Raw genomic sequence first — 55389 nt, 5'->3', positions numbered from 1 at the left:
GGCGACGCTGTACAGGCGCACGGCGCGGTCCTTGCCGGCGGCGGCGAGGGTGTCACCGTCCGGGCTGAACGCGATCGTGTGCAGCGGGCCGCGGGCGCCGGACAGGGTGACGGTGGCGGCGGGCCGGGTCGGGTCGGCGAGATCCCACAGGATGACGGTGCGGTCCTCGCTGGCGGTGGCCAGCAGCGTGCCGTCGGGGCTGAACGTGACCGCCCGCACGGCGCCGCGATGCCCGGCGAGGATCGCCAGGCGCCGCGGGGCCGCCGGGTCGGCGACGTCCCACAGCAGCGCGGCCCGGTCGTCGCCGGCGGTCGCCAGCAGCGTGCCGCCGGGGCTGAAGCCGACGCCGTGCAGGTAGCCGCGATGCCCGGTCAGGGTGACCAGCGGCTGCGGGCGGGCCGGGTCGGTCAGCTGCCACAGCAGGGTGGTGCCGGCGTCCCCGGCGGCGGCGAGCAGCCGGCCGTCCGGGCTGAACGTCACCGCCCGCGCCCATTCCTGGTTGATCCGCCGGCCGTAGCCGACGGTGGCGGCCAGCCGCGGCGGATCGGGCATCGGCAGCGCCCACAGCCGCACGGTGGTGTCGGTGCTGGCCAGCGCCACCAGCGGCGCCGTCGGGCTGAACGCCACGCCCATCGCATGGCCGCGTTCCTCGGCGAGCGCGGCGACCTGCTGTTCGCGTCCGAGCGCGGGCCGCTCGGACGGTGGCGTGGGTGGTGCGGGTGTGGCCTTCGTCGTGACGGGCGCGGCCGCGGCGGGGGCGACGGCGGCGGGCGGGTTGGCGAGACCAGGGAAGGGCGGGGGCAGCAGGGACGACGAGGGGCGGGGGGCGACGGCGCTGATATGGCGCAGCGCCCGGTCGCGGGCCAGCCCCGCGTCGACATCGACGAGGTCGACGACGGGCAGCGCGGACAGGGCGGCGGGGCGCGCGCAGTCCTGCACCCGGAGCAGGACTACCGGCACGGGTGCGCCATCCACCCGCGCCGGGTCGTCAAGGCTGGTGGGGAACGCGATCCGCGGGTCCGGTTCCCGGGCGAGCTCTCGCGCAGCGGCTGACGACCAGACGACGAGCACCTGCGCGCCGAGGGCCCGCTGCCGGTGCGGACCGGCCTCGTCGCGTCCCGCCGAACCGCCGAGGGTGCCGCGCGGGTCCTGCCCGGACGTGGCGAGCGGATGGACGAGCGCCCGGTAGCCGGCATCAGCCAGCTGCCAGGACAGCCACCGTGCCCATCCCGCGTCGGCCGCGACATGACACACCACGACATCCCAGGACAGTGCCGTCGCGGGGCCGTGCGGCAGAGCATGGCGCCCTCCCCGCTCCTGCCCGTGATCCGCTGTGGCTCCGCCCGTGTTCACACCTCGCAGCCTGCCACGGCCAGCCCGATCAGGAGACTTGACGTCCCTCCCCCCGCGCATGCGGGGAGGTCCTCACGCCCCGCCACCGCCGTGTCAGGCGAGGACGCCGACGGCGCCGTCGGTGAGTTCACGGATGACGTCGGCGTGGCCGGCGTGCCGCGCCGTCTCCTCGATCACGTGCACGTAGATCCACCGCAGGCTGACCTGGCCGATCTCGGGGTGAGACAGGACGTCGTCCAGGGCGAACGCCGCCGACGCCTCGCGCGAGTGGGCGCAGGCGTCGTCGTAGTCGGCGAGCAGCGAGTCCAGGGTGGTGGCCTCGGCAATGTCCCAGCTCGTGTCCTCCTCGGCTGCCGCCGCGTTCCCGGCGGGAGCCGTCTGAGGCGCGGGGGCGGCGGCGAGCGGGTGGAACCAGGTCTGCTCCACGACGGTCAGATGGCGTAGCAGACCGGCAAGGGTGGTCCGCGACGGCAGCAGCCGCCGCCGCGCGTCCGCGTCACCCACCCCGCGCGCCTTGTGGACGACGACGTCGCGGTGGAAGTCGAGGAACGCCTCGAGGATCTCCCGCTCACCGGCCGTCGCGGCGGCCATGACCCGCAGGGCCGGTGGGCGCGGCGGCGCATGGGGCTCAGGCGGCTGCATGGCCGTGATCGTAACCACTCGGACGGATCCACCCGCGATCATGTGGCGATGACGCGTTCACACCCCCCACGCGATGCCCCCGTACTCCTCGTGACCGGCGCCTCCGGCGGGATCGGCGCCGCCACCGCCCGCCTGGCCGCGGCTCGCGGATGGTCTCTCGTGCTCGCCGCCCGATCCCCGGACGCGCTGCGTGCCCTCGCCGCCGAGCTCGGCGGCCCGGCCAGGGCCGTCGCGGTGCCCTGCGACGTCCGAGAGTGGGAGCAGGTGGCCGCGCTGGCGCAGCGCGGCGAGGAGGCGTTCGGCCGGCTCGACGCCGCGTTCGCCAACGCGGGCGTGTTCACGCCCACGTCGTTCCTGGCGGCCACGGGCTCACCCGAGCAGTGGCGCGAGATGGTGCTGACCAACGTGTACGGCACCGCGCTCGTCGCCCGCGCCGTCCTGCCCGCGCTCCTGCGCTCCCGCGGGCACCTGCTTCTGACCGGCTCGGTGGCCGGCCGCGTCACCATCCCCGGCCAGCTCTACTCGGCGACGAAATGGGCTGTCACGGCCCTTGCCCAGTCCCTGCGCGCCGAGCTCATCCACACCGGGGTACGGGTGACGCTCCTGCAGCCCGGTCTGGTCGCCGCCGGGGAGATCGCCCCCGACCGGCAGGTGGACCCGGTTCTCGCCGCCGAGGACGTCGCCCGCGCGGTCCTGTTCGCCCTCGACCAGCCCGACACCGTCGACATCAGCGAGATCGTCATTCGCCCGACCGGCCAGCATCCCCACCGCTGAGGAGATCGCCGGGCGCACGGGACAGGGCCGGATCGTCCTGCAGGCAGGCTCTCGCGTCATCCGGGCACGGCGGGGTCGGTCGCCGGCGCAGGCCTGCGCTTCGCCCGAGGGCCTGCCGGGGGACGCGCCCGACGCGGGGCCGCCGGACGCGGGGCACGCCGAGACCGCCCGCGTCGTCCGGCGGCACCTACCGTCCGATCCCGCCGCATCCCGCACGTCACCGCCGGACGCGGCCGGGCCACGGGCCCGTGGCAGACGCCGGCGGGCGCGGTACACCCGCGATCGCCGCAGCGTGATCCACGCCGCTGGCACCCCCCGATCCTGCTCGCGGCGGTGTGCGTGGTCGCGGTCGGACTCGTCGGCGGCGGGCTGACGGACCCTGGTGGGATCGTCGTCCAGCTGTGGGGGGCTCTGATCGCGGTGACCCTGGACCGTTGGTGGCGGCGTTGAACGCCCCCGCCGCGTGGCGCGGGCCTCGAGCGGGTCCCTCCGGCCCCGTCGGGGTCAGAGCCCGACGCGGCCCGACGGGTTGTCGCGGTCGAACAGTCGGCCGGCGCGGACGTAGCCGTCGAGGCTGGCCGCGGAGCGCCAGCGGCCCTGGCGCATGATCGAACGGTCGGGGACGCCGGCGCGGGCGGCGGCGGTGGCGAAGCCGGAGCGCAGCGAGTGGCCGGCGAAGTCGGCGGGGTCGAGGCCCGCGGCGGCCACCCGGCGCTGCACGATGCGGGCGACGGAGCCCGGGTGCAGCCTCGTCGCGCCGACCTGGCCGTGCCGGTTGACCCCGCGAAACGCCGGGCCGCCGGTGCTGCGCAGGTCGGCGGCACTCGACCAGGCCTGCCAGGCGCGCACCGGGCAGGTGGGGCGGTGGGAGCCGTAGGTGATGCCGACGAGCGCGCCGGCGCCGGCCTGGTCGGTCTTGGAGCTGCGGATGGTGACGGCGAGGCCGTCGGGGGTCTCGTCGAGGTCGGCGACGTCGAGGCCGACGAGTTCGGCGCGGCGCAGGCAGCCGGCGAAGCCGATGAGAAGCAGCGCCCGGTCGCGCACGTCGGCGAGCGTGTCCTCGCGCAGGTCGGCGACGACGCGGGTGAGCAGCTCGGTGTCGAGGGCGGCCTTGCGGGTCGGGCGGATCCCGCGGGTACGGCGCACCCCGTCCCACACCGCGCCGACCTCGGGGGCGGCGGCCGGATTCGGGTGGCCGGCGAGCTGGTGGGCCACGGAGATCGCGGCGAGGCGGCGGCGGATCGTGGAGGGTTTGTAGCCGGCGTCGGCCAGGGTGGCGACGTAGCCGGCGACGGTGGCGGGGCTCGCGGGAAGCGGGCACAGCGGGGTGGGCTGGCGGGCGCACCAGCCGTGGAACTGGCGCAGGTCGCTGTCGTAGGCGCGCCACGTCGACGCCGCCCGCGCCGCCCGCGCGTACTCCCCGATCCGCCCGGCCAGCGCCGGACTCAACCCCACCGGACCGGCTGAGCCCGACGCGCCGGACGGCCCCTGCCCCGCGGACGGCCCCGCACCGGAGGGTCCCACCTCGGTGACGACGACCACCGGCCCCGCCGGAACGACGGGCATGACCGGCATCGCGGAGCTCGGCGTGGGCAGCGCCGGCGGCACGCCATCCCCGGCGGGGACGATCTCGCCCGTCATCGCAAACCCCCGCCCGCCGTCGATCGATCATCCAGGCCCACGCTACCGCCGGCGTCGCCCCACGCGGCGCGCGGCGTACAGGGCGAGACCGGCGGCGAGGATCGCCGTGCCGGTCACGACGGCGCCCACGGGCAGGGTGAACGCCAGCAGCAGACAGCCGGCGAACCCGACGGCGGGCACCACCCGCGGCGGGCGGCCCTCGTCGTCGCGCAGCGTCCACGCCGAGGCGTTGGCGATCGCGTAGTAGACGAGCACCCCGAACGAGGAGAAGCCGATCGCGGCGCGCAGGTCGGCGAGGCCGGCGAGCACGGCCACGGCGACACCGACGGCGAGCTGCGCGTGGTGGGGCACCCCCCGGCGTGGATGGACGGCGGCCAGGGTGGCGGGCAGATGCCCGTCGCGGGCCATCGCCAGCGTGGTCCGCGACACCCCGAGCAGCAGCGCGAGCAGCGACCCGCACGCCGCCAGCACCGCCCCGAGGCGCACCGGCACGGCGAGCCCGCCGGCGCCGGCGGCGCGTACCGCGTCGACCAGCGGCGCGTCCGCCCCGGCGAGCCGCCCGGCGCCGAGCACCACCAGCACCGCCACCGCGACCAGCAGATACACGATGAGGGTGACGGTGAGTGCGATCCGGATGGCGCGGGGGATTGTGCGCGCCGGGTCGCGGACCTCCTCGCCGAGGGTCGCCACCCGCGCGTAGCCGGCGAAGGCGAAGAACAGCAGCCCGGCGGCCCGCAACACCCCGCGGGCTCCACCGGGCGCCGGCGCGCTCAGCGTGAGCTGATCGGCGTCGGCCGCGGAGGAGGTCAGGCAGGCGACGACGACCACGGCGAGGACGATCAGCACGACCGTGACGAGCAGCCGGGTCAGCAACGCCCCGCGATGCGCCCCGGCGAGGTCGGCGCCGGTCAGCGCGAGGACGGCGGCGACGGCGACGAGATGGGCGTGCGCGGGCCAGGCGTAGCCGCCGACGCCCAGTGCCATCGCCGCGCACGACGCGGTCTTGCCGACGACGAACGCGACGCCGGCCAGGTATCCCCACAGCTCGCCGAGGCGTTCCCGGCCGTAGACGTAGGTGCCGCCCGACGTCGGGTAGCGGACGGCCAGGCACGCCGAGCTGGTGGCGTTGCAGTAGGCGACGAGCGCGGCGGCGGCGAGCCCGACGAGCAGCCATGACCCCGCCGCCCGCGCCGCCGGGGCGAACGCGGTGAACACCCCCGCGCCGATCATCGCGCCGAGGCCGACGACGACCGCGTCGCCCGTCCCCAGTCGCCGTGCCAGTGGACCCGCGCTCACCTGCCCCATCCCCCCGTAGCCGTTGACGCGACTCCTCGCCCCCGCCCGCGCTCGGCGTGGGTGTCCTGGCGCGCGCGGGACTGCGCCTGGCGGCCCGGTGGTGGCGCCGCGCGGTGCGGCGTCCGGATGGCGCCGAGCGGGCGGCGCTCAGCCGGTGACGATCGTCATGCCGCGGGCGGTGGCGAGACGGGCCAGGTCGGGGACGCCGAACTCGGCGACGAGCGCGTCGAAGCCCCGCACCTTCGCCGCGCCGAAACGGCGCACATGGGCCCGGTAGGCGTCGACGGTGAGGAAGCTGCCCGGATGGCTTTTGGAGTGGAACTTGTCGGCGTACATGACGAGCCGTTCCTCGACCGTCTCGGCGAGGTAGTCCGCGGGCGGGATCGGCAGGCCGCCAACCTCGATGTCCTCACGGGTCAGACCGACGCCGGTGTGACACGAGCAGAAGCGGCACAGGCTCTCGGGCAGGCCCTCGGCGGCGAGCAGCGCGTGGCCGAGCACGCCGTGGCGCAGGTACTGGGCGTGGTCGAGGCGGCCGGTGGCGTCGTAGAGGCGGTAGACGCCGATGTCGTGCAGCAGCGCCCCGGCGCGCAGCAGCTCCCGGTCGGCGCGCGGCGCGGCACCGGCGGCCAGCAGCGCGGCGGCGACGTCCCCCACGATCCGGCAGTGGGTGAACACCAGGTCGAACGCGGCCGCGCTCGGCGCGTGCCGCCGGTGCAGCCCCTCACTGTCGACGCCCTCCGCGGCGCTGTCGACGCCGTCCGCGGCGGGGTGAGCCGCCGCGGCGTCGCGTGTCGTGGTGCCGGGTGTGACGGGGGTCGTGAGGGGGCTCCTGGTCGCCCGCGCCGTGGTGACCTGCGCCTGGGGGGTCTGCGCCGGGGCGGTGTGCGCCGCCGTGGTGTCCTTCACGGCGCCGACCGTACCCGAGCGGCCGGCGTCACAGCGGTGGTTTCGCGGCGCGCAGGGTGTAGGTCAGCGGCACCCGGGGCGCCCCGGCGGGTGGGCGGAACAGCCTGTCGGGGCCGCGGCGCAGGGCGGCCGTGCGGGCGAACAGGGTGACGGGATGCTCGTGGAGGAACTCGACGCGCAGGCCCGCGCCCGCCACCGCGCTGACGATCTCGCCGAGGGTGTGGTCGCGCTGGACGGTGATGTTCGCCGTGGTCACCGCCCGCGCGTCCGCGTAGGAACCGGTGCTCTCCCAGCGGCGGGGGCCGCCGGCGAAGTAGTCCTCGGTGACGCACCGGCCGTCGGTCTCGTCGAGGATGCCGGCGAAGGGATGGAACTCGGCCAGGTACAGGAAGCCGCCCGGGGTGAGCAGGGCGGCCATCGCCGCGGCCCAGCGGGTCAGATCGTCCAGCCACACCAGCGCGCCGAACCCGGTGTAGACGATGTCGTACGCCCCCGCGCCGAGGACTGCCGGGGCGTCGTACACGTCGGCGACGACGAAACGGGCGGGCAGGTCACACTCGGCGGCGAGCGCGCGGGCCGCGGCGATCGCCGCCGGGGAGAAGTCCAGACCGCTGACCTGGGCGCCGCGTGCCGCCCACGACAGCGTGTCCAGCCCGAAGTGGCACTGTGGGTGGGCCAGGCGGCGGCCGGTGACGTCGCCGACCTCGGTGACCTCGAACGGGCGCAGCGTGTCGCGCCGCGCCCGGAACCTGTCGACGTCGTAGAGGTCACTGGCCAGGTGCAGGGCGACACGCTCGTCCCAGTACGCCTGGTTGTGCGCGCGGTGCTCGCTGGCCGTTCCCGTGAACGGCGCCCCACCGGGATCGGCGGGTGCGGTCATGGTGTCCTCCCCCGCCTTCGGGCTGGTGGCGCTGGGATGGGCGGCACGCGGGTGGGGAGGTGGCTCAGGCGACGCGCTGGCGGGGGCGGCGCGCCCAGGCCTGGTCGAGGGCGCGGGTGAACAGCTCGGTGGGACGCGCCCCGGACACGCCGACGGTGCCGTCGATGACGACGAACGGCACGCCGGTGATGCGCAGGTCGTGGGCGGCGCGTTCGTCGGCGAAGACCCGGTCGGCGTAGGCGTCACCGGCGAGCACCCGGCGGATCTCGACCGGGTCCAGGCCGGCGCCGGTGAACACCTCGACGGCCACCTCGGGATCGAACACGTCGCGGGCGGCGCCGAAGTGGGCCTGGTTCAGCGCGGCGACCGCCTCGCTCCGCCGGCCCGCGTCGGCGGCCAGGTGCAGCAGCCGGTGCAGGTCGAAGGTGCTGCCGTTGCGCCGGTCGCTGCGGTAGTCGAGCCCCTCGGCGCGGGCGGCGTCGGCGACGCGGTGCTCCCTGCGCGCGATCTCGGCGGCGGGCACGTCGGCGACCTTGCGGGCGAGTGCGTCGAGCAGCGGCTCGGAGCCGCCGCGGGGCAGGCCCGGGGCCAGCTCGTAGGAGTGGAAATGCACCACCACCTCGCCGCGGTGCTCGAACGCGTCCAGCGCCCGGTCGAACCGGGCCTTGCCCACGTAGCACCAGGGGCAGACGACGTCACTCCAGATGTCCACACGCACGGCGGACCACCATCCCTCTTCCCTCACCGCAGGCAGGTCGCGGCTCCCCGGCTCCGGCGAGCGGCATCCCGCTGTCGCGGGCGGCCCGCGGCGTCGCCACCGCCCTCGAGTGAACACCACCCGCGACGCCCCGCGGCGCCCGCGACCCTGACGACCCGCGCACACCACACCGCCCACCCCCGCAGGGCCCCACCCGGCCGGCGAGCCCGATCTGCGGGCATACCGAAGATGGCGGACGCCGCGCGCGGCACGCGGCCGGGCGCCGGCGGGAACCGGCGGGAGGGCCACCGCGGCGGCCCGCCCGCCGTCAGCGGGACTGGACCGAGGGTTCCTGCGGGGCGGGCGCCGCCACGACCGGGGGTGCCGGTGCCGCGGGGGCCGTCGCAGCGGGCGCGACGGCGGGCGGGCCGCTCGCCGCCGCGGGCGCGGTGGTGGGCTGGTCGTCCTCGCGCAGGCCCTTCACCTCGGACTTGAAGATCCTCATCGAACGACCGAGGGAACGGGCCGCGTCGGGCAGCCGCTTCGCGCCGAACAGCACGACGACGACCAGGAGAATGATCAGAAGCTCGGGCGCACCGATGTCAGGCACAACTACCATCCTTCGCGCACGGGTCGGACCTGTCGCCGGCCTCGATCGCATCGTACGACCGGCCGGCCCGGGCCAGAAGGTGGTGCGTCGCCCGGTGGACAACGACCACCGCCTGTGGACGAACGGGCGCGGCCCGCCCGGTGTCGGGCGCACTGCGCATCCGGGATGGTTTGTCAAGGCGACAGCGGGGGGACATCGAGATCCAACCTGTCGTCGATCACCGGCCGACCCGCCGGTGATCCGCACTCGCCGGAGGCCCTCGTCATGCGCTGGACCCTCATCGCCTGGGTGATCCTCGGTCTCATCGCGGGCGCCGTCGCCCGTCTGCTCGTGCCCGGCCGTGACCCGATGAGCATTCCCGCGACGATCCTGCTCGGCGTGATCGGCTCGTTCGTCGGCGGTTTCCTCGGCTACGTCCTGTTCGGCAAGGACCTCGGCGAGGGCGCGCTGCAGCCCTCCGGTGTCATCGGCTCGATCCTCGGGGCCATCGTCGTGCTGCTCGTCTGGCGTGCCGTCGGCGGCCGCAGCCGCGCGCTGCACCGCTGATCCTCTCGCTGACCCCACCGTCCGCTGACGCCTCCCGCCGGCACGCCGGCAGGAGGCGTCCGGCGTGTGTGTACGGACGCAGGCATCGCCAGCCCGACCGCGCCCAGCGGCCACGTCTCGGCCATGGCGGTCCGGTCCCCGTGGCGGCCCGCCCCGAGCGACCCTCGGTCTACAGCAGCTCAGCGGCCATGGCCCGCCAGCTCTCGACGGGCAGTGCACCGCGCCGGGCGCCGAGGTCGAGGTCGGCGCCGAGGACCTGCACGGCGACATGGTCGGCGCCGGCGTCGAGATGCGCGCGGATCCGCTCGGCGGCACGCGCGGGCGGGCCGAAGGCGTAGAGAGCGTCGAGGAGCCGGTCGCTGCCCTGACCGGCGACGTCGTCGTCGCCGAAACCGAGCGTGCGCAGGCTGCGGACGTAGTTCGGCAGCGCCAGGTAGTAGGCGAGATTCGCCCGCGCGACGCGGCGTGCCTGCGCCCGGTCGGCGACGAGCACGACCTTCTGGTCCGGGGCGAGCAGCGGCCCGTCCCCCAGCGTCGCGCGCGCCGACGCCGTGTAGTCCGGTGTGACGAGATACGGATGGGCGCCGAGTGTGCGCCCGGCGGCCAGCGCCAGCGCCCTGGGCCCCAGCGCCGCGGCGACCCGGCGCCGCGCCGGCACCGGCGGCGCCGCCGCGTCCAGTCCGTCGAGGACGCCTGCCATGCGGGCCAGCGGCCGGGTGTAGGCGTGGCCGAGCCGCTCGACGAAGGGAGCGTGGCTGACGCCGAGGCCGAGCAGGAACCGGTCGGGATGGGCTGCGTCGAGCGAGGCGAACGCGGCCGCCAGCGGCGCGGGTTCGGCCTCCCAGACGTTGACGATCCCGGTCGCCACGGTGATCCGACTGGTCGCGGCGAGCAGCCGTGCCGGCAGGTGCAGGTCCGGCGCCGACGACCCGAGCCACAGCGCCCCGTACCCGAGCCGGTCCAGCTCCGCCGCCTGCTCCACCCCCGGCCCGTCCCACAGGAACGATGGCGTCCACACCCCGACCCGTCCCAGCGACAACCCCATGACGCTCTCCTCCCACGCTGGCCACCACCCACCGGCGTCGCGCCGTCGGGCCCACCTCGCCCGGCCGGGCCCAACCATGATGTTCGATGGCCCTCGAATACCAACGGGAGTGAGCATACGACGTGGATCAAACACTCGGGGATCCAGAGTGCGTCGTCTCGCGCCTGCGCGCGCCTCCCGCTGGCCTCCGGGACCGCCACGCCGAGATCATGATGAGGGATTGCGTTCCGCGGAACGCGCCCGGACGCGGGTCGCAAGGCAGCGGTGATGGTCGACACCGCCGGGGCTCACATGCGAGGCCCGCGGGAGGCACACCCCCCGTGGCGTCCCCGCGGCACCACCGGTGGCCCGCTCAGCCCCAGAGGGCCTGGGTGAGGGAGACGCCCGCGGCGGCGGCGAGGCAGGTGGCGAGAACGCCGACAGTGATGGAGGTGGCGGCGAGCAGCCAGGCGCCGTCCTCGACGAGCCGCAGGGTCTCGTAGGAGAACGTCGAGTAGGTGCTCAGCGCCCCGCACAGGCCGGTGCCGACCAGCAGGGACACCGTGTCGGAGGCGGCGCCGGCCAGCACGGCGCCGGTGACGAGACCGAGGATGAGGCTCGCGGCGACGTTGACGGTGAACGTGCCCCAGGGGAAGGCGCTGTCGTGGCGGGCCTGCACCGCCCGGTCGGTGAGGTAGCGCAGGGGGGCGCCGAGCGCGGCGCCGGCGATCACCAGCAGCCAGCTCACCCGTCCTCCCGGGTGCCGTAGCGCACGACCTCGACCTCGTCGAGGACGGCCAGGCCCTCGCCCTCGCCGACCAACCCGTCGAGCTCGGGCAGGAACGCGCGCACGCGCGCCTCGTCGTCGACGATGACGACGGCCACCGGCAGGTCGCCGCTCGCGGACAGCAGCCGTTCGGTGTGCACCCGCGACGACGCGCCGAACCCCTCGACGCCCCGGAACACACTCGCCCCGGCGAGCCCCGCCCGGTGCGCGCGGGCCACGATCTCGCTGGCCAGCGGCCGGTGCCGAGACAGATCGGTGTCGCCGACGAACACCGTCAGCCGCAGCGCACGCTCCCCGCGTACTCCCCCCGCGGCGGCCCCGCGCACGGCGGGGCTCCCGTCCGTCCCGCCGCGGGAGCCGCCAAGCGTGCCCGTCCCCTCCGTGCCGTCCGCCGTGCTCATCGCCGTCTGCCCCCCGTCATCGTGACCGCGTCATCGTGACCCCGTCGTCGTGGCCGCCGCCGTGCTGCCCGCGGCCCGGTCAACGTCGCCGTCCGCGCAGGATCCGGCGGGTGGCGGCGGTGGACAGCGCGACCGCGCCGAGCGCGCCGAGCATCGTTCCCGCCAGGTAGGCGAAGGCGAGGGCGGGACGGCCCTCGGCGAGCAGGGTGCGGATGTCCAGGGCGTACGTCGAGAACGTGGTGAACCCGCCGAGCACGCCGACGCCGACCAGCGGCCGGAGAAGCGGATGGCGTACCAGGCCGGTGGTGACGGCGACCATGAGCACGCCGATCGCCGCGCAGCCGACCACGTTGATCCCGAGCGTCGTCCACGGGAACGTCCCCGGCGCCGTCGGCCACAGCAGCGCCGCCCCGTGGCGCAGGCACGCCCCGCCCGCCCCGCCGACGGCGATCACTGCGAGCACGGCCCCCTGCCCCGCGTCCCCGCCCCGCCGCGCCCGGCGGGGCCGGAGACGAGCGCCGCGGCGCGCCGGGGTGGACGGGCAGGCGAGGTCAGGTGGCGCCGTGGCGGCGGCGGGCGCCGACTCGTCGGTGGACTCGCGCATTCCCACTCCCCACCCGCGACGGCCCGGCCGACACCGGGCGCATGTCCTCACAGGTAGGGACCGTTGGCGGCATCCGCCGCGGTTCGGGTACGGCGGGCCCCACCGCCGCGCGAGCGCCCCACGGGCCGCCGCTGCGGTCCACTGTAGACCGCGTCCGGCGGCCCCGGGCGGCGTGCCTGCCCGGCGCCGCACGCCAGACTGGCCATGCGGGCCGCACCCCTCCCGCTGGCCAACGCGGAGGCCCGAGGCGACACGCCGTTTTCAGGGCATGCGCGGTGTGTGTGTTCGGTTTACTGCGATATGGACCGTTTCGAGCGTAGGGAGAGTGATGGCGGCGCCGAACGGTGACGACGTGGGCGAGGGCACCGACCCTCACGTTCACGTGCAGGCCGATCTGGGCGGTGCGGCGGTGTCGCGGCAGATCACCGCGGCGACGTTCGGGCTGGCCGCCGACGCGCCGGCGCGGGTGAGCACCGGCTGCGGCCTCACGGTGACCTACGCAAGCACCTCGACGCGGCCGGGCAGCGTCACCTGTCTGGCGTGTCGCGAGTACGCGCACCGCCGGCACCTCGACGCCGCCGCGTGGGCGGAGCAGTGGCGGCGCCAGCCCACCACCGACGCGGACCTCGCCGCCCACGCGGCCCGCGCCGCCGCCCACCACCGCGACCTGGCCCGTCAGTTCGCCGACCCGCGGCGGTGACGGCGCCGCCCGCCCGCCTTCTCGCCGAGCGCGCCGCCCGCGCGGTCCGGGTGTGTCCTCCCGGCTGGCCCGACGATCAGGACAGGCGGCGGATCCGCCAGAAGCACAGGGCGGCGAGCAGGGTGGTCAGGGCGAGGTAGAGGCCCGTCTCGGCCCCCTGCAGTGGCCAGTAATGGCTGTCGGGATGGTAGGTGACCTTCTGCTGCCAGCCGCGCTGGGCGATCGCGGCGAAGCACGCCTTCTCCCGCGTCCCGGCCTGCCGCTCGGCCGGGGCCGGCCCGCCCGCGACCACCCGTTCGCCGCGGGGTGGCAGGCCACCCGCCCGCACGCCGCCGGCGGCCGGATCCACCGGGTCGGGACCGACCGCCCGGTCCGGGACGCCCAGGCAGTCGGCCAGCGTCGAGGGCAGCGGCGAGACGACCTTCCCCGCGGCGTCGACGGTCCGGCTGGACAGCATCCAGGCGCCGGCGGCGTCGGCAGCGGTGACGTCCACCATCAGCGCGTCGATGCGGCCGCCGGCGTCGGGCGGGCCGGAACCGCGAAAGCCGTGCAGCGTGTCGGCGGTGATCGCGCTGGTGGCGTGCGACGGGCTCGCGAGATGGGGGCGCACGAGCAGCGGCACGGCGATCTGCACGGCGACGTAGACGGCGAGGGTGAGGGCCATCGCGGGGACGGTGCGGCGCACCAGCATCCCGACGGTGACACCGAGGACGACGGCGAACGCCGCGTAGCCCAGCGGCACGAGGCCGCGCGCGTCGAAGATGACCGGGCTCATCCGCGGCTGGGAGAGCAGCCCGCCGTTGCCGTGCCCGGCGCGCACCGCCGTGTCGATCGGCGCGCACCACCAGCGGGCCACCTGGCCCAGCACGCCGGCCGCGGCCGCGGCGGCGAGGGTGCTCACCCCCAGGCGGGTGGCCAGCCAGCGGGTGCGGGTGACGCTCTGGGTCCACGCGAGCCGGTGGGTGCCGGCCTCGAGCTCACGGGCGACGAGCGGCGCCCCCCAGAACACGCCGAGCACTCCCGGCGTGACCAGCACCACCACCAGGGTGACGAGGTAGAGCCAGCTGTCCGCGCGGCGGGCGCCGGCGGCGTCGAGGAATCCCTCCCCGGCCGAGGCGGCCAGATGGGACAGCTGCCCCCGGGTCGCCGCGAGGGTGATCGCGAGGGCGGCGAGCGCGGTGAGGACGACAGCGGCCTGGGTGCGCAGCTGACGCCAGGACAGCCAGATCATCGTAGGGCCTCCAGGGTGGGTCGGCCGGCCGGCGCCGTCTCGGGGGCGGTCGGGCGCATGTAGGCGAGCACGAGGTCCTCGAGGCTGGGCTGGCCGCGCGTCCAGGCGGGGTCGTGGACCGGGCCGTCGGTGCGCACGAGCAGGGTGCTCTGCCGGTCGGTGTGGCTTGCGGTGATGACCTGCTGGTCGGCGGGCAGGGTGGCCGGGTCGCGGCGCGGGCCGGTGAGCCGGTGGTGGGTGGCCAGCAGCCGGTCGATGTCACCGGCGACCCGCACCCGTGAGGCGACCAGGACGACGAGGTGGTCGCAGACCCGTTCGAGGTCGGAGACCAGATGCGAGGACATGAGGACGCTGAGCTCGTGTTCGGCGACGGCGGTCATCAGGTCGGCGAGGAACTCGCGGCGGGCCAGCGGGTCCAGGCTCGCGACCGGTTCGTCGAGGACGAGCAGCCGGGGCCGTTTGGCGACGCCGAGGGTGAGGGCCAGCTGGGCGCGCTGCCCGCCGGACAGGGTGCCGGCGCGGGCGGCCGGGTCCAGCCCGAGCCGCTCGACGCGTTCGCGGGCCACCGCGTCATCCCAGCCCGGGTTGAGCGCCGCGCCCAGGCGCAGATGCTCGGCGACGCTCAGGCGAGGGTAGGTCGGCGTGTCCTGGGCGACGAACCCGACCTTCGCCAGCTGCGCCGCCCCGCTGCCGGGACGCCCGCCGAGCACCCGCACGCTGCCCGCCGTCGGCGTCAGCATGCCGACGGCGAGGTTGAGCAGGGTGGACTTGCCGGCCCCGTTGGGCCCGACGAGCCCGACGACGCGCCCGGCCGGGATGTCGAGGTCGCACTGCGACAGCGCCCAGCGCCCCCGGTACCGCTTGCCCAGGCCCCGCGCCCGCAGCGCGACGTCGCGACCGTCGGCGTCGACGGTGTCGGTGTCGGCGGCGGCGGCGTCGAGTCCGGGGGGCGGATCGGGAGTGCCGGTGGCGGCGGCCCGCAGGATGGCGCGCCCGCGGGTGCGGGCGGTGGTCCCGGCGCCGTCAGTCGGGGCGTTCGGCGTGTTCACGCGATGTCCTCGACGGCGGCGGTGCGAAAGGTGGTCATGAACAGCGCCTCGATGCTCTCGTCGTCGAGGCCCGCGCGCCGGGCGCGGGCCAGCCAGCGGCGCAGGTCGGCGCGCAGGGGGCCGTGCGCGGCGAGGGTCGCGTCGGTCAGCGTGCGGGTGACGAACGTGCCCACCCCCGGTCGGGCGGCGACCAGACCCTCGTGCTCGAGCTCCCGGTAGGCCTTGAGCACCGTGTTCGGGTTGATCGCCAACGCCGCCACCACGTCCTTGACCGTCGGCAGCTGGTCGCCCTCACGCAGCAGCCCGAGCCGCAGCGCGTGCCGCACCTGCCGGACGACCTGCTGGTACGGCGACACCCCCGACCCGACGTCCAGGTAGAACTCGATCATCGCACGCTCCTCCATCCCTACCGCCCCACCCATGTGACCTTTAACTAGGCAGCTAGCACATTAGCTGTTTATGTCGGTGGGTGGTCAAGGAGGTTCTCGGATCCCGGTCCGTCTCCGTGCGCGGGCGGTGCCAGGTGGGCGGGGTCCAAAGGCGAGTGGACGCGGTCCCGACGGGCCATGAGCATCGCCCGATCAGACCGATCGGGGGCGCGGCCGGCCCCTCGGGTGGCGCCGCGCCCCCGGTGGCGGCCTACCCTTACGCGGTGCAGACGCCGAGCGCACGCGCACACCCGTCCACCCGTGCCAACGTCGCCACCGCGGCGAGGACCGGCACGGGCCCCGTTGCCAGGACCGCCGCCGCCAGGACCGGCGCGGAGGTGGCGGGCCTTGACGCTCTCACCGAGACGAGCACCGCGCGGGGTGTCGGGAGCATCGCGCGTGCCGATCGGCCCGTGGTGGCCGCCGGCCGGTCGGCGCGGGGGCTCATCGCCGTGCTGACGCTGATCGTCGTCGGCGCGCTCACCGCCTGTGCGTCCGAGGGCGGCGGCGCGGACGCGGGCCGCGCCGACACCGCCGACTCCCGCGCCCACATGACCTCGCCGTCCGCGCCGCACCCGAGCACGTCACGGGGCGCGACGCCGGCACCGACCGCGGGGGCGGCGGCCGGGGCGCGGGCGGCGGGACGGCCGTACTGCGGGGCCAGCCAGGACGTCGAGGAGATCGTCGTCGAGCAGTGGGCGGACGGCCGGTTCCGGGTGTCGCTGCGTCCCACCGACGCCTCGCGCCGCGGCCTGCGGGACAAGACCACCGCGGTGCTGTGGTCGGCGGTCGGCGCCTGCGTGCCGAACCTCGGCGGCCCCGCGGTCGCCGACAGCCTGCACGCCCAGCTCGCCTGCCACCAGGCGCTCGCCGAGGCCCCCGCCCTGCACGGCGGCGGCTATGCCACCGGCGACACCTACGACCTGGAGAGCTGGCGCCCGCCGATGCGGCCCAACAGCTTCTCCACCTGGCTGTCCACCCACTGTGGCAACACCCTGGGCACCGACCCCACCGGCTCTCCCACCCGCACCTACCGCCCTGACGGCCGCCCCATCGAACACACCACCACCGGCGAGCACGCCTGAGCAGGGCGGTGCCGCGGGGCGCTCCGCGGGGCGCAGTCCGTCATCAGAGATCTGGATGGTCCGCGCGGAACGCATCTCCGGCGCCGCGGGTAGCGGCGGCGGGGCCGGGGGGCTGGATCAGGCGCGGCGCCAGAAGGCGTGCGGGTCGTCGGTGGGGCGAAAACCCGCGGCCTCGGCGACGGCGATGGCGTCGCGGAAGCCGCGGGCGAGGGCGTCGGTCGTGGGCGTCGCTGGCGAAGGTGATCGCGTCGCCGCCCTCCTCGTGCCACCAGCGCGGGCGGCTTCGCACCGGGATCCGCGGGATCTGCGGGATCCGCGCCGGGCGGGCCGTGGACGTCGCCTTCCGTAATTCGGGCGAAAAGCCGGCCCGCATTCTTCCGCGATTCGATGTCGCACATTCGCGAGATGCCGCATTGGGGAGCTCGGTCCGGCCTTCGGCGTCGCGGACGCGACAACGGTCAGCGTTGCCCGCCGCCAATGTCTCCTTCACCATGCGGGAGAAGTCGAGGGGTGCGGGAACCACGGCGATTCAGGTTCTGTGCCCCAATGCAGCGACTTTCCCCAAGATGTCGACACAGGATCCACCGAATTCGAGTCGCGAAACTCCACAACCCTCCCGACGAAGGAAGAGGGCTTCTATGTCCATGCAACGCAGGCGAGTACCGATACTGGCCGCAGCGGTGACCGCGGGTGTCTGCGGTCTGCTGCCGGCCCCGGCCGCCCTGGCCGGCGCCCCCTCGATGCCCCGCCCGGCAGGGGCGGTGCCGACGCACGTCATCGACCTGGGCACACCCTTCAACGCCTTTCCCGGCGCCGACGCGTACGTCGTGAACGACCAGGGCGTCGTATCCGGAGGCAGAAACTCCCTGTCCTATGGCTACAACGGATTCGTCTGGCAGGCGGGGACCTTCCGGCCCACCGGCGTGGCACCCAAAGCCATCAACAGGTCCGGAACCATAGCGGGCACCGCCCCGGCGCATTACGAGACGACCGCCAGCCGCGGCGACCAGCGGCTGCCCTATCTGGGCGGACCGCTGGTGATAGGCGGACAGCGCAGCACCGCCTCCGACATCAACGAGGCGGGCACCGTGGTCGGATGGAGCACCGTCGATGACGGTGTCCGCGGCGGCGGGGCCGTCTGGTTCGCGAACAGGGCGGTGAACGTGGGCACTCTCGGCGGCCAGCACAGCTCCGCCGCCGGGATCAACGACCGCGACGAGGTGGTGGGCGAGAGCGACCTCGCGAACGGGACCCACCACGCGTTCCTGTGGCGGCGAGGCAGGATGACCGACCTCGGGACGCTGGGCGGCGCCAACAGCTCCGCGGTGGACATCAACAACAACGGCCAGGTGATCGGCACCAGCGAGACCGCCGGTGGCGCCAGCCACGCGTTCCTGTGGGAGCGCGGCCGGATGACCGACCTCGGCACGGTCCGCGGCGACGCGACCAGCGAGGCGGTCGCGATCAACGACCGTGGGGACATCCTCGTGCGCAGCAGCGTCGGTGAGGCCGTCCACGGCTTCGTCTGGAACGCCGGGCGGCGTCAGGACCTGGGGGGTCTCGGCGGTCGCGGCACGTCGCCGGCGGCGCTGAACAGCCGTGGCGAGGTCGCCGGCGCGGCCGACCTGCCCGACGGGCACACCCACGCCTTCTGGTGGTCCCACGGTCGGATACGCGATCTCAGCGGCCCGGACGTGACCGCGAGCGAAGCCAGCGGCCTCAACGACACCGGACTCGTCGTGGGCGGCACCGGCGAGCTGGGCCCCGACCACCACGCGGTCATCTGGCAGCTCACCCGCCCCTGAGCCACCGCGCCGAACGCGCGGCGCACGAGGGACCTCGCGGCATCAGCCCCTCGTGCGCCGGATCCTGCGGCGGCGCCCGGGCGTGCCGGCGTTCTCGAGCGCGGCGAGATCGGCGAGCCACAGGTCGGGCAGGGCGTCATGGCCCGGCACACTGGCGCTGGCGGCGAACGCCGCGCAGACCTGCGTGTCCAGGCCGAACAGAGCCGCCGAGAGGTACTGGCGGCCGACGAACAGCGGCGGCATGCCGAGCAGCGTGCGCACCGGCCGGCCGGCGACGGTGTACGGGCCGCGCATCGTGCCGACGTTGCTCGCGACCAGCGCCGCCCGGGTCGGGCGGGCGCCGGCGGAGGCGATGTGGGCGAGCATCGCCGCGGGGGCGTCCGGCGGGACCGCCTCCAGGATCCGCCGCTGCACCGCACGCAGGCCGCCGGCCGCGCGGACCCGGCGGGTCTGGCCGGCGACGCGGGCCAGGCGGCGGCGCGGATCGTCCTCGTCGCAGGGCAGCCGGATCCGGGTGCCGAAGGTGATGTTGGACAGCATCTCGCTTTCGCCGCGGGTGCGCAGGTTGATCGGCATCGCCGCGTGCAGGGGCCGCCGGCCGCGGTCCCATTCGGGTCGCGACCAGGCACGCAGGGCGCCGGCGAGGGCGGCGAGGTAGACGTCGTTGACGGTCGCGCCGTGCCGGCGACCGAGGCCGCGCAGCAGATCGAGATCGGCCAGCGCGAAGCTGTGGCGGGCCTCGCCGCGCGGTGGACCACCCCATGCGGCGAGGCCGCGGCTGCGGGTGCTCGAGCGCAGCAGCGCGGCGGCCATCCGGGCGTGGTCGCGGGCGCGGGGCGAGGGGAAGGCCGCCGGCAGGGAGCGCAGCGCCGGGTCGCGGTCGGCGCCGAACAGCAGGTGCAGCGCCTGATGCAGGGCGGCGCCGTCCTGGTGGATGTGGCTGAACCGGTAGGCGACGGCGCTCGTCGCCGGGCTGTGCCCGCGCAGCAGCGTGAGCCGCCACAGCGGCCGCTGGGCCGCGAGAGGCGCGGCGGCGAGAGGCTGGGCGGCGAGAGGCTGGGCGGCGAGGAGGTCCATCGCCGCGCGCAGGGCCGGCGTGCCCCCGCCGGGCGGCAGGTCCTCGACGGTGACGTGATGGTCGAGGTCGAGGGTGGGATCGGTCTCCCAGCCGAGGTCGGCGACCGGCGCACCCGGCGGGGCCAGCCGTTCGGTGAGCGCCGGGGCCGCGCGTAACCGCCGCGCGACGTGGGCGCGCAGCTCCTCGACACCCAGCGCCGGCCCGTCGAGGACGAGAACCACTCCGGCTTCCAGATACTCCCCGGGATGGAGACGGCTGTAGTGCAGGAAGGCTCGGTCCCCGGTCGTCAGCGCCCGGCGCGCCCCGCCGGTCGCGGGGGGCGTGCCGGTGGCGGCGGTCGATGGCTGGTGCACACGCGGTCCTCCCTGACCCGTCCGACCACGCGCGCGGGGGCGAGCCGGCCGCCGCGGACGGCGGGGCGGGCCGCGTCGCGTCAGCCGCGAGCGTCACGCCGCCGGACCGCCGGGTCGAGGCCGGCGGCGGGACGGTGACGCCTGCCGCGTGGAAAGCCCACGAAGGCTATGCGCGGACATGTCCGCCACGCCAGCCGACTACCTCCGACGGGGCGAGACCACCGGGCGAAGGATCTCTGACGAGGGATCGCGTTCCGCGCAACGCCGCGCGGTCAGCCGCCGTAGGGGCGGGTGATCATCTCGAGGAAGTGGCCGGAGGGGTCGAGGAAATAGACGCCGCGGCCGCCGTCGTGGTGGTTGATCTCGCCAGGGCGGGTGCAGCGCGGGTCGGCCCAGTAGGTGTTGCCGGTGGCGAGCAGACGGGCGAACGCCGCGTCGAACTCCTCCTCGGTGATCAGGAACGCGTAGTGCTGCGCGGTGATCGGCTCCTCGGGCTGGGTGGCGAAGTCCAACGTGACGCCGTTGGCGACGGTGACGGGCAGGAAGTGCCCCGCCGGCTGCCCGACCTCGAGGCCGAGGATGTGCGCGAGGAACGCGGCGGACTCCGCCCGGTCCCGGGCGTGGACGATGGTGTGGTTCAACGCGACGGCCATGAGCGTGAGCCTCCCCAGGTCGCTCGGCGGCACCGTCCGCGCCCCGCACTCCCACGGGCACGCGGCGCGACAGCGGCACCCTTCACGGTATCCACAGCTGTTCCCGTCTCGCCATCGGCGCGGCCGCGTGTCGTCACAGCGTCCCGGGGCGATGGTTAGGATCATCGCCTGTGAACGATGGGCCGCGGGTCGGTGGCGGCGCGGCGGACAGTGGACGCGACGTGACGCGGGTGCTGCGGCGCACACGGGACGGCTATGACGAGGTCGCCGACCTGTACGCGGACCTGTTCGCCGGGCAGCTACCCGCCCAGCCGCTGACCCGGGCGATGCTCGGCGCGTTCGCCGACCTCGCGACCACCGCCGCCGCGTCCCGCGCCGGCGCCGGCGACCATGATGGACGTGACCGGGACGCTGTCGCCTCCCGTGCGGCCGACCCGCGCGACGCGGGCCGCCGGGCGCGGGTCGTCGACGCCGGCTGCGGGCCGGGACACCTCACCGCCCACCTGAGCGGCCTCGGCGTCGACACGCTCGGCGTCGACCTCACCCCGGCGATGATCGAGCGGGCGCGGCGGGACCATCCGACGCTGCCGTTCGCCCTCGCTGACATGCTCGCCCTGCCCGTCGCCGACCGCGGCCTCGACGGCCTCGTCGCCTGGTATTCGATCATCCACCTGCCGCCGGTGTGGGTGCCGCGGGTCCTCGCCGAGTTCCACCGGGTGCTCGCCGACGGCGCGCCGCTGCTCATCGCCGTCCAGGCCACCGACGGCGACATCCCCGCCCCGCAGCCCCACGACCATCGGGTCGCGCCGTCGCACCGCTGGCCCGCCGACGCCCTCGCGACCCTGCTGCGCGACGCCGGCTTCGTCGAGTCCGCCCGGCTGCTGCACCCCGCCGGCCCCGGCGAGCGCACCCCCGGCGCCATCCTGCTCGCCTCTCGCCCCACCGAACGAAAGATCGTAGGGGTGCCGATCCGCAACCCTTCGATGTGCGGCCCGGGCCTGCCGGTGACGGGGACGCCGTAGCACGTCCGATCCGGTCAGATCCCGCCCACCCGTCGCGTCGAGCCGTGCGGGTGGGTGTGGGTCGCTGGACGGTTCAGCGGCCGATGACGCGGACCTGGGGGTAGGTGCGGCTGGGGCCGTCGAGCAGGGGCTGGGGGGTGCCGGTCAGCCAGCGGGTGAGGAACGCGCCGACGTAGGCGCGGGTGATGCGCAGCGCCTGGGCGCCGGAGATCGGCGGGGGGCCGGTCGGGTTGGGCAGGGGCAGCTGGTCGGCGATGACCGGGTCGTCGGTGAAGCTGAAGTGGTCTGCGTCGTCGACGTCGAGCCACAACCTCGGGGCACGCAGCCGCGGCCAGGCCTGATGCCAGGTCAGGTCCGGGTCGTCGGGGGGCGGGGTCAGCGTCCCACCCGGGCCGGGATGGTCGGCCAAGGCGCCGAGCAGCAGCACCGCGCGGCCGGCGCCGAACCCGCCGGCGGGGACCGGCTCGCCGAGGGTGCCGTCCATGTCGACACCGGCGCGCACCCGCGGGTCACGGGCCAGCAGCGACAGCGCCGCCGAACCGCCGAGGCTGTGACCGGCGGCGCCCACCCGGGCCGGGTCGATCGTGGCCGCGCCGGACCAGGCCGGATGGGGCCCGGTGAGGCTGGTCAGGACGAACGCCAGGTCGTCGCCGCGGGTGCGGGAGGCGGCGCGGAAGTCGGCGTCGGTGCGCATCCGCACGCAGGCCAGGCAGGTCAGCATCCGCCCGCCGGGGAAGGCGGTGCCGGTCGACTCGTAGGCGTGGTCGACGGTGGCGGCGACCATGCCCTGGCTCGCGAGCTGCTCAGCCAGGCCGGTCAGGGAACGCCGGCCTACTCCCAGCCCCGGGGAGAGCAGGACCAGCGGGTGACGTCCGGGCAGCGGGCGGGCTCCGGTGCGGCTGGCGATGGCCGCGTCGCTGATCGCCCGCACGGGCAGCACGGTCGCGAGGTCGAGGGCGGTGAGGTAAAGGCGGACCTCCTCCGGCGTGGCGTAGCGGGCGGGGCGCCCGGTGCCGGCGACGGCCGGGTAGTAGACGTCGACCATGAGCTCGCGGCGGCGCCCAGGCGCCCAGGGGTCGCGGCGGGCACGGTCGACGAGGTGCAGGGTCGCGCGGCCGACGGCGTCCGGGCCGGTGGGCCGGGGCAGCCGGACGCGCGTCGTCGCCGTCGCCGCGGTGGTGGGGCGGGTGGGCGCGGTGGACGGCGTGGCGGTGGCGGAGCGGGCCGGTGGCACCGCCGGGCCGGGTGGCCGCGTCGGGGTGGCCGTGGGCGCTGGCGTGGTGGCGGTCGCCGCGAGGGCCGTCGGGATGGGGAGCGCGAGCAGTGGCGCCGTCGCCAGCACCGTCAGGGAGATGACTATCCGAAGTTTTGCCGTCACGGTGAGAACTCTAGGTGGCGAAGTTGCCGTCACCGTCGCACCGTGCGTAGTCCAACGCGCGACATCACCCCTGCGGGCCGGGCGCCACCGGGACCCGTCCGGCGCGGGCGGCGGCCACGAGGGCGGCGTGGTCACGGTCGTTCTGGTCGGCGTAGGCCTCGGCGAACGCGGCGATCGCCCGGTCGAAGGCGTCACCGCGGCCGAGGTAGGCGGCGATCGCGATCCGATCCCCCGAACGGGCATGCGCCCGGGCCAGCGTGGCCCCGCACAGCCGGGCGAACAGCGCCAGCCCGCCGGCGTCCATGCGTTCGGGCACGGCGATGCCCTTCCAGTCCGCCAGCTGGCGGACGTAGAAGTCGCGCGGCGCCCCGTCGACGCCGGCCAGGCGCTGCCAGCCGAGCAGGATGTCGCCGACGGCCTGCATCATCCGCTGCCCGGCCACGACCCGCTGCCCCTGGTTGTCATGCCGGCTCGGCGGCAGGTGCGCGGCCAGCACCGACGGGCCGGCCTCCTTGACCTGCAACAGCAGCGGGTCGTCGCCGTCGCGCCCGAGCAGCAGCGCCACCCAGCAGCGGGTGCCCACGCTGCCGACACCGACGACCTTGCGCGCGACGTCGACGAGGCGGTACTGGTCGAGCAGCGCGCGGCGGTCCTCGGCGAGGGTGGCGCCGTAACGGTCGAGGATGCGTGCGAGCTGACCGTGCAGCGCCGCGGCGGCGGTGCCGTCGAGCAGCCGGGCGATCGGGACGAGCAGCGGCGGCTCGCAGCGAAACCGCACCTCGCCGGCGGCGGTGGTCTCGGTGAGGCGGGTGAACGCCCGGGTGCGGTCACGTCCGCGCGCCCCGCGGGCGGCGGCGGCGATCTGGCGGGTGTAGCGGGCCGGCAGGACGCCGCCGAACTGCGCGAGCAGCGCGTCGACGTCGGCGTGGGCGTACCAGACGTCGAGGTTGCCCAGCGCGGCGAAGCGGCGCATGCCGGTGCGGTAGGCGTGCGCGGCGGCGAGGACGGCGTCACGGCGCCGCCCGGCACCGAAGCCGCCCGCCCGCCCGGCGATGACCAGGCTCGCCGCGAGCCGTTTGACGTCCCACTCCCACGGGCCGGGCAGCGTCTCGTCGAAGTCGTTGATGTCGAACACGAGGTGACGTTCCGGGGAGGCGAGCAGGCGGAAGTTGAGCAGATGCGCGTCGCCGCACAGCTGCACGTCCAGCCCGGACGTCGCCGTGCCGGCCAGATCCGCCGCCATGATCGCGGCGGCGCCGCGGTAGAAACGGAACGGCGATTCGCACATCCGCTGGTAGCGCAGTGGCACCAGGTCCGCCACCCGCTCCCGGGACTGCGCCTCGAGGAGGCCGATCGGATCGGCCCTGCCCGGCGCGGGTGCGTACACCCCATGGCTGCGACGCGGGGCGAGCAGCCGGGCGTCCTTCCCCCGCGCCGCACGCGCTGACGGCGTGTCGGGGCTCGCCGCAGGCGTCGTCTGTTGCCGCGACGCATGGTCCTCGACCGCCGGCAGGCGGGTGACGGACATCTCGGCCACCTCCCCCACCGCGCCCACGTCCCCTCGGCCCGCCCCTACCCGCTGGCGTCGATTCCGACACCCGCACGGCGCCAGGGCCGTGACGTGCTGTCACCATTGCCGGGTGGCGGTGTAAGGGGGGAACGTCCGCCGGTCAGAGCTCGGCGTAGGCGTCGCGGGTGATCGTGGTGAGGGCGGCGCTCAGCTGGGCGCGCAGGGGGTCGTGGGCGGGGCCGGCGGCGTGACGGGGGTCGGTGAGCGCGGGGCCGTAGAGGTGGACCGGGCCGACGCGCAGCCGCTCGTCCTCCCAGGTGTAGCGGGCGCGGACGTGGCCGTGCAGGTGGTGCCAGGCGTTGCCGAGGACCTCGTAGTTGATCCGCAGGAATCCCGGGTCGGCGGCGGCGCACACCGCGGCGATCGCCTCGCCGAGCAGGGCCAGGTCCGCCAGGAACGCGGTGCGCTCGGCGCGCGGCAGGTCCGTCAGCTGGTCGGCGTCACCGTCGTGGATGAGTAAACAGTAGCCGGGGAGCAGCTGCGTCGCGCCGAGCACCGCCCAGCCGGTGCGCAGCCGGGCCAGGATGTTCGGGTCCTCGCCGCGGCGCAGCGCCGCCAGCCCGTCGTCCTCGCTCACGCCCGCTGCCTCCCGGACTCGCGCCGCACGGCCAGGAGACGACGGTAGCCGCTTCGCCCTGCCTCGACCTGCTCTTCACGCAAACGCCTTCCGCCGGGCCGCTGCCATTTCCATGCCATCGCCGGGGGCGGCGCGTTGTCTCATCGCGAAGTTGTCTCAGAAATACGTCGCCCACAGGGAACGGGTTCACCTCGGCCGCTGTCCCGTGACCGACACGAAAAGTCCCGGAGATCGGGAGTCTGGCATTGTGATCGGCGCAGCGATTCCACACCGAACAACCTCGGGGGTCCTCGTGTCACGCCGTTTCCCGCGTCCCTTCCGCCGCCTCGGCGCGCTGCTCACCGCCGCGGCGCTCGCCGTCGGGCTGAGCGCCGCCATGGCCCTGACCGCACCGGCCGCCCAGGCCTCCACCTGCGCCAACAATCCCTACCAGGGCACCTGGAAGGCCACCGACCCGAACGGCCATCTCATCGTCGTCGTCATCGACTTCCCGGACTGCTCGCACTGGAACAGCGCCCGCGTCCAGGTCGTCTCCCACGCCTTCCTCGGCCTTTCGAAGAACCCCGACTACTGGGGTTACGCCAGCAGCGTCCGCTGGGGCATCTACGGCACCTCCCTCACCGCCACCTTCCCCTTCAAGGGGCTGACCGAGGTCCTGTACATCACCCCGGCACAGAAGTACACCGGCCTGCCCGTCGTCGAAACCGAGTACTTCGCGAACGGCGCCCCCTACACCTTCCCCACCCAGTACCTCGCCCGCGCCTGAGATCCTGGTGTGTAGGCGGCCGGATAGCCAGGGCCCGAGTTCGGGTTCGCGGCTGTCCGGCCATCAGCATGATGGACCACGCAGGTGGGTCGGCGCGCCAGGGCGGCTGCCGGCTGGCCGCGCTGCGGCCGGCCAGGAGCGCCGTTCGAGGTGCGTGCCGTCGATGCCCCCTCCCCTGTCGATGATGGTTTTCTTCTCCTGGCGAGTTGGGCTGCCCGTAACGCGCGCGCGCGTGAGGGCCGGGCGTTTGCGCTGGTCTTCATGGCTGGAGTGATGCACCAGGTGAGTCACGGTCAGATCCTGCGGATCGGGTGTGGTGGGCGGGCGGAGTGCCCCGTCGGATGAGTCACTCTCGCCGGGACGGGCGGGCACGGTGAGGGGGCTACGCGCCTGATAGATCGCCCAACGGCCGTGGCCGCCGCCTCGGCTCACCGCGTCCCCTGGCCGCGCAGCACGCCGTCGATGACGAGGAAGAACGCTCCGCCCCACACCTCGGTCGCCAGCCCCGCAACGTTCACGAGCCCGGTGGCGGCCAGGAGCGCGGCGGTGGTGAGGCCGACCGCCACGCGCCACCTGTTCCTGGTCCTGGCGGGTGAGGGCGCGTCGCCGGGCGACGACGGATCCGGTTTGAGAGGCTCGGGCGCCGTTTTGGGTGCGCCGGCCTGGGTGCTGTCGCCGTGCGGCGCGAGGACGACCACGACCACGAGGACGGGCGCGGCTCGGTCCGGTGTGGGACTGACCATCGAGGTCTCTCCTTTGAGATCGATTTATGCCTGGTTTGCCTGCCGAGGTGGGCGCCCGGACCGCGTTTCCGGTGTCGCGCCCCTGTCCGCGGGCTTGCTGCATGCGTCCGCTTCCGGAAGGCCGCTCGCCGGGCCGTCAGAGGCACTGCGATGGGCCTCCGCCCGGTGGCCGTGATGCCTGGGGAGCCGCACGCGGACGTACGGTGCGACACACCTCAGAGCCCGACATGGCGTGAACGTCCCCCGTCGAGTGGCACCATTCACCAGTGCCCACGTGCGGCACGCGTCCCGACGTCTGGCAGGGAGGGACGGACGTGGCAGGGGGACGTCACGGGCTGACCGGCCCGCCTCCCGCCACTGCGCGGGCGACGGCGGCCCTCAGGGGGAAGGTGCTCTGGGGTGGGAGTGCGCCGCACCGCTTCCGCGGCCTCGCCGGCCTGCCCTTACGCATGGGCCCAGACCTCGGTCCAGATGCAATTGCATATGCACCACATCGAGTTCTCCCTCCGGGGTCAGGCGGACAGGCCGGGCAGTTGATGCGGCCCAACGTACTCCAGCAGGACCACTCCGGATAATGTGCGGTATGACGCGCTATCAACGACTTTTCACCCAGGATCGTTCGTGATGCGCAGGCGGGATGCGACGCGTCCCGTCGCATCAGGATCAGCGCCGTTCCAGCCACCTCAGGCCTGAGGCGGCCGGGGAGACGCATTCCGACGCCGTCGTTCGAAAGAAGGGTCGATGCCCGGGGCTGTCCAGCGACCCCCTCGGCAGGTCAAGGACCGTGACCTTGCCGCGCTGCTCTCCTACCGGTACTCGCTCCACGAACGCTATCCGGTCCCCGGCGACCAGATAGCTCGCTGGATCATGCCGGGGGAACGCGGAATCAGCAGCGGAACCTGTCCGCCAGGATTCTCCGGTTCTTCCGAGGCGAGGTCGCCAAATCATCTGCACAATGGAACTATTTTGAGGGTCAGATCTGTCTCGGCGTCCCCGAGCAGGAGCAGAAGGCCGCCCTCGAGGAGTGCGGTCGTCTCTACCGCGCGGCCTGCCCCGACGCCACCGACTGCCCCCTCGGTGTCAGCCAGGTCTTCAACCCCCAGCTGATCGCGATCCGCACCCTGGACAAGCTGCTCGACCTCACCTGTGCGGAACTGCGCAGAACACGGGCGCAGCTCGCCCGTAGCCGGCGTGACGCCCATCGGGACACGGCCGCCCTGCGCGGCGACCTTGCCTCCCGGGACCTGCTGCTCGACGACGCGCACGGCGCACTACGACGTGCGCAGGACGAATGCGCGGATCTGCGTCGCGAACACCACGAGGCCATCGACCGGGCCGCGGCCCTCGAGACCGAGGTGCAGACCCTGCGCGCGCAGATCCAGGAGTTGCGACACGACAGCGACAGCCTCCCCCACGGTGCGGCGCAGCGTGCGCCGGTTGAATGCGCGATGATCGCCGCATCCCCGCAGCCCGCCCCCGCACGGCCGGTGCCACCGGCCTTCGATGCGGCGCTGCCCACCGGCGGCTGGTTGCCTCGCGGGCTGCGCGAGGCCGACGGGAAGGCCCGTCACACCCTGATCTGCTGGGTCCTGGCGCTGCACCTCCCGCTGCTCGCCGGCTACGCCTGGTACCAGGAGGCGACCGATGCGCGCACCCTGGTCGCCTTCGTGCTTCCCCTGGCCGGGCTGGCCGTGGCGCTGTCGCGATGCGCGCGGCGGGTGCGCACCCTGGCCGCCAGTGCAGGCCTGCTGAGTTCCTCGACGATCCTGATGGGGCTCGCGGGCGGCTCCTGGCAGCCTGTCCTGCATCTGGCCGTCGTCACCGCCCTGCTCGCGCTCTACGAGGACTGGGCGACGTATGCGTTCTGTCTGACCGCGGCCTGCGTGGCCGATCCCCTTCTCTCGCGCGTCCTGCCGGTCCGTGGCGCACCGCAGGTGCCGGTGGGGGTCCTCGCCGGATTCGTCGTCGGCCTCACCGGCGTCCAGATCCTGCTCTGGCGCCACGGTGAACAGTCCCGCCAGCGCATCGCTCACCACCGCGACCAGTTCTACGAGGGACAGCAGAACCTCATGGCCCGGATGGAGCAGACCGACCATCTTCGCACCGCGCTCATCACGAGCGTGGGCCACGAATTCCGCGCGCCGCTCGCCGGCATCCACGCAACCCTGGCAACCGTACGCAACCAGCGCGACCATCTGTCTGACAACCGCATCGACGATCTGCTCGACACCGCGTCCCTCGCCACACGGCGCCTGTGCCGCCTGCTCGAGAACCTGCTCACCGCCGCGACGGCCACCGCCGCCACCGACGACGTCCTCACGGAGATCTCGCCAGTGCTGCGCGAGGCCGTCGACACCTTGCGCGCATCCGCACCACACAGCGCGAGCAGCGTCACCGTCGACGCCCCGCCCCGTCTGCCGGTGCGCATGACCCACGACGCGTTGCGTCAGCTCGTCACGAACCTGCTCGACAACGCCGCCGCCCACTGCCCGCCTGGCGCGCCGATCCGTCTCACCGCCGGCCAGATCGGAGACGAGGCCGTCCTGCGCATCCGCCACCCGGGACCCGACCTTGACCCCGAGACCCTGCGCACATTGTTCGAGCCCTTCATCCGGATCCCCGGCACCGAGACCCACCCGGACGACGGCACCCGCCTCGGCCTGTACGTCGTGCGCCGGCTTGTCGAGATCCACGGCGGCCGGCTGCGGATGACCGCCGACGACGGCGAGATCGTCATCGAGATCAACCTCTTCGCCACCTTTGCCTCGACCAGCACGCCACCACCACCACCGCCCATCGGCTCGGCGCACCGCGCCCGCACCACGCAACCCCCCGCCGTTCCCACTGCGTCGCACTGACCAGCCGGCGAACCGCCTGCCGCGCAGAGCGGCCGCAGGCCCTCCGTCCGCCGCGGGTCACCGGTCGATCGCGGGCGGACCCGGCGGATCCTACGATGCGGCTATGTCCTCGGTGTGGCTGTCCGCGACTCTGCCCGTGCTGCCGCTGGCGACGATGTCGGTGGAGGCGGTGCGGGCGGCGGCGCTGCGTGCCGGGGCGACCGGGCCGGTCGCGGACGCGCCGGTCGACCCGGAGCGGCTCGCCGCGTCGTTCGGCAGCGAGCGGCTGTTCCGGGACGGCGGTGAGCCCGCGGCCGGGTTCGCGGCGCTGTCGGGGTTCTTCCCCGCGGCCGACGGCTGGCTGCGTACACACGCGAACTATCCGCACCATCGGGACCGGCTGCTCGCCGTGCTCGGCCTGGACGCGGGCGCGGCGACGGACCGGGCCGCGCTCGCCGCGCGGATCGCGACAAGTTCCGCCGCCGACGTCGAGGTGCGGGCGGCCGCCGCCGGCGCGCTCGCCGTCCAGGTCCGCGACGAGCAGGCCTGGCGGGCCAGCGACGCCGGCCGTGCCGCCGCGCCCGGCCCGCTGGTGCGCACCACCCGGCGCGACGATCGTCCCGCCTCCGAGGGCGCCGGAGCTCGGAGGCGGCTTACGGGTGGACCGTTGCCGCTGGCGGGGGTGCGGGTACTCGATCTGACGCGGGTGCTCGCGGGGCCGGTGTGCGGGCGGACGCTGGCGCTGCTCGGCGCCGACGTGCTGCGCCTCGACCCGCCGGCGCCCGCCGAGATCGTCTGGCAGCATCTCGACACCGGCCACGGCAAACGTTCGGCGATCCTCGACCTGCGCACCGATCTGCCGCGCGCCCAGGCGCTGCTCGACAGCGCCGACGTGCTCGTCACCGGCTACCGTCCCGGCGCGCTGGAGGCGTTCGGCCTGCGCCCGCATCCGGGCCTGGTCCGCGCCCGCGTCAACGCCTGGGGGGACAGCGGCCCGTGGGCGTCGCGGCGTGGCTTCGACTCACTGGTGCAGGCCGCCTGCGGCATCAGCCTGATCGAGAGCCCCGACGCCGCCACCACCCCGGGGGCGCTGCCCGCCCAGGCGCTCGACCACGCCACCGGCTATCTGCTCGCCGCCGCGATCATCGACGCGCTCGTCGCCCGCGGCGACGACGGCCAGGGTCGCGACGTCGCCGCGAGCCTCGCCCGCACCGCCACCTGGCTGCTCGACCATCCCGGCCGCGACCCCCACCATCCCCCCGCCGCCACCCCGAGCGCCGCCGCCACCATCACCCACGCCACCCGCACCACCGCGCGGCCCGCCATCCCCGGCTTCGACGACTACCCCCACCCCGCCCACCGCTGGGGCTCGGACCCCACCACCTTCGCCACCACCCCCGGACCCGCACCGCAACCCGCACGCTGCGCTGCCGGCGCCGAGGCCCCGCACGCGTCTCGCTGATCGCCGATCCGACGCGGCCCGCGGAACAATGTCGCGATCGGTCCGCTGCCGGGTGTCGAGAACGGGGCGCCGGCACCGTCCCAGGGGTACAGGCGGCCAGGACGGGCCGCCCGCGACCAGGAGGAGACACCATGAAGTACCTGCTGCTCAAGCACTACCGCGGCGGGCCGACGCCGGTCGTCGACTACCCGCCCCTGCAGGAGTGGGCGCCGGCGGAGGTCGACGCGCACCTGCAGTACATGAACGACTTCGCCGACCGGCTGCGCGAGACCGGCGAGTACGTCGACAGTCAGGCCCTCGCGCCGGGCGGGGCGTTCGTCCGCTACGACGGCGAGGGCCGCCCGCCGGTGACCGACGGGCCGTTCGCCGAGACGAAGGACCTCATCGCCGGCTGGATGATCATCGACGTCGAGTCGTGGGAGCGTGCCGTCGCACTCGCCGGGGAGCTTTCGGCCGCACCCGGGGTCGGCGGCCGAGCGATCCACGAGTGGCTGGAGGTCCGCCCGTTCCTCACCGGCGCCTCCTCGTCGGACGTCTGCGCCTGAGCCGGTGACGGGGCCGGGGACGGTGGGTGAGGTGGACGCGTCGCTGGTGCGGGAGCTGGTGCCCGCGGTGATCGGCGTCCTCGTCCGGCGCGGCGCCGACTTCGACGCCGCCGAGGACGCGGTGCAGGAGGCGCTGATCCGGGCGTTGGCGTCGTGGCCGGACGATCCGCCGCGCGACCCGTTGGGGTGGCTCGTCACCGCCGCGTGGCGCCGCCACCTCGACGCCACCCGGGCGCAGGCGTCGCGGCGCGGGCGGGAACTCGCCGTCGACGCCGAACCCGCCCCCGGCCCCACCCCGGCCACCGACGACACACTGGCGCTGTACTTCCTGTGCGCGCATCCCAGCCTGGCGCCGGCGTCGGCGGTCGCGTTGACACTGCGCGCGGTGGGTGGGCTGACCACCCGGCAGATCGCGGCGGCCTACCTGGTGCCCGAGGCGACGATGGCGCAGCGGATCAGCCGGGCCAAGCGGCGCCTGGCCGGTCAGCGCCTGGACGCGCCCGGCGATCTCGCGACCGTGCTGCGGGTGCTCTACCTGGTGTTCAACGAGGGTTACGGCGGCGACGTGGACCTCGCCGCCGAGGCGATCCGCCTGGCCCGCCAGCTCGTCGCGCTGACCGGCGGCGAACCGGAGGTGGCGGGGCTGCTCGCGCTCATGCTGTGCCACCACGCGCGCCGGTCGTCACGCGTCGACGCGGACGGGCGCCTGGTGCCCCTCGCCGAGCAGGACCGCTCCCGCTGGGACACCCACCTGATCGCCGAGGGGGTGACGGTCCTGCAGGGCGCGCTGGCCCGCGACCGGCTGGGCGAGTACCAGGCGCAGGCCGCGATCGCCGCCCTGCACGCCGACGCGGCGTGTGCCGCCGAGACCGACTGGGTGCAGATCGTCGAGTGGTACGACGAACTGCTCCGCCTCACCGGCGACAGCCCCGTGGTCCGGCTCAACCGCGCCGTCGCGCTCGGCGAGGCCGACGGCCCCCAGGCGGGGCTGGCGGCGCTGGCCGCCGTGCCCGCCGACCTGCCGCGACGCGCCGCAGCCGCCGCCCACCTGTATGAACGCGCCGGCGACCTGTCCCGCGCCGCCGACCTGTACGCCGAGGCCGCCGCCGCGGCCACCAGCGTCCCCGAACGCGATCACCTCACCCGCCAGGCCGCCCGCGCCCGCCACCAGCTCCGCCGCTGACAGCTCCGCCGCTGAGCCGGTGGGTCAGGTCAGGAGCTTGTGCGGCGCCGGCCGACGGGGCGCGCGTCGGAGGACTCCCACGGCGTGTGCACCTCGCCGGGCGCGCCCTGGAAGCCGTCGGGAAGGAACTCGGTGACATCCCAGGTCGCCGCGAGCCGCCCGAACCCGACGCTGATCGCGCACAGATAGCCGAGTTCGACGATCTGCGGCTCGGTGTAATGCGCCTTCAGGTCGTCGTAGACGGCGTCGTCGATCCGCAGATGATCGGTGGCGAACAGGTCGGCGAAACGCAGTGCGGCTATCTCCGCGGCGGTGAACTCGGTGGATTCGAACGGGCGTTCCAGTTCGCAGACGAGGTCCTCGGTGAGCCCGTCGTCGAGGGCGACCTGGTAGCGGGTCGACATGCAGCTACGGCACTGGTTGCGGTAGGCGATCCGCAGGCGGACCAGTTCGAACAGCCGGCGCGGCAGCGTCCCGTGGCGCATGATGGCGGCGCCGAGCGCCCCCTGCGCGGCCGCCATCTCCGGCTGGTGCGCCTCGATACGCGGGATACCCAACATTCCGACGCTCTCACGCTTCGTCACACCCGCTGCCACCTCGGGTGACATTTCCTGCAGCGTCAGCATGCGAATGCGCGACATCAGACCACCCCTTTTCCATCTGCGACTGTAAGGGCCTTCTCACTGCCGGCACAACCGGCTCATCGCCCTGCGGCTGCCGCCGCGGTCACGTCAGCGGCCCGCGGGCTCGCCGGCGAGGAACTGCCCGACCGCCGTGGCGAACTGCGGTGCCGCGGGCGCCGTCCCGTGATCGCCGGGCACCTCGACCAGCGTCGCCTCGGGCAGCGCGTCGACCAGCTCGGCGGCCGACGCCGCGCGCGGGTCGTCCCGCCCGACCACCACCAGCGTGGGAACCTCCACCCCGCCGACCGGCTCGGTCGCCGTCGCGACGAGCGAATTCAGCACATGCACGGTCGCGACCGGGTCCAGCCCGCTGGCCCGCGCCCACCGCTCGGACCGTTCCTGCTCGGAGCCCGGCGCGCCCGTCCCCCACCCGGCGATCATCCTCCGCAGCTGGGCGCCCGCACCTGTGGCGACGCCGCCGTTCACCTCGCGCAGGCCCTGACCGCCGACGAACGCCCGCGCGGGCGTGGCCCCGCGGACCATCATCTGGACCACGATCCGGCCGCCGAGCGAATACCCGCCCAGGTCGTAGTCGACCAATGTCAGGTGTTCGACGAAGGCGAGGGCGTCGTCGGTCAGCACGTCGGGCGGGTAGGCGGCGGCGTCCTGCGGCTTCGCGCTCAGCCCGTGCCCGCGAAGGTCCGGCATCAACACCCGATGGCCGAGGCCGGCGAACACCTCGGCCAGCCCGTGACGCTCCCACATCGTCGACGCGACGGCGACACCGTGCAGCAGCACCAGCGGCCGTCCCTCGCCCATCACCCGGTAAGCCAGCCGCGTCCCATCCCAGCCGGGAAAGAACGCCACGGTGGAAGGCGCCATGCGCCCGAGCATAGGTCGGCGGGAGGACGCGGCTCAGCCCAGTACGACGACGCGCGCCCGCCGCCCCAACGCGACCAGCGCGGCGGCCAGCGGAGCCTCGAGCGGACAGGCCTCGTCACCGACATCCGCGCGTTCTTCCGCTCCCTGCGCTGACAGACGCCGGCCGCGGCGAGGGGTCAGCTGGCCCAGGTGGGGACGAGCTGGCCCAGGCGGGCGGGGTCGGTGCGGCTGCGGATCGCGGTGATGGTGCCGTCGATGACCGTGAAGGCCATCACCGTGATCGGCCGGCCGTCGACGGTGACGAGGACGCCGGGCAGGCCGCCGACGAGAGCTGGGCGCACCACGGCGTCCGGGCGGGCGAACAGCGCTGCCCGGGCGGCGACCCTCGCCGCGCCGCCCACGACGACGCTGCCCTCGGGGCTGTGGGCGTGCAGCTCGACGTCGGGGGCGAGCACCCCCAGCAGCCCGTCGACATCACCCTGCCCGGCCGCCGCGAAGAACGCCCGCACCACCTCGCGGGCCGCGCCATGGACATCGGCCGGCGGCGGCGTGCCTGCGCGCAGCCGGCGACGGGCACGGCTGGCCAGCATCTTCGCCGCGGCGGTACTGCGGCCGAGGATCGCCGCGATCGCGGCGAAGGGCACGCCGAAAACATCGTGCAGGACGAAGGCCACCCGTTCCGCCGGGGTGAGCGCGTCCATGACGACATACAGCGCGAGCCCGACCGACTCGGCCAGCACCGCCTCCTGCTCCGGGTCGAGGCGACCGTCCGCCGCCGGCTCCCGGGCGAGCGCGCCGACGTCGAGTTCCAGCGGCTGCTCACCCCGCGTCCCGCGCCGGCGCAGCAGATCCAGGCAGATCCGGCCGGTCACCGTGGTCAGCCAGCCGCGCAGATCCTCGATGCCGTCGTCGCCGGTGCGGGCCAGGCGCAGCCATGCCTCCTGGACGGCGTCGTCGGCGTCGGCGTGCGACCCGAGCACGCGAACGGCGATCGCGTGCAGGTAGGGCCGCTGCCCCTCGAAGGCGGCGGCGAGCTGGTCCTGACTGGTCACGGGCTCTCCCGGGTCGACGACGCTGTCGCTACCAGGACGCGCCACACGACCGTGAGGTAACACCCGCGCCGCCGGTATGGCACGGCCGGGCGTTACCTTCCGCCGCGCCCGGACGTCGTAGTGCCGTCCACCCCACCAGGCACCGGCTCCGGCCTCACCCCGAGCCCGGGCCTGGCCCTGGGATCGCACCGTCGCATCGTGGAGACGTCATGGCCTCGCGCATGTCCAACCCCACCATCCTCGTACCCGAACTCGCCCAGGTGGCGGGCGCCCTGAACAGGGCCGCCGGCAACGGCGCCATGCCGCGCACCGCGATGGGCCTGGCCGCCCTGCGCGCCGGGCAGATCCTCACCAGCACCTACCTGACGATCCGGGCCGCCACCGGTCTGCGCGCCGCCGGCGAATCCGAGGTGCGGATCGCCGCGGTGGCGACGTGGCGCGACGCGCCGTACTTCAGCGACGCCGAGCGGGCGGCCCTCGCCCTGGCCGAGGCGGTGTTCGGCGCGACCGACGCCGGTGAACGCGTCCCCGACGCGCTCTACGCCGAGGCGGGCCGCCACTTCGACGACAGGACCCTGGCCACCCTGATGATCGGCCTCGGCCAGGTCGCCTTCTGGTCCGCCGTCGCCCTCATTGGCAAGCCGGTCCCCGGCGCCCCCGACGCCGAGACCTGGACCACCTGACCCCCACACCCTGCAGCCGCCAGGCGCCTGCGGGCCCACGCCTTCCTGTCACCCCCAGGGCACGATGAGCGAGGACGACCTCGCCGCCGAGCACATCGACAGCGTCCACTGGTGGCAGCCGCGCGAGCTCGCCGACTACCGCGGCAGCGACCTGTTCGCCCCCGCGACCTCGCCACCCTGCTGACAACTACTCCTGACCGACGAAATTGCGGGCCGACCGGTGACGCCGAGCCTGTGCCTACCCTGGCAGGACGCCGGCGGGAAGCGGGGTCGGGAAGGCGCCGAGGAGCTGGCGGTCGGGGCGGATGACGACGAGGCGGTGCTCACCGCGGCGGTGCGAGATCCGCAGCAGCGTGCCGTCGAGGTCCTCGACGACGTTGCAGGTCGAGCGGATCTCCCCCGCCGCGCCGGGGTGGGTGACGGTGAGCAGGGTGGCGCCGCGGCCGCGTGCCCACGCGCGGACCGCGGGCGGCAGGCCGTGGGCGGGGTCGACGCCGAGGCCGAGCAGCGCCCAGGACGGGCCGAGCAGGTCCTCGAGGCGGCCGCGGGTGCCGTCGGCGGTGCGCACGGCGGGGTTCGGCAGGACCGTGCCGGCCCACCGTCCGCTCTCGCGCCGCGGACGCGCCACCGCCTGCAGACGGTGCCAGGCGGCGCCGGAGCCCGGCAGGCTGGTGCGGCCGGGTAGGTGCGCGAGGGTGCGCAGCGCTGTGCGCGTGAGTGCCACCTGGGTGGGGCTGGTGGCCTGGATGAGCCTGCCGGCGCGCACGGCGCGGCTGGTGGTCGCCGCCACCTCGGGTCGGCGTTCGCGCTCGTAGTCGTCGAGGCTCGCCCCGGCGGCGAGTCCCGCGAGGACCTCGGTCAGCCGCCAGGCGAGCGCCGCCGCGTCCCTGATGCCGGCGTTGAGGCCCTGCCCGGTGAACGGCGGCATGGTGTGCGCGGCGTCGCCGGCGAGCAGCACCCGGCCGACCCGCCACCGGTGGGCCATGCGGGCGTGGAAGGTATAGACGGCCTGCCGGTCGATCGTGACCGTGTCCGGGTCGATCCACGAGGCGAGAAGCCGGGCGGCGGACTGCGGGCGGCTCATCTCCTCGGTCTCCTCGCCCGGCAGGAGCATCCACTCCCACCGGTGACCGCCGGGCACGGGCATGGTCACCGCCGGGCGTTCCGGGTCGAGGACGAAGGCCAGGTCGGACGGCACGGGCAGCGGCCGCGTGGACCGCACGTCGACGACGAGCCACCGCTTCGCGAAGGTGGTCCCGTCGTAGCCGACACCGAGCAGGGAGCGCACGGTGCTGGTCGTGCCGTCGCAGCCGATGACCCAGCGGGCCGCGACGGCGCCGCCGTCATCGAGGTCCACGCTCACCCCGTCGGCGTCCTGGCGCAGCCCGCGCACCGCGGCGCCGAGCCGGACCCGCACGCTCGGCATCGTCGCGATCCCCGCGCGCAGGGCCTGCTCGACCGATGGCTGGTAGACGAACGCGCCGACCGGCACGCCGAACTCGCCCGATTGTCCCTGGCGTGCGGTGAGCAGCGGGCGCCGGTCCGGTCCCAGGTAGGTCGCTCCCGTCGAGGGGAGCACGTCGTCGAGCAGGCCGGCCATGCCCGGCAGCCGCAGGAGCAGGCGCAGGACCCGCGCTTCCAGGCCGGCGGCGCGGGGCAGGGGGTAGGGCTCGGTGGCCGGGTCCACGACCAGCACCGACACGCCTCGTTCGCCGAGCAGTGCGGCCAGCACCGCTCCCACCGGCCCGTAGCCGACGACCAGCACATCGGCCTTCAGCGCTGGGCCGGGCCCACCTGGCTGTTCCGCTCGGCTCGCGGGTATGCCGCCAGGCGCTGCCTGGGATGGTGCTTGCGCGGGCCACGGTGCGTCCGGCGGTGCCGAGCGTGGCTGGGGCACCGGCGCGGGCAGGGTGCGACGGGCCTCGCCCGGGGTTGCAGCGCTCACCGCGCGCGCTCCCTCCCGCTCCATCGCGACGATCTGCCACCCCAGCAGAACCAAGAGTAGAAGCCTCATCACTGTGTGCACTCGATGGGAGCGTGGTCCCGCTGTCGTCCGCGCGAGGGCGGCCAGGGAGAAGACTCCGGACCGTGGGGGGCGATGGTGCCGGGGGCGCTCAGCGCGAGCACCGCGTAGGTGGCGACGCCGACGAGGGAGGTGCCAGCTCAGCTCTGCGGGGCGAGTGGTTTGTGCCAGACGAGCAGGTAGCGCCAGAACAGCAGCCGTCGCACCCGCGCGCCGGGCAGGACGGCGGCCGCCTCACGGGCGGCCTCCCGGGTGGTCAGCGGCGGATCCATCACCACGGGCATACCCGTGCGCGCGTGATGCTGCTTCGGGAACCCGCCGGTACGTCCCCGCCGCCTTCGCACGAGGAACACCACGCCCAGCACCCGATGCGCGACCGCCGCGGCGAGCTCCACGGGCAGCTCCCGGCGCAGGTCCCTGCGCGGCAGCACGACGGCGGCGAGGACACCCCCGGGCCGCAGCGCCGCCGCGAGCGGGGGAAGCACGTCTCGCAGCGGCATGTGGTGCAGGGCGCTGATCGAGACGATCGCGTCGTACTCCTTGCCTGGCAGCGGGTCGACCAGCACGTCCGCGAGCACACAGCGCACGGTCGGTGCAGTGGTGCGCCTGGCCTGCTCGATCATCACCGGGGACCGGTCGACGGCGTCGACCTGCCCGACCTGCTCGGCGAGTACGGTCGCGAACGCACCCGCCCCGGCGCCGACGTCGAGGACCCGCCGGCACGGCCGCGGCAGCTGGCGCAGCAGCAGCCGGTGGTAGTAGGCGTTGTGATCCCAGTCGAGCACGATCCGTACACTATCGCCCGCCGGCGCCGGCGCGTGGCCGGCCGGCCGCCCCCAAAACGCCACGAGAGTGCGGACGGTGATGCGATCCTGACACGATGGAGTCCGTGTGGCGGCTGGTGATGGCCCTGGCCTGGGATGCCTATCGCGCGGGGAGCCTGCCGGTCGGCGCGGTCGTGCTCGACGGTGACGGCGTCACGGTCGGGCGAGGGCGCAGCACCCGGCATGAGGACCTCGCCGTGCCCGGCCAGCTCAGCAACTCGAGGATCGCGCACGCGGAGATCAACGCGCTCGCGCAGCTCCCCTGCCGCGGCGTCTCGTTCGGGGACCACACCCTCGTCACCAACGTCGAACCCTGCTGCCTGTGCATGGGCGCCGCGCTGCAGACCGGCGTCGGCACGCTCCACTACGGCTGGCGGGACCCCTACGCCGGCGCGGCGACGTCCATGACCGTGCGCAATCCCCAGGTCAGCCGCCGCGGCCTCACCGTCGTCGAACCCGCCGACGAGACGGTGGAGGCGGTCACCGGTCTGCTGGCGACCTGCCACTACTTCTATCGACGTCCCGGCCGTGGCGCGCCCGGCGTCGCCTGGCGTGACGAACGTCACGACCGCCGCACGCCCCTCGGTGGCCGCCGCGATCGACCGGGCCGTCGCCCGCGAGGCCGACATCGACACTTTGATCGACGAACTGCGACCCCTCCTCGGGCTCGCAAGCATGGACTCGTGACCGTGACTGCTGACAGGTGAGTCCCGGGCGCGGTGGCGGTGTCCCTGCACCTGCGGCGGTCGCCCCCTTCTTCACCCGTCGGACGGGCAGTAGCACGGTCGCGCCACCTTGCGGTTACCGCGTTGCGGTGGCCAGTGCCACGCGGATGGCGTCCTCGCCGACCGGCTGGCCCTTCTCGTTCGAGAACGGCCCGTACGGGGTCCCCCACACCGGCGTGCCCGTCGCCTGCCGCCAGCTGTCGGCCAGTGCTCCCGCGTCCACCACGCTGTACCCCAGGGACTCGATGAATTCGGTCACCGCCGCCTTCGCCGTCGCGGAGTCCCCGGCGATCGGCAGGTACGAGCGGTCGGCCGCCCCCGCCGGTCGGGCGAGTGACAGCAGGTGCTTGAAGAAGATGTTGTTGAACGCTTTCACGAGCATGGCGTCCGGGATGTACCGGAGCAGCAGCTCGCTCGAGGTGAGCGACTTGCTGTCGAGCTCGGGGATGTGCCCGTCACGTTCGGGGCCGTAGTTGCACGTGTCGATGACCGTCTTCCCTGCCAGTGGCGCGGCGGGCACGTAGGGGAAGGCCTTGACCGGCACCGTGACCACGACGATGTCACCGCCCGCCGCGGCCTCCCCGCTCGTCGCCGCGGACGCCCGCGGCCCCAGTTCCGCGGCCGTGTCCGCGAGCGTTTCGGGACCGCGCGAGTTGCTGAGCACGACCTGGTGCCCGGCGTCGACGGCGAGCCGCGCGATGGCGCTGCCGAGGGCGCCGCTTCCGATGAATCCCACAGTCGTCATATTCTCAGCATTCCTCCAGAAGAGTCGAACCCTTGCCGTCTGCCGGATTCGATGCGATTCGGATCCCTGCCATCAGCTGGCGGAGAAGTAGTGGCCGTTGTCCAGATCGGCGAGCAGGCCGGGCTGAGCCGGCTCCCAGCCGAGGGTCCGGCGGGTGATGAGGTTGGACGCCGGGTAGCTCTGCGTGACGATGTTCGCGAGGAACCCAAAGTATCCCGGCACCATCAGTACGTCCGCGGGAACGCTCACGACGGGCAGGCCCAGACGGCTTCCCATGGCCTCGGCGATTTCGCGGAACGGGATGCCCCCGTCCCCAACCGCGTGCCAGTATTTGCCAGCCGGTCCCTTCTCCAGCGCCAGGCGGAACAAGGAGGCGACATCGCGGACGTGCACGGCGTTCCACAGGTTCGCGCCGTCTCCGGGGTAGCCGACGAAACCTTGACTGCTCGGCCCCGCGGGCTCAGCCGGCAAACTCGTGGACGCCGAGGGCGAAGTTCCAGTGGCCAACCCCGTTGCCGGCGAGGCCCACCGTGACCACGCCCACTCCTTCCAGCCAGTGCGCCATTTTCAGGCCGCCGACGTCCAGCGGGCGCAGCCCGAGGCTTTCGACGAATGCCGCCACGCCCGCCTTGGCCTGCGCACTGTCGCCAGCGATGAAGACGTTGGGCCGGCCCTTCTCCAGGACATCACGAAAGATGGTGTTGAATGCCTTCACCACGCTGGCGCTGGCCGGGGCCACCGTGGCGACCTCCTGCGCGATCGAGGTCTGCTTGCTGTGGGCCAGTCCGTCGAACGTGGCGTTGAAGGGGTTGCTGATGTCGACGATGACCTTGCCGGCGAGGGCGTCTCCGTACTCGGTGACGACCGGAACGACACCGTCGTACAACAGGGCCGTGATGACGATGTCCCCGGCCGGGACGGCGCCCCACCTGCCCGTCGTCGCGCCGCCGCCCAGAGCCTTGGCCAGGTCATCGGCCTTGGACTGATCGCGTCCCATGACCTCGACGGTGTTGCCGCCCGCCACCGCGAGCGCGCCGATGGTACGGGCCATGTTCCCCGTACCGATGAGGGTGATGCTGCTCATGAGGTGGCTCTCTTCCTGTTCTCGAGGTGTCGCCCTGTCTCGTTCGTGCCGGATTGTTCAGATGGCGGTGGTGCCGCCGTCGGTGACCAGTTCCAGGCCGTTGACGTAGCTGGAGTCGTCGGAGGCGAGGAACAGGGCGACGGTGGCGATTTCTTCGGGGCGGCCCATCTTTCGGCGGGGGATGAGGGACTCGAATGCGGTCCTGGTTGCCTCGTCGAACAGCTCTTCTTGTTTGGCGGTGGCGACCTGGCCGGGGGTCAGGACGTTGACCCGGATCCTGCGGTCGCGCAGTTCGTTGAGCCAGACGCGGGCCCAGGCCTGCTGGACGGCTTTGCTTCCCGCGTAGAGGCTCCAGCCGGGGAAGGCGCCGAGGGAGGCGTTGGATCCGGTCATGAAGATCGAGCCGTTGTCGTTGATCAGCGGCAGTGCCTTCTGCACGGTGAACAGGGTGCCGCGCGCGTTGAGCCAGAAGGCGCGGTGGAACTGATCCTCGGTGATCTCGCCGAGCGCGGCGGGTTCGCCCATCCCGGCGCTGGCCCACAGCACGTCGATCGAGCCCTTTTCCCGCTTGACGGTGTCGTACAAGCGGTCCAGGTCGTCCAGTTCGGCCGCGTCACCCTGGACGGCGGTGACGTTGCGGCCGATCAGCCTGACGGCGTCGTCCAGTGCTTCCTGCCGCCGGGCCTGGATGAAGACGTGCGCTCCTTCCTCGACGAACAGTCTGGCGCCGGCCAGTGCCATGCCGGTGGATCCGCCGGTGATCACCGCTACCTTGCCATCGAGCTTTCCCACGATCACTCCGTTGAATTGATGGGTATTCGAAAAAGGTCCCGCATCCCGGGATGGCTGGACAGAACACGACGCCCACACCGTTGTTGTTGACGGTGGTCTCGTCGACGCCCTTGAATGACGCAGGGAGCCGCGCTCAATTCCACGGTGCCACTGGCCCGAATGGGTGTCCAAGACCTCTTTCAGCCGTTGCGATACCCTGAAGGCATCGCCGGACCGGGAGGCTCCATGGATCTGGATCTGGATCTGCGCAAGGTGCGCTACTTCGTCGCCCTCGCCGACACGTTGCACTTCGGCCGTGCCGCCGATGAGCTGCACATCGCGCAGCCGGTGCTCAGTCGGCAGATCCGTGCGCTGGAACAGGATCTCGGCACTGCGCTGTTCACCAGGGACAGCCACGGCGTGGCGCTGACCGACGCCGGGGGGCAGTTGCTGACCGACGCCGGCCCGCTGCTGGCCTCCGCGCACGCGGTCCGCCGCCGGGTGACCGTGGCCGCACGCGGCAGCCAGCGGCTGATGGTCGGCTTCCGGGCCGGCATCCCGGTCATCCCCGCGGCGCGGGCCTTCGAGGCCCGGCACCCGGACGTGGTCGTGGACGTGCAGCGGATCGAAGGGGACGACCAGGCCACGATGCTGCTCGACGGCCGCATCGACGTCGGCTATGTACGGCTGCCCATCGACGAGACCGGCCTGCGCGTCACCCCGCTGTACACCGAGCCGCGGGTGGCGGTGCTCCCTGCCGGCCACCGGTTGGCCCGCAAGGAGGAGGTCACCGAGGCCGACCTGGCCGGCGAGCCGCTGGTCTGGCATGGCGACACGAGCACGCAGCCCACCAGGCGCCCGCACCCCAACGCCGGGTACCTGGTGCGCGGGGTGGACGAGACGCTCGAGCATGTCGCGGCCGGCCGGGGCATCTCGTTCCTGGCTCGTTCGGCGGCCGTGTTCTACTCACATCCGGACATCAGCTACGTGCCCATCCCGGATCTGGCGCCCGACCAGGTGTGCCTCGCGATGGCGGCATCGCGTACCTCGCCGGTGGTCGACGACTTCTTCGCCGCGGCTCAGGCGACGGCCGAGATCACGGCAGAATGTGGGAACCATGAAATGTGGCAGCTTGGCAGCGGTGCCGGTTAAAAGCACGGTTGAGGGCTGTGTATCCCGGTTTGGGTTGGCTTTACTCACTGGATCCTGCGTGCGCCGGGGTTGCGCCCCTGAGTGACGTGATGGGCACGCCGGTTCGGCCGGGTTGGCGCGGTGAGGTCCGTGTCAGGCCACGGTCATGCGCGGATCGTCAAGGAGGTTGCGGTCGCCGTCGATGCCGTGAGCCAGTGCTGTCGCGACATCGTCGTGGGGGGTGCCCAGCCGGATCGCGCTGACCTCGTCCAGGAGCTGGTACTGCTTTGTGCTGAGCTCAACACCGAGGGCCTCGAGGTAGCCCCGCAGGTGGGCCGGGGTGCGGGGACCCACGATGGGGATCATCGGGGTCAGGGCGCGGGCGGCGCGATGGCGCAGCCAGGCAAGCGAGACCTGGACCGGCCCTGTCTGGTCCTCCCGGGCGATGGCGAGGACGGCGTCGAGGACAGCTGCGCGCCGCGGGTCCTCGCTGTCGACATCCCTGACGGTGAGGCGGCCGGGCTCGCCCTGACGGTACTTCCCGGTCAGGAACCCTCCCGCGAGCGGGGAGTACAGGACGACGCCCAGGCCGTGGGCCTGGGCCATCGGGAGGAGCTCACGTTCAGCGGAGCGTTCGGCGAGGCTGTACTCGGTCTGGATGCCGACCAGCGGTGTATGCCCGCTCAGTTCAGCCCTGGTCACCGCCCCCGCGATTCGCCAGGCCGGGAAGTTCGACAGTCCGCCATAGCGGATCTTGCCGGTCTGGATCAGGTCCTGGAGACCGGCCAGGATCTCCGCCATCGGGGTGACGCCATCGGGGAAGTGCGGCATGAAGACGTCCACGTAGTCGGTCTTCAGCCGCCGCAGGCTCTCCTCCAGCGACCGAATCATGATCTTGCGGCTGTTGCCGGTGGTGCCGGGCGGGATGTCGGTCTGCCTGCTTCCGCTGTACTTGGTGATCACGACGAAGTCGTCACGCTCGCGGCCCAGGAGCTCACCCAGGACGGTCTCCGCCTCGCCGTTCTGATAGATGTTCGAGGCATCGAAGGTGGTGCCGCCAGCGGCGACGAACATCTCGAAGATCGCCCTGGATCCCTCCAGGCCGGCCGCGGTGGCGGCCGAGCCGAAGTTGGCTGTACCGAGCACATACTCCGAGACCCGTAGGCCGGTGTGCCTTCCGAATGCCTGGTAGCGCACGAAGCTCTCCTGTGGGCGCGGGCCGTTGGTACAGTCGGGGACTGTACCAACTAAAACGAATGGTCGTTCTCTATGCCCCGGGTGAGTCAGGACCATCTCGACGCGCGACGCCAGCAGATCATCGACGCCGCGCGCGCCCGCTTCGCCACCCACGGCTTCGCCGGGACCTCCATGCCCGATGTCGCCGAGGCCTCCGGGCTCTCCATCGGGGCGATCTACCGCTACTTCAAGGGGAAGGACGAGATCGTCGCGGCCATCTGCGAGCAGACAGGCCAGGGTGCCCCAGCCGACCTCACCGCCGACTCCATCCACGACTTCGTGCAGCACATCCGCGCCATGGCAAGGGAGCAGGGGCACGCCCGACTGGTCGCCCAGATCTACGCCGAGGCCGCCGTCTCCCCTGCGCTCGCCGCCCTCGTCGACAAACAGCTCGAAGACCTCCGCAACGTGATCGCCGCCCTCGTCCCCAACACCCAGCGACCGCGCGCCGACCAGATCGCCGAAGCCTTCGTGGCGCTCTGCGGTGGCTACAGCCAGCAACTCGCTGTACGCGGCGACCTCGACCCGGCCCCCTTCATCGCGGCGCTGACGGCGATCGTCGACCCGTAACGAGGTCGACGCGTGGCGGGCCGAGACCTGGGCGAAGGTACGAGGCCAGCGGCGGCGACCGGGGCGTGGATCCTCTTCGAGGGACGTCTCGGCACGGGCAGACAATCTGGGCTCATGACCATTCCTGCGGCGGTACGTGATGCCGTGGACGTCTACCTGCGGTCGGTCGACGCCGTGATTCCCGGTCTCGTGGAAGGCTTCTACGTGATCGGGTCGGCAGCCCTGGGCGATTTCCGTCCTGGGACGAGCGACATCGATTTTGTCGCGGTCACCGCCATGCCCCCGGCCGACAGCCAGGTCGCAGCGCTGGGCCGCGTCCACGGCCGGCTGTCCCGCCGGCTGCTCCTCGATGGGATCTACACCACGTGGCTCGACCTCGCCCGCGATCCCGGACAGGCATCTCCGGGATCGCACGCCCATGGCCGACGACTGCATCCGCGCTGCGACCACCAACGCCACCCGGTCACCTGGCACAGCCTTGCCCGCCACGGTGCCGCGGTCCGCGGCCCCGAGCCGGCCGAGATCGATATCGCGACCGACCCGGCCGGACTCGCCCACTGGGCGCGCGGCAACCTCGACGGCTACTGGCGGCAGTGGTGGCAGCGAAGCGCCCGCCTACCCACGCCCGCCGGCCTGGCCTGCCTCACCTCGCAGGGCCCGGCCTGGTGCGTGCTCGGCGTCAGCCGCCTGCACCACACACTCATCACCGGAAAGATCATCTCCAAGACGGCGGCCGGAGAACACGCGCGGGCCACCTTCGAGCCGCGGTGGCATCGCATCCTCGACGAATGCCTACGCATCCGGCGTGGCGATCACCAGCGGTCCCTCTACCGCGACCCGTTCAGCCGACGGGCCGAGGCGCTGGCCTTCACCGACATGGTCATCAGGGACGCACTGTGATGTGTGATGAGCGGCTACGGGCCAGCTTGGCTCGAGCTGCGATGTCTGGTCGTCCCGGGGAAGCAGGAGCGGGGTGGTCAGGATGAGCAGACCCGCGACGGTGAGAGCGGTGCGTGGGCTGGTGACGTCGGCGAGCAGCCCGCCGAGCGCGGTGAGGATGGCGATGGACGCCTGCTGGCCGATGGACCAGGCCGACAGGGTGCGGGCGACGAGATGCTTCGGGGTGTGTTCGAGCCGGTAGGTGGCGAGCACCGGGGTGTACAGGCTCATGTTGATGATGATCGCCAGCTCGACGGCTATGACGGTGACGAGGCCGACGACGCCCGGCCGGACGAAGGCCAGGCCGATCAGCCAGAGGGCGCGCAAGGTGCCGACCACCCGGAAGACCCCGTGCTGGCCGTAGCGGGCCACGACACGGCGGGCCAGCCGGGAGCCGATGAGTCCGCCGACGCAGGGAGCGGCGAAGGCCAGGCCGTACTGCCAGGGTGGGAACCCGAGCTGGCGAAGAAGGAGCACGGCCAGCAGCGGCTCGGTGGCCATGATCAGACCGCCGACCAGCAGGTTGTTGACGTAGAGCGCCCGCAGACCAGAATCGCCCAGGATGTGTCGCCAGCCGTCAAGCAATGCGCGCCTCTGGACGGGGCTTTTGTCAGGTGCTCGCGGCGCGTCTTCTCGGTCTCGGCCGCGGATCGCGGCGATGCCCAGCGCCGAGAACAGGTAGCTCAGCGCGTCGGCGACCACGGTGGTGACGGGACCGAACAGGCCGATCGCGGCCCCGCCCAGCGGCGGTCCGATCGCGATGGAACTCCAGTTCGTGGACTCGAACCGCGCGTTGGCCACGAGCAGGTCAACCGGCCGGACAATGGCCTTGAGGTAGGCGCCGCTGGCCGCATTGAAGGCGATCCTGGCTGCGGCGACGACGGACGAGATCGCGAGCAGGTGCACGAAACTGAGCCAACCGAAGGCGTAGGCGAGCGGGACCGTCGCCATGACCGCGAACCGGATCAGGTCCATTGTGATCATGACCCGGCGCTTGCGCCGAAATTCCACCCACGGCGCGAGTGGCACCGCGATCAGCGCCCCCACCGCGGGTCCCACCGCGGACAGCGCGGACACCTGCGCGGGGCTGGCATGCAACGCCAGCACGGCGATCAGTGGGAATGCCCCGAACCCCAGCCCGGACCCATAGGCGCTGACCGCATACGCCGCCCACAGCCAGCCGAACCGCCGACCCAACGGCCTCCTGCCCACCCTGCTCACCGCGCCCCTTGATGTCCCATCTGAACAAACCGACGTTGACCAGTGAGAGCAAAGCGATCATAAGGACAGCAGGTCAAACAACTGCCCTGCCAGGAGTCAACAACCAGCAGTTGTTCACTAAGGTGGGTTGGCGTGGATCTCGAAGCCGTACGTACCTTCGTCGCCGTCGCCGAAGCGGGCCAGTTCCAGAAAGCCGCCGCCGACCTGTCGATCACCCAGCAGGCTGTCTCCAAGCGCATCGCCTCGCTGGAGCGCACCCTCGGCGGACGGCTGTTCACCCGTACCGCGCGCGGCGCTGAGCTCACCATCGACGGGCAGGCGTTCCTGCCCCACGCGGGCGAACTGCTGCGCGTCGCCGAGCGCGCGGTCGCCGCCGTACGCCCCGGTCGCCGTCCGCTACGCGTCGATGTGATCGCCTCACGCGTCGCGGCATCGGGCCTGATGCGCGGATTCCACCGCGCCTACCCCGAGATCGAACTCGACGTGGTGATGCTGTTCGACATCGAGACGGCCGTCGCCGCCATCCGGTCCGGCGCGATCGACGCGTCCTTTCGCGCCGTCGCCGTGCCTGGCCGGCCCCTGCCCGAGGACATCGAGTCCATCCGGGTGCTCGACGAGCCGCTCCAGCTCCTCACCGGCCCCGCGCATACGCTGGCGGGCGCCCGGTCGGTGACCATCGCTGCGCTTGCCGGGCATCGGATCTGGATGCCCGGCATCGTCCCCGGCAGCGAGTGGGCCGCCTACTACGACGACCTCGCCACCGAGTTCGGCCTCACCATCGAGGCGACCGGCCCCAACTTCGGCTCCGACGCGCTCCTCGACACCATCGCCGACACCCCGGCGCTGGCCACCTTCATGGGCGAGCACACCCGCCTCGTCTGGCCCGCCGGCCACGGCCTGCGCCGCATCCCGGTAACCGAACCGGTGCCCGTCTACCCGCACTCGCTCCTCTGGCACCGCGACAACCCCCACCCGGCGCTGGCCACCCTCCGCGCCCACCTCGCCGCCACGACGGCTGGTCATCACGCCGCCGGGACCTGGGAACCAAGCTGGGTGATTCCGCGCTGAACGCAGCCGCGCCCACGATCACGTGGCCGCATCGGCGGATGGTGACTCGGGGGCGTCGCCATCCTCGACGGGCACCCGGTAGTACGCCCTACCTCGGTGCCCGGAAGCCGCCGATCCTCTGCTCGAGCAGTTCGGCCAGCCGCAGCGGGGTGCGGTCCTCGAACATCGGACCGATGAGCTGCACTCCCACCGGCAGGCCGCCCGGGGACAGGCCCGCCGGTATGACGGTGGCGGGCAGGCCGGGCATGGTGGCCAGACCAGCCCAGACGAGCTGGTCGAAATACGGGTACTCGACGCCGTCGATGTCGATCCGGCGTTCCAACAGATCGGGGTTGTGGTCGTGCGGGAACGCGGGAGTCGGCGTGATCGGGCACAGCACGGCGTCGAACTCGGCGAAGAGCTGCCGCCACCCGTGACGGTGGAGCTCCCGGCGGTTGTTCGCCTCGATCCAGTCGCGGTGGCTGAGCACCATCCCGCGCAGCCGCGCCGCGTCGAGACTCTGGTCGTGCGCGCTCAGTGCGTCGGCACGGGTCCGCAGCCGCTCGTAGGCGTCGACGGGAAAACGCGCAACGGAGCCCGAGAACAGCAGCCGCGTGTAGAGCGTCGCGGCTTCGGCCAGGTCGGGCAGCAGCGCAGTGTGCCGTTCGACGCGGGCGCCGCCCTCGACAAGCGCGTCGGCCACCCGGTTCACGCCCGCCCGCACGGCGGACCCGGTCGGGAGGAGCGGATGCTCGTCGAGGACCAGGACCCGGAAGTCACCGAGCCGCTCGTGGCGGGCGGGCGGCAGCGTCACGTCGTGCGCCTTGCCGAGCGTCAGCGGGTCCGGTCCTGCCATGACGTCGAGCAGGAGCGTGAGGTCGCGGGCGGTGCGCGCCATCGGGCCGACGACGGCGAGGTCGAGGTCGACCGGCAGTGCCGGCATGGTTGGCGGGACCATGCCGCGGTTCGCCGCCAGTCCGAGTGTCGGCTTGTGCGCGTAGACGCCGCAGAAATGCGCGGGGGTGCGCAGCGAGCCGGCGAGGTCGGAGCCAACGGACAGCGCGCCGAATCCAGCCGCCAGGGCCGCCGCCGATCCGCCGGAGGATCCGCCCGACGTGCGAGCGTGATCCCACGGGTTGTTGGTGGTGCCGTAGATCTCGTTGAAGCTCTGGATATCCTGCAGCCCCAAGGGCACATTGGTCTTGCCCAGCACCACCGCGCCCGCGGCGCGGAGCCGCGACACCTGTACCGCGTCCTCGGCCGGCACATAGTCCCGGTACTGCGGCATGCCCCAGGTCGTGGGCAGCCCGGCGATGTTGTAGGACTCCTTGACCGTCACCACAACACCGAGCAGCGGCCGATCCTCGCCGCGGGTGCGCGCCGTGTCGGCATCGCGCGCGGCGGCCCGCGCGCGGTCGAAGTCCGGCACGCAGATCGCGTTGATCACCCTGTCGTCCCGCTCGATGCGGGTGATCGCATCGTCGGTCAGTTCCGCCGAGGTCACGTCACCGGCGCGCAAGGCAGCCACGAGACCTTCGGCCGACTGAAAGGTCCATTCCATGAAATCGACCGTATCGGCCCCTGGAAGAGGCCATAAAACGCCGATGTGCACAACAGGACAGGTGAGCACCACGACCGGTCCGCGGCTGACGCGCTGACGGGTCGAGTTCGCCCCCCTGAAGGAGTTCTTGACGACTCCAGGGCTGTTGTCGATCTCCTCGGACAGGCCCGTCGGCTAGGCCGTGTGTGTAGTTGTGATCTTCGGGGCCGGCTTCGCGAGAACGCCTCCCCCAGGCCCCCACGCTCGCCCACGTCATGTCCGCTCGGGCGTCACGTCTGCCCGCGAGTTCCAGGGCTCCCGCGAGGTCTGCGGTCACCGATGGTTCGGCAGGTTTCCTGGGTGTGCGTGGGAGCGGGTGCTCCTGTGTCCTTATCGGGGGATGAATCGGACACCGAACCCGGTAGAAGGACACATGTTCCCCCCAGCCCCGCACTCCCCGGCCGATCCCTCACCCACCGCGACCGCCACCCCGAAACGGTCATGATCGACATCGGGGTCGGCGGTTTACCGTAAGCGGCATATCGGGCGGACTTCCCACGGGTGGGAAGAACCTGCGCGGGACAGCGGCCCCGTGTCGCAAATTCGACGCGGCGTGTCCGATTCGCCCAGATTATGCGACACGCGTGGCCGCGATCATGCCAGAACGCGGCCATCACCGGCACCGCGACGACACCATCGAAGATCACGACTCCACACACGACCTAGCGGGCCTGGAATGTCGTTGCCGCGGCGGGGGTAAGGCTTCACCTCGACTCGGAGGTCAAGGCTGTGAGGCGGTCCTGACCGGGAAATCTCCGGTCGCCGGAGGGTCAGGCGGCGGCGGGTTCGTCGTGCGGGAGCAGCTTTGGTGCGAGCCGCACGTAGGCGACCATGCCGAGCACTTCGACGAGGGTCTGGGTCACCACGACGACGGCGGCGACGGCGAACCGGTCGGGCAGGGCGAGTGCGAGCGGGAGCACGACGAGGGAGTTGCGGGCCGCGCCGGTGAACAGCACCGCCCGCCCGCCGGGCACGTCGAGGCGGAACAGCCGGGCCACGGCCCGTCCGGCGAAGGCCATGACGGCCAGGAACAGCACGTAGAACGGGACGACGGCGGCGACGTCGCCGAGGTGCCCGTGCAGTTTGGGGAGCTGCGAGGCGACCACGACGACGAGCACGGCGGCCATCAGCGGGACCATCGCCGTGCTGACCGCGTCCGACGCCTGCTGTCCGGCGGGTCGGCGGGTGGCCCAGGCCTGGGTGGTCCAGGCCAGGGCCAGCGGGACCACGATCAGAAAGAGGAACGCCTGGACGAACGGTCCGATGTCGACGACGTGGGCGAGTGCCGAGCCGAGGAACACGAACAGGAACACCGGCAGGGCCAGCATCTGCACGACAAGCAGCAGCGGGGTCGCGGCGAGCAGGCGGCGGCCGCTGCCGCCGGCGAGGCCGGTGAACACGATGACCCAGTCGACGCAGGGGCACAGCAGGACCAGCAGCACGCCGAGGCGGACGGCCTGGTCGCCGGGCAGGAAGCTGAACATCGCGGCGACCACGCCCGGCACGACGACGAAGTTCACCACGAGCGCGGCGGTCAGGAATCGTCTGTCACGCAGCGAACCGACCAGCTCGGCGGCGGGGACCTGCAGGAACGTCACGTACAGCAACGCACCCAACACCGGGTTGACCGCGTCCTCGAGGCTCGGCCCGAGTCCCGGGGCCGCGAGACCGACGAGCGCGCCGACGGCCAGGGCGACGAGGTACACCGCGACCTGACGGCGATCCATCCACCCGACGAAGGTCTCTCGCGCAGCCGGGTCATCCGCGTCGTGGGGCACCGTCCGGCTCCTCCACGCGTCCGCCCACCCGGTATGTCCCGCCATCCTCGCAGCTCCTCGGCATCGCACCGCCGAGGCAGGTCACGGTGCGGTGCGGCTCACCGTGGGGTCGTGCGTGCGGAGTCCCGATGCTCGCAGGGTGCGGGCATGCCCAGATCGACCGGTCCGGGATCGGTTCGGCAGGCCGCACGGCGGCGACGGCGGACCATGACGGCCAGGGCGAACGCGGCCACCGCCACCACGGCCAGCGCGGGAATCCAGACGGCGGCAACCGTCGCCGCGGCAGCGACCGCGGCGAGGACCGCGAGCAGCGGGCCAGCGCAGCACACGGCGCATGCCGCGACCGCGGCAACAGCGGCGCCGATCGTCGACCACGGACCAGACCTGCCCGTCGAGGAGCTCATGCCGTCGCCGCGAACAGGTCGGCCAGCAGGACGGCAGCGCTCTGGGGCGCGCGGACGGTCAGGACCAGAGCGTTAGCGGCGAGCTCAAAACCGAAGGCGAAGAACGCGCAGCAGTCCTGCTCAGCCGCGGCAAGCGCGGCGAGCCGTCCGGCGAGGCCGGGTCCGGACGGGAACGTCAGGCGCAGCCCGTCGGCGATCTCCTCCCGGCTGACCGCCTGCCCGAGTAGCTCGCGCCACTGGCCGGCGCACTCGGCCTGCTCGTCCCCGTGCAGGGTGCAGGCCACCGGCGCGTCACGCCCCGCCTGCTCGTCGGCGGCGGGTCGGACCGGGGACAGCGTCAGCGGCACCGGGCCGGCGTCTGACGGGCCGGCCGTGGTCAGGCAGCCGCAGTCCGGACCGCAGCCACCCGCGGGCGCCGCCAGCCCGAGTTCGGTGTGGAACGCGGCCAGGCGGGCGGAGAACGCCGACAGCTCGGCCGCCCGCCGGTCGGCGTCGGCGATCCGGGCGGCGACCAGCGGGCGCAGCCGTTCCCGGACCGCCGCGCGGACAGAAGCCCGGCGGTCTCGTAGAACCGCAGCGTGCTCGCGGGCACACCGACGCGATCCGCCAGCTGCGAAATCCGGTAGGAAGCCATGCCCGGCACCGTAAACCTTCGACCCGACTAGAAGGTCAAGGCCGAACCGCGCTGCAGGGTCAGTCGCCGAGGACCAGGCGACTGGCCATGTCGAGCTTCACCTCGCCGTACGGGGCGACAGCGCGTGGGGCAGGTCGGCGAGCACCAGGTTGTGAACGGTGTGGCTGAAACCAGGTGTTCACCGGTCGACAAAACCGGGTTCCTACTCCTGGATAAGGAGCCACGGGTCGAAGGTGGCGCGGGAGCCGTCCATCGTGAGAACCAGCGAGTACTGCTGGTAACCGGTCGTTCCGCGGGCCTCGACCCGGCCCTCCCAGTAGTCGCCGTCCGGCGTGCTGACCAGCTTCGGCACGCAGGTGCCGTCGTTGATGATCTGGCCGGTGAACTCGGCGATCTCCACGTCGTTCGACGGCGACACGGGCACGACGTTCCAGGCGACAAGCTGCCCGTCACGACAGGCGGTGCTCAGCCCCTCCTGGCCCTCGCCGCTGGAGCCGAAGTGCTTGTTCGTGTCGACGAGGTACACATTGTCGCCCAGCGAGCCGGCGAGCGCACCCTCGACGTCGACGACAACGAGAACATTGACCGTCTTCATGGTTCCTCCGCGCAGTGTGGGAATGTGAACGGAACGCCGCTCGCGCGAAAATGATGAATCGTTTGTTTCGCGCCCCGGCTCCTTCCAGAGGGAAGGTTAGCACGATGGTGCCAGACGTCGAAGGAAGTTCTCCGTATCGGGTTGACCGGCGTACGGGAACGGCCCCACGGCATTCGAGGACCGGTAACGGGATGTAAAGAGGCGGGGCGAGGGAACCGGGACTCGTGAAAGCCGCGCCGCGCGCCGATGCTGGTCAGCGGATATTGACAAGCCGGACGACGACGCCTTCGACGGAATCCCGGGCCTCTCGACGGCTCCCTCCCTCACCCTCGGTCACGCCGCGCCCGGCGGCCGAGGCGAAGTGACCGGACATGCGGGAGGTAGGGCCAGGGAGGAGCCGATTTTTGAGTTCTTTTCTTGATGTTGCTGCTGTCGATCAGATGTGCGAGGTGCCGGCTGGCCGACGTTGGCCGAGGCAGCCGCCGCCACCGGCCTGACCTGAGCCCTGGGTCTGCTGGGCATCCGGCGCGCGGTGGGTGCCCCGGCCGTCAGGGGACATCGCTCCAGAAGTTGGGCTAGGCGCGGGTGGGAAGGTGGATCGCGAGGATGGCGATGTCGTCCTGGGGTGGGCCGCCCGTGTGCGCGAGGACGGCGGTCTCGATGGTGGCGGTGAGGGCCTCCGCGCTCGGGGCGTCGGTGGTGGTGAGGAGCGCGCGGAGGCGGTCGTCGCCGAACTGGTCGTGGCCGCGGCGGGCCTCGGTGACGCCGTCGGTGTAGAGCAGGAGGGTGTCGCCTGGTCGGATTCGCAGCCGGGTCGTGGTGAGCTCGGGATCCTCGAAGACCCCGAGGACGAGGCCGTGCGCCCCGACCGTGGTCACGGTGCGGTCTCGGCGGCGGAGCAGAACCGGGGTGTGGCCGGCGGAGCAGACCGTCACGGTGCGGCCTCGCCGGTTTTCGTGAACGGCGAGATAGGCGGCGGTGAGGAACCGTTCGCTGTCTGGGTGCTGGGTGAGCAGGGCGGTGTTGAGCTGGTTCAGGATGGCGGCCGGGTCGTGGGTGTGGCTGGCGGCGGCGCGGATGGTGTAGTGCGCGAGGGCGGTGACTTTCGCGGCTTCGACGCCTTTGCCCGCGACGTCGCCGAGGACGATTCCGAGGCTGGTTCGACCGGTGTGGAAGACGTCGTAGAAGTCGCCGAGGACCTCGGCTCCCTCGCCGGCGGGGCGGTAGCGGGCCGACACCTGAAGCCCGGGGAGGCTGGGGATCTCCGGGGGAAGAAGGCTTTCCTGAAGGGTGCGGGCGAGCGCGGTCGCGGTGGCGGCCGTGTATCTCAGGGAGATCTCACCGGAGACGGCCTGGGCCAGGGTCTGCAGGAGGACATGGTCGCGCTGCGTCCATGATCGCGGCCGGATGTCGGCGGCGCCGAAGGCGCCGACGATCTGGCCGTTCGGATGGTGGACGGGGAAGGCAGCCCAGGCGACGAGGCCGGCGGTGCGGACGAGGAAGTCGTCCTGAGCGCGGCTGTCGCGGGTCGCGTCGGACATCACGACTGGCTGCCCCGTGTTGATCATCTCGCGGAAGAGGCTGCCCTCGAGCGGGGTCTGGCGTCCCGTCGGGGCCTTCGCGACCGCGCCGGCGTAGGACTTCCAGTAACAGCGGGTGCCGTTGATCAGCGTGACGAACGCGACCGGGGCGTCGAGAATCGTCGCGGCCAGGCGGGTGAGCCGGTCGAACGGCTCCTCCGACTCGATGCCGAGCAGACCTGCGCTGTCGATGGCCTCGAACCGGTTCAGGGCGGCGACCCGCTCCAGCGGCGCTGTGCCAGGACGCCGCGAGGCCGAGGATCCCTCCACTCATGCAGGGTAGTCGCTCGAGCCGGGACGCGGCGGCCCATTGCGTTCGTGCTCGTCAGGGGCTATACAAGGGGTTAGCACTCAGTAGGGTCGAGTGCTAACCAGTGGCGTGAAGGGTGCCTTGGCCGCAGCCTGGAGCATCCACTTCGTCGCGGACGCTGCCGGCGCGGCCAGCACTCCTCCACACGGACATGAGCCTCAGGAGGAAGCACCCGTATGCCGAAGATCATCGCCTTCGACGAGGAGGCTCGGCGCGGCCTGGAGCGCGGCATGAACCAGCTGGCCGATGCGGTCAAGGTCACGCTCGGCCCCAAGGGTCGCAACGTCGTTCTGGAGAAGAAGT

General features: G+C 73.3%; 57 protein-coding genes (1 of these 57 only partly in view). 17 read left to right on the top strand and 40 right to left on the bottom strand.

Features of this window, described 5'->3' with window-relative positions; all coding sequences use genetic code 11:
* Window positions 1-1254 carry the 5' portion of a hypothetical protein gene (locus AC6EXY_RS20140; RefSeq protein ID WP_499818007.1) on the bottom strand. It extends 318 nt beyond the left edge of the window, so only the first 1254 of its 1572 coding nucleotides appear in the window; it begins with the start codon at window positions 1252-1254; its stop codon lies beyond the left edge, outside the window.
* A gap of 192 nt (window positions 1255-1446) precedes the next feature.
* Window positions 1447-1995, bottom strand: coding sequence for a DinB family protein (locus AC6EXY_RS20135; protein WP_101832362.1), 549 nt, complete (start codon window positions 1993-1995; stop codon window positions 1447-1449).
* Between the two features lie 48 nt (window positions 1996-2043).
* Here AC6EXY_RS20135 and AC6EXY_RS20130 point away from each other — a divergent pair, with 48 nt between their 5' ends.
* Window positions 2044-2769, top strand: a complete 726-nt coding sequence (locus AC6EXY_RS20130; protein WP_101832361.1) for an SDR family oxidoreductase — start codon at window positions 2044-2046, stop codon at window positions 2767-2769.
* Between the two features lie 504 nt (window positions 2770-3273).
* Here the strand turns inward: AC6EXY_RS20130 and AC6EXY_RS20125 are convergent.
* From AC6EXY_RS20125 to tatA, 6 genes are all read right to left on the bottom strand, one after another.
* Entirely contained in the window at window positions 3274-4410 is a 1137-nt protein-coding gene (locus tag AC6EXY_RS20125; RefSeq protein ID WP_243407619.1) for a site-specific integrase, read from the bottom strand.
* Window positions 4411-4452: 42 nt separating this feature from the next.
* Entirely contained in the window at window positions 4453-5715 is a 1263-nt protein-coding gene (locus AC6EXY_RS20120; protein ID WP_499818008.1) for an APC family permease, read from the bottom strand.
* Between the two features lie 138 nt (window positions 5716-5853).
* Window positions 5854-6615 (bottom strand): HD domain-containing protein, encoded by a 762-nt coding sequence (locus AC6EXY_RS20115; protein ID WP_499818009.1) that lies wholly within the window; start codon window positions 6613-6615, stop codon window positions 5854-5856.
* 28 nt (window positions 6616-6643) lie between these two features.
* Entirely contained in the window at window positions 6644-7495 is an 852-nt protein-coding gene (locus AC6EXY_RS20110; protein WP_101832357.1) for a class I SAM-dependent methyltransferase, read from the bottom strand.
* A 64-nt stretch (window positions 7496-7559) separates the two neighbouring features.
* Entirely contained in the window at window positions 7560-8213 is a 654-nt protein-coding gene (locus AC6EXY_RS20105) for a DsbA family oxidoreductase (RefSeq protein ID WP_101832356.1), read from the bottom strand.
* Between the two features lie 307 nt (window positions 8214-8520).
* Window positions 8521-8811, bottom strand: coding sequence for a Sec-independent protein translocase subunit TatA (gene tatA / locus AC6EXY_RS20100; RefSeq protein WP_423748056.1), 291 nt, complete (start codon window positions 8809-8811; stop codon window positions 8521-8523).
* A 255-nt stretch (window positions 8812-9066) separates the two neighbouring features.
* On the opposite strand from tatA, the gene AC6EXY_RS20095 reads away from it, so the two are divergent.
* Window positions 9067-9348 carry a GlsB/YeaQ/YmgE family stress response membrane protein gene (locus tag AC6EXY_RS20095; protein ID WP_101831233.1) on the top strand — a complete coding sequence of 94 codons (282 nt, stop codon included), beginning with the start codon at window positions 9067-9069 and terminating at the stop codon, window positions 9346-9348.
* Window positions 9349-9517: 169 nt separating this feature from the next.
* On the opposite strand, the gene AC6EXY_RS20090 is transcribed toward AC6EXY_RS20095, so the two are convergent.
* The 4 genes from AC6EXY_RS20090 to AC6EXY_RS20075 form a co-directional block, all read right to left on the bottom strand.
* Window positions 9518-10393: a TIGR03620 family F420-dependent LLM class oxidoreductase gene (locus AC6EXY_RS20090; protein WP_101831232.1), complete on the bottom strand. Its 876-nt coding sequence runs from the start codon at window positions 10391-10393 to the stop codon at window positions 9518-9520.
* A gap of 352 nt (window positions 10394-10745) precedes the next feature.
* On the bottom strand, window positions 10746-11120 hold the full coding sequence (locus tag AC6EXY_RS20085) for a fluoride efflux transporter FluC (protein WP_499818010.1): 375 nt from the start codon (window positions 11118-11120) through the stop codon (window positions 10746-10748).
* Window positions 11117-11560 carry a DUF190 domain-containing protein gene (locus tag AC6EXY_RS20080; protein WP_101831230.1) on the bottom strand — a complete coding sequence of 148 codons (444 nt, stop codon included), beginning with the start codon at window positions 11558-11560 and terminating at the stop codon, window positions 11117-11119. Before AC6EXY_RS20080 ends, AC6EXY_RS20085 begins: the two co-directional genes overlap by 4 nt.
* Before the next feature lie 79 nt (window positions 11561-11639).
* Window positions 11640-12164: a fluoride efflux transporter FluC gene (locus AC6EXY_RS20075; protein ID WP_499818011.1), complete on the bottom strand. Its 525-nt coding sequence runs from the start codon at window positions 12162-12164 to the stop codon at window positions 11640-11642.
* A gap of 328 nt (window positions 12165-12492) precedes the next feature.
* Between AC6EXY_RS20075 and AC6EXY_RS20070 the strand changes: the two genes are divergently transcribed.
* On the top strand, window positions 12493-12864 hold the full coding sequence (locus tag AC6EXY_RS20070; RefSeq protein ID WP_499818012.1) for a hypothetical protein: 372 nt from the start codon (window positions 12493-12495) through the stop codon (window positions 12862-12864).
* 76 nt (window positions 12865-12940) lie between these two features.
* Here the strand turns inward: AC6EXY_RS20070 and AC6EXY_RS20065 are convergent, their stop codons facing one another.
* The 3 genes from AC6EXY_RS20065 to AC6EXY_RS20055 are packed head-to-tail and all read right to left on the bottom strand — an operon-like array spanning window position 12941 to window position 15533.
* Window positions 12941-14095 (bottom strand): ABC-2 membrane transporter-related protein, encoded by a 1155-nt coding sequence (locus AC6EXY_RS20065; protein WP_101831254.1) that lies wholly within the window; start codon window positions 14093-14095, stop codon window positions 12941-12943.
* Entirely contained in the window at window positions 14092-15144 is a 1053-nt protein-coding gene (locus AC6EXY_RS20060) for an ABC transporter ATP-binding protein (protein WP_499818013.1), read from the bottom strand. Before AC6EXY_RS20060 ends, AC6EXY_RS20065 begins: the two co-directional genes overlap by 4 nt.
* Window positions 15141-15533, bottom strand: coding sequence for a GntR family transcriptional regulator (locus AC6EXY_RS20055; RefSeq protein ID WP_101831255.1), 393 nt, complete (start codon window positions 15531-15533; stop codon window positions 15141-15143). Before AC6EXY_RS20055 ends, AC6EXY_RS20060 begins: the two co-directional genes overlap by 4 nt.
* Window positions 15534-15910: 377 nt before the next feature.
* Between AC6EXY_RS20055 and AC6EXY_RS20050 the strand changes: the two genes are divergently transcribed.
* Entirely contained in the window at window positions 15911-16657 is a 747-nt protein-coding gene (locus AC6EXY_RS20050; protein ID WP_499818014.1) for a DUF2599 domain-containing protein, read from the top strand.
* Window positions 16658-17295: 638 nt separating this feature from the next.
* Window positions 17296-18462, top strand: coding sequence for an HAF repeat-containing protein (locus tag AC6EXY_RS20045; RefSeq protein ID WP_165818311.1), 1167 nt, complete (start codon window positions 17296-17298; stop codon window positions 18460-18462).
* A gap of 42 nt (window positions 18463-18504) precedes the next feature.
* On the opposite strand, the gene AC6EXY_RS20040 is transcribed toward AC6EXY_RS20045, so the two are convergent.
* On the bottom strand, window positions 18505-19893 hold the full coding sequence (locus AC6EXY_RS20040) for a wax ester/triacylglycerol synthase domain-containing protein (protein ID WP_101831257.1): 1389 nt from the start codon (window positions 19891-19893) through the stop codon (window positions 18505-18507).
* Between the two features lie 272 nt (window positions 19894-20165).
* A complete protein-coding gene (locus AC6EXY_RS20035) occupies window positions 20166-20546 on the bottom strand; it encodes a VOC family protein (RefSeq protein WP_101831258.1) in 381 nt (126 codons plus the stop codon).
* Between the two features lie 170 nt (window positions 20547-20716).
* Here AC6EXY_RS20035 and AC6EXY_RS20030 point away from each other — a divergent pair, with 170 nt between their 5' ends.
* Complete coding sequence (locus AC6EXY_RS20030; protein WP_499818015.1) at window positions 20717-21568, top strand: class I SAM-dependent DNA methyltransferase; 852 nt, start codon at window positions 20717-20719, stop codon at window positions 21566-21568.
* Between the two features lie 73 nt (window positions 21569-21641).
* Here AC6EXY_RS20030 and AC6EXY_RS20025 read toward each other — a convergent pair whose 3' ends face one another.
* The 3 genes from AC6EXY_RS20025 to AC6EXY_RS20015 all read right to left on the bottom strand — a co-directional run bounded on the left by AC6EXY_RS20025 (window position 21642) and on the right by AC6EXY_RS20015 (window position 25093).
* Entirely contained in the window at window positions 21642-22946 is a 1305-nt protein-coding gene (locus AC6EXY_RS20025; protein ID WP_243407385.1) for an alpha/beta hydrolase family protein, read from the bottom strand.
* Window positions 22947-23010: 64 nt separating this feature from the next.
* On the bottom strand, window positions 23011-24474 hold the full coding sequence (locus tag AC6EXY_RS20020; RefSeq protein WP_499818016.1) for a DUF2252 domain-containing protein: 1464 nt from the start codon (window positions 24472-24474) through the stop codon (window positions 23011-23013).
* 142 nt (window positions 24475-24616) lie between these two features.
* The gene (locus tag AC6EXY_RS20015) at window positions 24617-25093 is read right to left on the bottom strand and encodes an HIT domain-containing protein (protein WP_499818017.1); all 477 of its coding nucleotides are present in this window, start codon (window positions 25091-25093) and stop codon (window positions 24617-24619) included.
* Between the two features lie 292 nt (window positions 25094-25385).
* On the opposite strand from AC6EXY_RS20015, the gene AC6EXY_RS20010 reads away from it, so the two are divergent.
* A complete protein-coding gene (locus AC6EXY_RS20010) occupies window positions 25386-25859 on the top strand; it encodes a hypothetical protein (protein ID WP_101832553.1) in 474 nt (157 codons plus the stop codon).
* A gap of 428 nt (window positions 25860-26287) precedes the next feature.
* Here AC6EXY_RS20010 and AC6EXY_RS20005 read toward each other — a convergent pair whose 3' ends face one another.
* Entirely contained in the window at window positions 26288-26602 is a 315-nt protein-coding gene (locus tag AC6EXY_RS20005; RefSeq protein ID WP_499818018.1) for a hypothetical protein, read from the bottom strand.
* A 1271-nt stretch (window positions 26603-27873) separates the two neighbouring features.
* Window positions 27874-27996 carry a hypothetical protein gene (locus AC6EXY_RS20000; protein ID WP_499818019.1) on the bottom strand — a complete coding sequence of 41 codons (123 nt, stop codon included), beginning with the start codon at window positions 27994-27996 and terminating at the stop codon, window positions 27874-27876.
* Between the two features lie 54 nt (window positions 27997-28050).
* On the opposite strand from AC6EXY_RS20000, the gene AC6EXY_RS19995 reads away from it, so the two are divergent.
* From AC6EXY_RS19995 to AC6EXY_RS19980, 4 genes are all read left to right on the top strand, one after another.
* The gene (locus AC6EXY_RS19995; protein WP_499818020.1) at window positions 28051-29460 is read left to right on the top strand and encodes a sensor histidine kinase; all 1410 of its coding nucleotides are present in this window, start codon (window positions 28051-28053) and stop codon (window positions 29458-29460) included.
* Between the two features lie 103 nt (window positions 29461-29563).
* Window positions 29564-30901: a CoA transferase gene (locus AC6EXY_RS19990; RefSeq protein ID WP_499818021.1), complete on the top strand. Its 1338-nt coding sequence runs from the start codon at window positions 29564-29566 to the stop codon at window positions 30899-30901.
* A gap of 131 nt (window positions 30902-31032) precedes the next feature.
* Window positions 31033-31446: a YciI family protein gene (locus tag AC6EXY_RS19985; RefSeq protein WP_101836372.1), complete on the top strand. Its 414-nt coding sequence runs from the start codon at window positions 31033-31035 to the stop codon at window positions 31444-31446.
* A 31-nt stretch (window positions 31447-31477) separates the two neighbouring features.
* Entirely contained in the window at window positions 31478-32629 is a 1152-nt protein-coding gene (locus AC6EXY_RS19980) for an RNA polymerase sigma factor (protein WP_499818022.1), read from the top strand.
* Between the two features lie 29 nt (window positions 32630-32658).
* On the opposite strand, the gene AC6EXY_RS19975 is transcribed toward AC6EXY_RS19980, so the two are convergent.
* The 3 genes from AC6EXY_RS19975 to AC6EXY_RS19965 all read right to left on the bottom strand — a co-directional run bounded on the left by AC6EXY_RS19975 (window position 32659) and on the right by AC6EXY_RS19965 (window position 35186).
* A complete protein-coding gene (locus AC6EXY_RS19975; protein WP_499818023.1) occupies window positions 32659-33213 on the bottom strand; it encodes a carboxymuconolactone decarboxylase family protein in 555 nt (184 codons plus the stop codon).
* A 147-nt stretch (window positions 33214-33360) separates the two neighbouring features.
* On the bottom strand, window positions 33361-34134 hold the full coding sequence (locus AC6EXY_RS19970; RefSeq protein WP_499818024.1) for an alpha/beta fold hydrolase: 774 nt from the start codon (window positions 34132-34134) through the stop codon (window positions 33361-33363).
* Between the two features lie 176 nt (window positions 34135-34310).
* A complete protein-coding gene (locus AC6EXY_RS19965) occupies window positions 34311-35186 on the bottom strand; it encodes a sigma-70 family RNA polymerase sigma factor (protein WP_499818025.1) in 876 nt (291 codons plus the stop codon).
* Between the two features lie 209 nt (window positions 35187-35395).
* On the opposite strand from AC6EXY_RS19965, the gene AC6EXY_RS19960 reads away from it, so the two are divergent.
* Window positions 35396-35869 (top strand): carboxymuconolactone decarboxylase family protein, encoded by a 474-nt coding sequence (locus AC6EXY_RS19960; protein ID WP_499818026.1) that lies wholly within the window; start codon window positions 35396-35398, stop codon window positions 35867-35869.
* Between the two features lie 238 nt (window positions 35870-36107).
* Here AC6EXY_RS19960 and AC6EXY_RS19955 read toward each other — a convergent pair whose 3' ends face one another.
* Both AC6EXY_RS19955 and AC6EXY_RS19950 read right to left on the bottom strand, forming a co-directional pair.
* Window positions 36108-37814 (bottom strand): bifunctional 3-(3-hydroxy-phenyl)propionate/3-hydroxycinnamic acid hydroxylase, encoded by a 1707-nt coding sequence (locus tag AC6EXY_RS19955; RefSeq protein ID WP_499818027.1) that lies wholly within the window; start codon window positions 37812-37814, stop codon window positions 36108-36110.
* A 218-nt stretch (window positions 37815-38032) separates the two neighbouring features.
* Entirely contained in the window at window positions 38033-38677 is a 645-nt protein-coding gene (locus AC6EXY_RS19950; RefSeq protein WP_499818028.1) for a class I SAM-dependent methyltransferase, read from the bottom strand.
* Between the two features lie 95 nt (window positions 38678-38772).
* Between AC6EXY_RS19950 and AC6EXY_RS19945 the strand changes: the two genes are divergently transcribed.
* Window positions 38773-39423 carry a nucleoside deaminase gene (locus AC6EXY_RS19945; protein WP_499818029.1) on the top strand — a complete coding sequence of 217 codons (651 nt, stop codon included), beginning with the start codon at window positions 38773-38775 and terminating at the stop codon, window positions 39421-39423.
* Window positions 39424-39517: 94 nt separating this feature from the next.
* On the opposite strand, the gene AC6EXY_RS19940 is transcribed toward AC6EXY_RS19945, so the two are convergent.
* The 4 genes from AC6EXY_RS19940 to AC6EXY_RS19925 form a co-directional block, all read right to left on the bottom strand.
* The gene (locus AC6EXY_RS19940) at window positions 39518-40186 is read right to left on the bottom strand and encodes an NADPH-dependent F420 reductase (RefSeq protein ID WP_499818030.1); all 669 of its coding nucleotides are present in this window, start codon (window positions 40184-40186) and stop codon (window positions 39518-39520) included.
* A gap of 72 nt (window positions 40187-40258) precedes the next feature.
* Window positions 40259-40657: a Rossmann-fold NAD(P)-binding domain-containing protein gene (locus tag AC6EXY_RS19935; RefSeq protein WP_499818031.1), complete on the bottom strand. Its 399-nt coding sequence runs from the start codon at window positions 40655-40657 to the stop codon at window positions 40259-40261.
* Window positions 40647-41270: an NADPH-dependent F420 reductase gene (locus AC6EXY_RS19930; RefSeq protein ID WP_499818032.1), complete on the bottom strand. Its 624-nt coding sequence runs from the start codon at window positions 41268-41270 to the stop codon at window positions 40647-40649. Before AC6EXY_RS19930 ends, AC6EXY_RS19935 begins: the two co-directional genes overlap by 11 nt.
* A 57-nt stretch (window positions 41271-41327) precedes the next feature.
* Window positions 41328-42140: an SDR family NAD(P)-dependent oxidoreductase gene (locus AC6EXY_RS19925; RefSeq protein ID WP_499818033.1), complete on the bottom strand. Its 813-nt coding sequence runs from the start codon at window positions 42138-42140 to the stop codon at window positions 41328-41330.
* A 147-nt stretch (window positions 42141-42287) separates the two neighbouring features.
* On the opposite strand from AC6EXY_RS19925, the gene AC6EXY_RS19920 reads away from it, so the two are divergent.
* Window positions 42288-43193 carry a LysR family transcriptional regulator gene (locus AC6EXY_RS19920; RefSeq protein ID WP_499818034.1) on the top strand — a complete coding sequence of 302 codons (906 nt, stop codon included), beginning with the start codon at window positions 42288-42290 and terminating at the stop codon, window positions 43191-43193.
* Window positions 43194-43325: 132 nt separating this feature from the next.
* On the opposite strand, the gene AC6EXY_RS19915 is transcribed toward AC6EXY_RS19920, so the two are convergent.
* Entirely contained in the window at window positions 43326-44369 is a 1044-nt protein-coding gene (locus AC6EXY_RS19915) for an aldo/keto reductase (RefSeq protein WP_499818035.1), read from the bottom strand.
* 72 nt (window positions 44370-44441) lie between these two features.
* Here AC6EXY_RS19915 and AC6EXY_RS19910 point away from each other — a divergent pair, with 72 nt between their 5' ends.
* Together AC6EXY_RS19910 and AC6EXY_RS19905 are read left to right on the top strand one after the other, a co-directional pair.
* A complete protein-coding gene (locus AC6EXY_RS19910) occupies window positions 44442-44978 on the top strand; it encodes a TetR/AcrR family transcriptional regulator (RefSeq protein ID WP_101836363.1) in 537 nt (178 codons plus the stop codon).
* 114 nt (window positions 44979-45092) lie between these two features.
* A complete protein-coding gene (locus AC6EXY_RS19905; RefSeq protein WP_101836362.1) occupies window positions 45093-45878 on the top strand; it encodes an aminoglycoside adenylyltransferase domain-containing protein in 786 nt (261 codons plus the stop codon).
* On the opposite strand, the gene AC6EXY_RS19900 is transcribed toward AC6EXY_RS19905, so the two are convergent.
* On the bottom strand, window positions 45771-47114 hold the full coding sequence (locus AC6EXY_RS19900; RefSeq protein WP_499818036.1) for an MFS transporter: 1344 nt from the start codon (window positions 47112-47114) through the stop codon (window positions 45771-45773). The two genes, AC6EXY_RS19905 and AC6EXY_RS19900, sit on opposite strands and share 108 nt — an antisense overlap.
* Before the next feature lie 156 nt (window positions 47115-47270).
* Between AC6EXY_RS19900 and AC6EXY_RS19895 the strand changes: the two genes are divergently transcribed.
* The gene (locus AC6EXY_RS19895) at window positions 47271-48206 is read left to right on the top strand and encodes a LysR family transcriptional regulator (RefSeq protein WP_499818037.1); all 936 of its coding nucleotides are present in this window, start codon (window positions 47271-47273) and stop codon (window positions 48204-48206) included.
* Between the two features lie 88 nt (window positions 48207-48294).
* Here the strand turns inward: AC6EXY_RS19895 and AC6EXY_RS19890 are convergent, their stop codons facing one another.
* The 7 genes from AC6EXY_RS19890 to AC6EXY_RS19860 form a co-directional block, all read right to left on the bottom strand.
* Window positions 48295-49818, bottom strand: a complete 1524-nt coding sequence (locus AC6EXY_RS19890; protein ID WP_243408169.1) for an amidase — start codon at window positions 49816-49818, stop codon at window positions 48295-48297.
* A 737-nt stretch (window positions 49819-50555) separates the two neighbouring features.
* Complete coding sequence (locus AC6EXY_RS19885) at window positions 50556-51563, bottom strand: arsenic resistance protein (protein WP_243408168.1); 1008 nt, start codon at window positions 51561-51563, stop codon at window positions 50556-50558.
* Window positions 51564-51661: 98 nt separating this feature from the next.
* A complete protein-coding gene (locus AC6EXY_RS19880; protein ID WP_207770602.1) occupies window positions 51662-51967 on the bottom strand; it encodes a hypothetical protein in 306 nt (101 codons plus the stop codon).
* Entirely contained in the window at window positions 51964-52314 is a 351-nt protein-coding gene (locus tag AC6EXY_RS19875; protein WP_243408167.1) for a hypothetical protein, read from the bottom strand. Before AC6EXY_RS19875 ends, AC6EXY_RS19880 begins: the two co-directional genes overlap by 4 nt.
* Before the next feature lie 29 nt (window positions 52315-52343).
* Entirely contained in the window at window positions 52344-52601 is a 258-nt protein-coding gene (locus tag AC6EXY_RS19870) for a MerR family transcriptional regulator (protein ID WP_243408166.1), read from the bottom strand.
* 202 nt (window positions 52602-52803) lie between these two features.
* A complete protein-coding gene (gene makC / locus AC6EXY_RS19865; RefSeq protein ID WP_101836357.1) occupies window positions 52804-53196 on the bottom strand; it encodes an alpha-pore-forming tripartite toxin MakABE regulator in 393 nt (130 codons plus the stop codon).
* Window positions 53197-53771: 575 nt separating this feature from the next.
* The gene (locus AC6EXY_RS19860; RefSeq protein ID WP_499818038.1) at window positions 53772-55046 is read right to left on the bottom strand and encodes a GAF domain-containing SpoIIE family protein phosphatase; all 1275 of its coding nucleotides are present in this window, start codon (window positions 55044-55046) and stop codon (window positions 53772-53774) included.
* Between the last annotated feature and the right edge of the window lie 343 nt (window positions 55047-55389).

The sequence above is a fragment of the Frankia sp. RB5 genome (genome assembly GCF_059816245.1).
Note: the sequence above shows the minus strand (reverse complement) of the source record. Positions and strands in the feature narration are given on the sequence as shown.

What these genes read in the sequence shown, in the direction of transcription:
- AC6EXY_RS20135 (WP_101832362.1), bottom strand. Translation starts at nt 1,995, where the DNA reads ATGCAGCCGCCTGAGCCCCATGCGCCGCCGCGCCCACCGGCCCTGCGG.
- AC6EXY_RS20130 (WP_101832361.1), top strand. Translation starts at nt 2,044, where the DNA reads ATGACGCGTTCACACCCCCCACGCGATGCCCCCGTACTCCTCGTGACC.
- AC6EXY_RS20125 (WP_243407619.1), bottom strand. Translation starts at nt 4,410, where the DNA reads ATGACGGGCGAGATCGTCCCCGCCGGGGATGGCGTGCCGCCGGCGCTG.
- AC6EXY_RS20120 (WP_499818008.1), bottom strand. Translation starts at nt 5,715, where the DNA reads ATGGGGCAGGTGAGCGCGGGTCCACTGGCACGGCGACTGGGGACGGGC.
- AC6EXY_RS20110 (WP_101832357.1), bottom strand. Translation starts at nt 7,495, where the DNA reads ATGACCGCACCCGCCGATCCCGGTGGGGCGCCGTTCACGGGAACGGCC.
- tatA (WP_423748056.1), bottom strand. Translation starts at nt 8,811, where the DNA reads ATGGTAGTTGTGCCTGACATCGGTGCGCCCGAGCTTCTGATCATTCTC.
- AC6EXY_RS20095 (WP_101831233.1), top strand. Translation starts at nt 9,067, where the DNA reads ATGCGCTGGACCCTCATCGCCTGGGTGATCCTCGGTCTCATCGCGGGC.
- AC6EXY_RS20090 (WP_101831232.1), bottom strand. Translation starts at nt 10,393, where the DNA reads ATGGGGTTGTCGCTGGGACGGGTCGGGGTGTGGACGCCATCGTTCCTG.
- AC6EXY_RS20080 (WP_101831230.1), bottom strand. Translation starts at nt 11,560, where the DNA reads ATGAGCACGGCGGACGGCACGGAGGGGACGGGCACGCTTGGCGGCTCC.
- AC6EXY_RS20075 (WP_499818011.1), bottom strand. Translation starts at nt 12,164, where the DNA reads ATGCGCGAGTCCACCGACGAGTCGGCGCCCGCCGCCGCCACGGCGCCA.
- AC6EXY_RS20070 (WP_499818012.1), top strand. Translation starts at nt 12,493, where the DNA reads ATGGCGGCGCCGAACGGTGACGACGTGGGCGAGGGCACCGACCCTCAC.
- AC6EXY_RS20065 (WP_101831254.1), bottom strand. Translation starts at nt 14,095, where the DNA reads ATGATCTGGCTGTCCTGGCGTCAGCTGCGCACCCAGGCCGCTGTCGTC.
- AC6EXY_RS20055 (WP_101831255.1), bottom strand. Translation starts at nt 15,533, where the DNA reads ATGATCGAGTTCTACCTGGACGTCGGGTCGGGGGTGTCGCCGTACCAG.
- AC6EXY_RS20045 (WP_165818311.1), top strand. Translation starts at nt 17,296, where the DNA reads ATGTCCATGCAACGCAGGCGAGTACCGATACTGGCCGCAGCGGTGACC.
- AC6EXY_RS20035 (WP_101831258.1), bottom strand. Translation starts at nt 20,546, where the DNA reads ATGGCCGTCGCGTTGAACCACACCATCGTCCACGCCCGGGACCGGGCG.
- AC6EXY_RS20020 (WP_499818016.1), bottom strand. Translation starts at nt 24,474, where the DNA reads ATGTCCGTCACCCGCCTGCCGGCGGTCGAGGACCATGCGTCGCGGCAA.
- AC6EXY_RS20005 (WP_499818018.1), bottom strand. Translation starts at nt 26,602, where the DNA reads ATGGTCAGTCCCACACCGGACCGAGCCGCGCCCGTCCTCGTGGTCGTG.
- AC6EXY_RS19995 (WP_499818020.1), top strand. Translation starts at nt 28,051, where the DNA reads ATGATCGCCGCATCCCCGCAGCCCGCCCCCGCACGGCCGGTGCCACCG.
- AC6EXY_RS19990 (WP_499818021.1), top strand. Translation starts at nt 29,564, where the DNA reads ATGTCCTCGGTGTGGCTGTCCGCGACTCTGCCCGTGCTGCCGCTGGCG.
- AC6EXY_RS19985 (WP_101836372.1), top strand. Translation starts at nt 31,033, where the DNA reads ATGAAGTACCTGCTGCTCAAGCACTACCGCGGCGGGCCGACGCCGGTC.
- AC6EXY_RS19970 (WP_499818024.1), bottom strand. Translation starts at nt 34,134, where the DNA reads ATGGCGCCTTCCACCGTGGCGTTCTTTCCCGGCTGGGATGGGACGCGG.
- AC6EXY_RS19960 (WP_499818026.1), top strand. Translation starts at nt 35,396, where the DNA reads ATGGCCTCGCGCATGTCCAACCCCACCATCCTCGTACCCGAACTCGCC.
- AC6EXY_RS19945 (WP_499818029.1), top strand. Translation starts at nt 38,773, where the DNA reads ATGGAGTCCGTGTGGCGGCTGGTGATGGCCCTGGCCTGGGATGCCTAT.
- AC6EXY_RS19940 (WP_499818030.1), bottom strand. Translation starts at nt 40,186, where the DNA reads ATGACGACTGTGGGATTCATCGGAAGCGGCGCCCTCGGCAGCGCCATC.
- AC6EXY_RS19930 (WP_499818032.1), bottom strand. Translation starts at nt 41,270, where the DNA reads ATGAGCAGCATCACCCTCATCGGTACGGGGAACATGGCCCGTACCATC.
- AC6EXY_RS19920 (WP_499818034.1), top strand. Translation starts at nt 42,288, where the DNA reads ATGGATCTGGATCTGGATCTGCGCAAGGTGCGCTACTTCGTCGCCCTC.
- AC6EXY_RS19910 (WP_101836363.1), top strand. Translation starts at nt 44,442, where the DNA reads ATGCCCCGGGTGAGTCAGGACCATCTCGACGCGCGACGCCAGCAGATC.
- AC6EXY_RS19905 (WP_101836362.1), top strand. Translation starts at nt 45,093, where the DNA reads ATGACCATTCCTGCGGCGGTACGTGATGCCGTGGACGTCTACCTGCGG.
- AC6EXY_RS19880 (WP_207770602.1), bottom strand. Translation starts at nt 51,967, where the DNA reads ATGAGCTCCTCGACGGGCAGGTCTGGTCCGTGGTCGACGATCGGCGCC.
- AC6EXY_RS19870 (WP_243408166.1), bottom strand. Translation starts at nt 52,601, where the DNA reads ATGGCTTCCTACCGGATTTCGCAGCTGGCGGATCGCGTCGGTGTGCCC.
- makC (WP_101836357.1), bottom strand. Translation starts at nt 53,196, where the DNA reads ATGAAGACGGTCAATGTTCTCGTTGTCGTCGACGTCGAGGGTGCGCTC.